A 56,345-nucleotide genomic window follows, 5' to 3' on the forward strand; every position below is an offset into this window, starting at 1 on the left:
CAGAGAACAACGTCAGGCTTGCTCATGTGGACGCCTCGGGGAAGGTGCAGGGAAATCGAAGATCAAGCATGTCGTGGTGGCGTGCGCGTACAGCTTGCCGTCGGGGCCAACGATTCGGCCTTCGGCCGTGGCAATCCGACTTCCTGCATGGATCAACTTTCCCTCGGCGCGTACCAGCGGCACCGCGTCGGTCAAGGCGCGGACCATGTTGACTTTCAGCTCCAGCGTAGTGAAGCCCTTGCCTGCGGGTAAGGTCGAATGCACGGCGCAACCCACCGCCGAATCGAGCAGCGTGGAAAACCAACCGCCGTGCACGGTTCCCAGCGGGTTGTAGTGCCTTCGTTGCGGTCGACCTTGGAAGATTGCTGTGCCTGGTTCCATGTGAATGGGCAGGAAATCGAGCGTATCGCCGATTGGGGCGGGCGGTAGTTGCCCGGCAAAAATTGCCTCGAACAACTCCATGCCTGTCAGGCTGGCGATCTGTTTGTGCGTTGCGGTGTGGGAGGTGTTCCAACGGGCACGAATCGCTTTTTCCTCTTCCTCCCACCGAGCAATGACCTGGTCAGCCTGCATCACGAACTCCTTCCTCATTCTCAATACTTGTATATGCAATACTTGTAGATACAATCTATAACATGAAAAATATGACCAAGCCACAGGGTTGCACCAATCTGAAGATTCGCCAGCTCAATCGCATGGTGACGCGTCACTACGATCGCTATATCGCCGAGTCCGGATTAAAAAACACGCAGTACTCATTGTTGTCACACGTCGTCAGACTGGGTCCCATTCGCCCGAGCGACCTGGCTAGGCGAATGCAAATGGAGGCTTCGACGTTGACACGGAATATGCAGCCACTGGTCGCTCAAGGCTGGTTGACGGTCGGGGCAGGTGGCGACGCGCGTAGCCGCCTTGTCCAGGTGACCGAAGCAGGACTGGCAAAGCAAGCCGAAGGGCGGCGCGCCTGGAAAGAGGCGCAATTGGCACTTAATGAGCGACTCGGCGTGCATCGCGTTGCGGCGCTCCATGAGTTGCTGGATGCGTGTATCGAGTGCCTTGATGATGAGCCTGAAACGTGTACGGACTGACCGGTAGACGATTTTCAGCTCAGCTTGGTCAGATACTCCGGCACCTGTTGCTCAGGTAGCACGGACAGAACTTTCAACCGCTGCAACATGCGTTGGCGGGCGCGGTGGAGGTGTTCCTTGAGGTTCAGCGCGGCTGCGTCGAATGCGCCATGCAATAGCAGTTCTAAAATCAAACGGTGCTCGGCCAGCATGGCTTCGTCGGGGCCGAGGCCCAACTGACTGTAAAAAATACGACTGATGATCCTGGGGCTCTGGGCCTGCCGGATCAGCGTAGCGATCTTGCGATTGTTTATTCCGGCGAGGCAGTGGTAATGCAGGTCTTCTTCAAGCTGTTCGATGCTTGCCAGGCTGCAACGTGGGTTGCTCTGTGCCTCTTTAACCCGCGCCAGCATGGCTTCCAGGGATTCCCGGCTAAGTCCCGGTGCGCTCTGGCGTAACGCCTCAGGTTCAAGGCACGCGCGCAGCTCGTAGTCTTCGGTGATCTCCCTGGCGGTGAGCGGGCCGGCCAGCCATTGGGAGTAGGGTTCCTTTTCCACCAGGCCGCGGTCACGCAGGCGCATCAATGCCTCGCGTATCACCGCCCGACTGACGCCGTAATGTTCGGCGGCCATTTGCTCGTCGAGCCGATAGTGCCCGAAAGCAATACAGGTCGATAAAGCCGAGCCAATCTCGTCGAACATCCGCTCGCCCAACGGCCGGGTATCGACCAGTTCTTCGCTGCTATCAAGACCGAGTTGCTTGTGGGTAACGGCTAACCGCAGTGGCTCCACTTCAACCCCCTTCGGGTTGACCAGATAACCGCGGCCATCGAATCGACTGATCAACCCTTCCTTGTGCAGCAGGTCCAACGCTTTGCGCACCGGTACACGGCTGGTTCCGAACAGGTCGGCCAGAGGCGCTTCGAGCAGGACAAGTCCTTGAGCCACCTCCCCATCAACGATGGCGTTGCGCAGGACCTGGCGGATCATGGCGTAGCGGGATGCAGTGCGGTAATCCTCGGCGGTCATCGATCTCATACGCTTCTCGAAAGGCGGGGGAAGATTCTCGCACAAGTCGGTTGTCACCGTGGACCACGTCATTTGTGCGCGTTCGTAGGGCCGTTGTTACTGTTCTGCACCAAAACGGATATTTTCTAATCGGTACATTATTGGTGTTGCCGATTGATTCTGCATGGAAGGCTTTGCGATATCGGAGTATCTGCCCGCTTGGAAAGGCGTCTAGTCCGTAGACTAGACGCTGGTCGCTTGCTCAGGTTGCCGCTCTGGCATTCCTTCTGTCTTCAGTTTGGCACGCTATCTGCTCTGTAAAACGTACATTTTAATAATGAATACGTTTTTGGTGAAGCAGATGTCCTACGCCAGTCCTCAATTACCGCTTGAAGCCGATGCATTGGCGATGGCGGATGCATTCGCCTCAGGCAGCAGCGACCCGGTCAAGGTGTTGGAAGAAATGCTGGCCAGGGTGGTGGGGGTCGATGACGTGTTCATCTCTCTTTGTTCGGCACGTGCCTTTCGCGAAGCCCATTCATCAGCCGCACGCTGGAAGGCCGGACAGCCGGCAAGCGCACTGGACGGCGTTCCCATTGCCTGGAAGGACATGTTCGATGTCGCAGGCAGTCCAACTACCGCAGGCGCAGCCGTGCGCCGCGACATTACGCCAGCGCTGCTCGACGCTAATGTCGTAGGTCTACTGGCGCGAGCCGGAATGGTCAGCGTTGGGAAAACGAACCTTAGCGAGTTTGCTTACTCGGGCCTTGGACTCAATCCCCATTTTGGTACGCCGCGCAATCCTGTTGGACTCGACCAGCCACGCATTCCGGGAGGCTCGTCCTCAGGCTCAGCGGTCGCGGTCGCGGCGGGAGTCGTGCCGATTGCGATGGGCACGGATACCGCTGGGTCTATCCGAATTCCAGCGGCCTTCAATGGGGTGGTGGGATTTCGCAGCAGTTGCAGGCGCTATAGCCGCGAAGGCGTCTTCCCGCTCGCACATACCCTCGACAGCGTGGGGCCTTTGACACGTAGCGTGCGCGATGCCTTGGCTATCGACGACATCCTGTGCGGGCGCACCAAGTCGACATCACTCATCCCCCGCAGTTTGGCAGGGCAGCGTTTTTGGGTCGACCAGTCAGTCCTTGATGATTCACGCATAGAACCCGCGGTGCGTGACAACCTACTGCACTGCTTGAGCGTGTTGAAAGGCCACGGTGCGCAGATTGACCTGCGACCTTCGCCAGCCTTCCAAGCGACACTGCGTCTCATCGAGCAACATGGCTGGCTTGGCGCCCCTGAGGCTTTCGCTCTGCATCAGCCGCTGCTCGACAGCGATGCCGCGGCCCGACTTGACCCGCGCGTGCGGCGCCGTCTGGAAGCCGCACGTGCATTCCCCGCCAGCCAGTTGGTCAACCTCTACAGCGCGCGCGACCGGCTGCAGCAACAAATTGCCGATGAGCTGGATGGGGCGTTTTTGATTACGCCAAGCGTATCCCATGTGGCGCCACCACTGGCGCCATTGGAAGCCGACGACGAACTGTTCGTGCACACCAATCTCGCGACGTTGCGCCTGACCATGCCCGGTAGCTTGCTGGATATGCCAGGTGTGTCGCTGCCGAGCGGCTGCGATGCGCTCGGTTTGCCCACCGGCATGTTGATTAGCGCGCCTGCGGGCGAAGACTTTCGAGTGTTGCGCGCGGCGCTGGCGGTGGAAGGCGCGTTGCGCCAGCCCTGAAAAATCCCACGACTGATTGATAAATCCGCAGGAGAACAATGATGGCTAAAGAAATTCTGTGCGCCTTCGGCGTCGACGTAGACGCCGTGGCAGGCTGGCTCGGTTCATATGGTGGGGAGGATTCGCCTGACGATATTTCCCGTGGCCTGTTCGCCGGTGAAATCGGCGCGCCGCGCCTGCTCAAACTGTTCGAGCGCTACGGCCTGCGCACCACCTGGTTTATCCCCGGCCACTCGATGGAAACTTTCCCTGAGCAGATGAAGGCCGTGGCCGACGCCGGCCACGAAATCGGCGTGCACGGCTACAGCCACGAAAACCCGATTGCGATGACCGCCGAGCAGGAAGAAATCGTGCTCGATAAGTCCATCGAGCTGATCACCCAGGTCACCGGCAAACGACCCACCGGTTACGTCGCGCCGTGGTGGGAGTTCAGTAAGGTCACCAACGAGCTGCTGCTGAAAAAAGGCATCAAGTATGACCACAGCCTGATGCACAACGACTTCCACCCCTACTACGTACGCAAGGGCGACAGCTGGACCAAGATCGACTACAGCCAGCACCCCGACACCTGGATGAAACCCCTGGTGCGTGGCGAAGAAACCGACTTGGTGGAGATCCCGGCCAACTGGTACCTCGACGATTTGCCGCCGATGATGTTCATCAAAAAGGCACCCAACAGCCACGGGTTCGTCAACCCGCGCCACCTCGAGGAAATGTGGCGCGACCAGTTCGACTGGGTCTACCGCGAACACGAATATGCGGTGTTCACCATGACCATCCACCCCGATGTATCCGGTCGCCCGCAAGTGCTGCTGATGCTCGAGCGTCTGATCGAACACATCCAGAGCCATGCGGGCGTGCGCTTCGTCACTTTCGACGAAATCGCCGACGACTTTATCCGCCGCCAACCGCGTACCTGACACCCACCCATCCTTCGAGGCGCGATTCATGTCTATCTACAACAAGCTTGACCTGACTGGCTGGAAACCCCGGCAACTGACGTCCCAGGAAGTACGCTTCGCCACCTGGATCGCCTTCTTCGCCTGGGTGTTTGCGGTGTATGACTTCATCCTGTTCGGCACCTTGCTGCCCGAGATCGGCCGGCACTTTGGTTGGGGTGAAGTGGAGCAGGCTGAAATCGCGACCTGGGTGGCGGTGGGTACCGCCGTCGTTGCGTTGGCCATCGGGCCGATCGTCGACAAGCTGGGGCGGCGCAAAGGGATTATCTTCACGGTGGCCGGTTCCGCCCTGTGTTCGGCGCTCACCGCGATTGGCGGGGCATGGGGCAAGTCACCGCTGATTCTGATCCGTTCGTTGGGCGGCCTGGGCTATGCCGAAGAAACCGTCAATGCGACCTATTTGACCGAGTTGTATGGCGCCTCGGAAGATCCGCGGCTGACCAAACGTCGTGGCTTTATCTACAGCCTGGTGCAGGGCGGTTGGCCGGTCGGTGCGTTGATCGCGGCAGGGTTGACCGCGCTGTTGCTGCCGATCATCGGCTGGCAGGGCTGCTTCGTCTTCGCCGCGATCCCGGCGGTGGTGATTGCGATCATGGCGCGCAAGCTCAAGGAGAGCCCGCAGTTTCAGATCCACCAGCGCATCAGCGAACTGCGTAAAAGCGGTGCGGTGAAAGAAGCGCAAAACGTCGCCGTGACTTACGGCGTGGACTACGACGAACACAGCAAGGCCGGCCTCAAAGCCGCATTCCGTGGCCCGGCCCGTCGCGCCACCTTGGTGATCGGCGCCGCGCTGTTGCTCAACTGGGCGGCGATTCAGGTGTTCAGCGTGCTCGGTACTTCGGTGATCGTCAGCGTGCACCACATCTCGTTCGAGAACTCGCTGATCATCCTGGTGCTGTCGAACCTGGTGGGTTACTGCGGTTACCTCAGCCACGGCTGGATGGGCGACAAGATTGGCCGCCGTAACGTGATCGGCCTGGGCTGGATGCTCGGCGGCCTGTCGTTTGCCGGGATGCTGTTCGGCCCGAGCAACATGGCGATGGTGGTCGGGCTGTACAGCCTGGGCCTGTTCTTCCTGATCGGGCCTTATTCGGCGGCGCTGTTTTTTATCAGTGAAAGTTTCCCTACCAGCATCCGCGCCACCGGTGGCGCGATCATCCATGCCATGGGGCCGATTGGCGCGGTGGTCGCAGGGTTTGGCGCCACCCAGGTGTTGTCCGCCGGCAGTGACTGGCAGACCGCCGCGCTGTGGTTCGGTGCCGTGCCGTGCTTCTTGTCCGGTGCCCTGATGTTCGCCGCACGTCACGTGCGCCCGGAAACCGTTCAGTGAGGAGTTTTAGATGAGCCGTAAAGTTGCCTTGATTACCGGTGCCGCCAGCGGTATCGGCCAAGCCCTCGCTGTGGTCTATGCGCGTAATGGCGTGGCGGTCGTTGGCGGGTATTACCCGGCCGATCCCCATGACCCGCAGACCACGGTGGCCTTGGTGGAAGAAGCTGGTGGCGAGTGCCTGATGCTGCCGCTGGACGTGGGCGATACCGCCTCGGTGGATGCGCTGGCCGAACACGCCGTGCAACGCTTCGGCCGCCTGGATTACGCCGTGGCGAACGCCGGTTTGCTGCGCCGTGCGCCGTTGCTGGAAATGACCGATGCGCTGTGGGACGAGATGCTCAACGTCGACCTGACGGGAGTGATGCGTACCTTTCGCGCGGCGACTCGGCATATGGGGGAGGGCGGTGCGTTGGTGGCGATTTCGTCGATTGCCGGCGGCGTGTATGGCTGGCAAGAGCACAGCCATTACGCAGCGGCCAAGGCGGGTGTGCCGGGGTTGTGTCGTTCGTTGGCGGTGGAGTTGGCAGCAAAGGGCATTCGGTGCAATGCGGTGATCCCAGGGTTGATCGAGACGCCGCAGTCACTGGATGCGAAGAACTCTCTCGGGCCGGAAGGCCTGGCGAAAGCTGCGAGGGCGATTCCGTTGGGGCGGGTAGGGCGCGCGGATGAAGTGGCGTCCTTGGTGCAGTTCTTGACCAGCGATGCGTCGAGCTACCTGACCGGGCAGAGCATCGTGATTGATGGCGGCCTGACCGTACGCTGGCCCGATTGAGTGAGGAACTGAGCATGAAACAATTGCACAACCGACGCGCCGTCATCACCGGCGCTGGCAGCGGTATCGGTGCCGCCATCGCCCGTGCCTATGCGGCTGAAGGCGCGCACCTGGTGCTGGCCGACCGCAACGCTGTCAGTCTCACTGAAACCGCGATCACCTGTCGCAACCTCGGCGCCGAAGTGCTGGAGTGCCTCGCCGATGTAGGCACCGTCGAAGGCGCCCAGGCCAGCGTCGACCGTTGCGTCGAGCACTTCGGTGGCATCGACATTTTGGTCAATAACGCTGGCATGCTCACCCAGGCACGCTGCGTCGACCTCACTGTCGAGATGTGGAATGACATGCTGCGTGTCGACCTCACCAGCGTATTCGTCGCCAGCCAGCGCGCCTTGCCGCATATGCTCGCCCAGCGCTGGGGGCGAATCATCAACGTAGCCTCGCAACTGGGCATCAAGGGCGGCGCCGAACTTACCCATTACGCCGCGGCCAAGGCCGGGGTCATCGGCTTCACCAAGTCCTTGGCGCTGGAAGTCGCCAAGGACAACGTACTGGTCAATGCCATCGCTCCGGGGCCGATTGAAACGCCATTGGTCGCCGGGATCAGCACCGACTGGAAACGCGCCAAGGCCGCCGAGTTGCCCCTCGGCCGGTTCGGCCTGGCGGACGAAGTAGCGCCCACCGCTGTGCTGCTGGCCAGCGAGCCGGGTGGCAACCTGTTCGTTGGACAGACCCTCGGCCCGAACTCTGGCGATGTCATGCCATGAGTGAGGTGTAGCCATGTGTGGACTCTGCGGTTTGCTCGGTGAAGACCTGCACTGGAGCGATCCCTTGGGAGATGAGCTGCCCAGGCGTCGCGAACGCCTGCGCCGCATCGCCGCGATCAATCAGGTACTGGCGGTGTTCCGGCTCAAGGTCGAAGATTTTCAAGGCGCCTCTTACCTGCTGCTCGGCGCGACCGGCAAGCAGGAACTGGCGAGTGGCCTGGATCAACTCTGGCGAGCGGCCGAAACCATGCTCGGTCGCCCGTTGGATCCTCTGGACCCGCATTTGTTGGATCACTTGGAGTCAGCCGTATGAGCACCGCTCTCAATGTCATCACCGGCTTTCTCGGCAGCGGCAAAACCACCTTGCTCAAGCGCCTGCTGCAAGGAGAAAGCCTCGGCGATACGGCTTTGCTGATCAACGAATTCGGCGACGTCGGCATCGACCACCTGCTGGTGGAAGAAGTCGCCCCGGATACCGTGCTGTTGCCCAGTGGCTGCGTCTGTTGCTCGATTCGTGGCGAACTCAAGGATGCATTGCTCGGCCTGTTGCAACGCCGTGAGCGCGGCGAAATACCGGCGTTCAAACGGGTCATCCTGGAGACCACCGGCCTGGCCGACCCGGCGCCGATCCTCGCCACCTTGAACAACGACACGCAACTGCGCGGGCGTTTTCATATCGGCCTGGTGATTACCCTGGTGGATGCCAGCCACGCCACTCTGCAAGAACGCCTGCATCCGGAATGGCTGGCCCAGGTCGCCGCCGCGGACCGCTTGCTGTTGAGCAAGACCGACCTGGTGGAGGACTGCGCTCCACTGCGCGCGCACCTGCAAGCGCTCAATGCCGGTACGCCGATCCTCGATACTTGCGACGTCCACAGCGGCGATCAGCTGTTGCTGGGTGAAGGTTTGCGCAGCGCCGAACCGACAGTGGAAGTCAGTCGCTGGCAACTGCATCGCAGTACCAGCGCCACCCATGGCGCCGCACAAGTGTGCAGCCTGACCTTCGACCAGCCGTTGGATTGGGTCGGCTTCGGGGTTTGGTTGTCGATGCTGTTAAGATGCCACGGCGAACGAATTCTACGTGTCAAAGGACTGCTCAACGTGAACACCAGTAACGCCCCTATCGTCATCCATGGCGTGCAGCATTGCCTGCATGCCCCGGTGCACTTGCCTGGCTGGCCGGGCACTGATCGGCAGTCGCGTCTGGTGTTTATCCTGCGTGGTCTCGACCCCGCGCTGCTGCGGCGCTCCTTTGCCGTGTTTTCTCAGCGGTTCGCCGCATGATCACACTCCGCGTCCTCGGCACCTCAGTGACCTTGCTCGAATGCCTGCGTGTTCGTGCGGAACAGGAATTGGGCATTCGCCTGGTGTACCAGGTGCACGATGTCGAGCAGGCCCAGCGCATCGCGGTGATGCAGCCCGACAGCTATGACCTGTACGATCAGTGGTTCCATAACGTCGACTTCGTATGGCCGGCCCGGGCGATCCAGCCCATCGACACACGGCGCATTGCGTTGTGGCATGAGATCAACGACTTGCCCAAGCGCGGTCGTCTGTCTGCGAATGATCGGTTGGGCAGTGGTAGCGTGCCTAGCGAGCGCTTGTTCGTGCAGCACGACGGCAGCCTCGGCAGCACGGTCACCGAGCGCATCAGCATGCTGCCCCTGACCCATAACGCCGACAGTTTCGCCTACCGTCCCGAGCGCTTGCCCGAGGGTTTTTGCCATGGCAACGAAAGCTGGGGCTGGCTGCTGGACCCGGCCTGGCGTGCGCGCACCGCACTGCAGAGCGACGCCGCCATCGGTGCCCTGGATGCCGCGCTGGCGGTGCAGGGCGCTGGACTTGCACGCTTCAAGGACATCGGCAATATGAGCATCGAAGAGATCGATGTGCTGGCCGATATTCTGGTGCGCAAACAGAAGGAAGGTCACTTTGCCGCGTTCTGGTCCGATGACGAGGAGGCCGCGCAATTGATGCTCAGCCCGAGCATCGATATCCAGAGCCTGTGGTCGCCGACATTGATGCGCCTGCATCGCGCTGGGGTGAAATACCGCCTGGCGGTTCCTCGCGAGGGCTACCGCGCCTGGTTCGGCGGTTTGTCGTTGTCGCGCCACGCCCAGGGTCCGGTGCTGGACGCGGCCTACGCTTACCTCAATTGGTGGTTGTCCGGCTGGCCCGGCGCGGTGATGGCGCGCCAGGGTTACTACATCGGCAACCCGGCGCGCAGCCGCGACCATCTGAGCAGTGCCGAATGGGATTACTGGTACGCCGGTCAACCTGCGCGGGAGGAGTTACTGGGCAGTGACGGTTTGCCGCTGATTGACGTCGGCGAGGTGCGCGATGGTGGTTCCTATGAGCAGCGCATGGGGCATATCGCGGTGTGGAACTCGGTGATGGATGAGCACAACTATCTGGTGCGTCGCTGGGGCGATATTTTACGGGCGGGGGCGAAAAGCTCCCGTAGACCGTAAGTTTCTGAACCTGTGAAAGAGTCGGACGACCTTAAGCTCATGACTTCGGCCCGCCATGGCGCAAGAGCCCCTTCGAAAAGTGAAAAGGCTCGATGCAGGAAACTGTTGAAGCGCTCGGCATCACGCCGCAGCCCTGCCTGTTGACCACCAATCAGGCACAGATGGGCCACCTGGGCAATCACTTCTGCTTGGCCTGGCAGATGGACCAGGTGGCGGCATGTCCGTATCGCGAAGTCCAGTCGTCTTGTGTCAACGCGCTGCTGAAACTCGCCCACCAACGGATCGTGCAGCGACCAGGCGCGGATGGAAACTTCCCGTCCAGGTTGTTTCTCCGCGGCAATACTCAAGTAGCGCGTCAAGGTTTCGCCCGCACTACGACCCTGCGCCGCATAAGCGAGCATGCGCTCCGTGTAGTCTTCTTCCCAAGCGCCAAGCAAGGTGCGGACAAAATCCTCGCGATTGCGGAAATGGTGATAGAACGACCCGCGGGTCACATTCAATCGGCGCGACAGGCTCTCGGCCGAAACGCCAATATGTCCTATTTGGTCGAGGGCCTCAAAACCGGCCGCGATCCAATGGTCACGCGTTAGTTTTCTCACCGGTTATTTCGCTCCCTATTTAGCGCCATACAGACTGTGTATGGTGCGCAACCGATTGATACGCTGCGAATACCAGCAAAGATGGCCGTTGCGTTTTGCACGCCAGCACTTTTCATGGAGCTCGCCTTGAAGAAAATCGTTCTGGTTGCTTTCGACCAATTCACTGATATTGACCTATTCCTGATGTGGGACATTCTAGGCCGCAACACGAAGGACTGGCACGTCCGAATATTGGGTTCTAGCTCTAGTGTGCGATCGGCGCACGGCCTGCCTGTTTCGGTGCACGGTCCGCTTTGCGAAGCCAATAGTGCCGACGCGGTATTGTTCGTCAGCGGCAAGGAAGGGATACCCGCAGCACTTGCCGACCCAGATTTCCTGCCGTCGTTTGAACTTGACGCCAGACGCCAGCGAATAGGCTCCATATGCGCCGGAGCTTTCATTCTCGAACGGCTTGGGCTGCTCAGCGGCCAGGCGACCACACACCCGGATGCACGATCGGGCTTGCAAGCGCTGGGGCTTGAGCCCATGGACCAGCCTCTTGTATGCCAGGGGAACGTGGCAACCGCTGGCGGATGCCTTTCGGCGCTCTATCTGGTGGGATGGTTGGTTGAATCCTTGTTCGATGTCGACAAGCGCCGTGCGACCTTGCTCCCGGTTCTGCCTGCTGGACAGCAAGCGCTCTATGATGTCTTGATCGGGCTCAGTATCCGCCAAGGAGCAGTTGGCGCGGCAACAACATCCTAGAATTGCGCAGAGATCCCCCAATGCCCCAAGAATTTGAGCTCATCATGCCCGTGCCAGTCCCCTCGAGGTCCGGCATCACCCACCTTTACACGTCGATGAACCTGGCGGACGCTTTTGCGATTCGACTCCCTGCGGGCACATCCAGAGATCCAGATTTGCTCGCTCGATTCATCTTTTCCCACCAGCCATCCTGGATCGGATGGCTCATGAAAGTCCGGGACACTGTCGTTGCCTGTTTTGGTCTCAAGACAGCCAGACATTTGGCATCGCTTGCTAATCGGATTGGAGTCTTCAAGGTCTACAGCACGAGCCAGACTGAAATCGTGTTGGGGGAGGACGACAAGCACCTCGACTTCCGGATATCGATCCTCTGTTCTGGAGAGGCAGAGCCAGAAGGCAGTCGCCAGCTCGTTTTTTCAACGGTGGTCCACTGCCACAACCGTCTAGGCCGGGCCTACATCTTCGTGATTGCCCCGTTTCACCGCTTGGTTGTCAAGGCCAGCCTCCTGCGTGCTGCGCGCGTCGGTTGGCCTCTGGCTGCCTGCCCGCACTGATGCGGTAGCAGTTGCTCGATCGCACTCATCCGGCTGCGACGACCCCCTCATGTGCAGTAACCCGCTTAACGCTGATAAGCCAAAAGCCGGCGCTCAGCCAATCGGAATACACCCACCAGCGCGCACGCCAGCAACATGTAGAGCAGAGCGGCGATGCCATAGGCCTGGAAGGTCTTGAAGGTGGCAGCGTTGACATCTGCGGCGATTTTAAGGATGTCAGGAACGGTCGCGGTAAAGGCGATGGCCGTGGCGTGCAGGACAAAGATCACTTCGTTGCTGTAGGCCGGAAGTGCCCGGCGCAGCATGCTTGGTATCAACACCAGGATGAACAATTGGTTGCGGGTCATGCCCAGGGCCAGCGCCGCCTCGATCTCACCGCGTGGGGTGGTGCGCAGTACGCCGGCGAGAATCTCGATGGTGTAGGCGCAGGTGTTCAAGGCCAGCGCCAGGATCACGCAATGCATGCCGTCACGAAAGAACCACCACAAGCTCGGCGACTCCCTGATCAGGCTCAGGCTTGCCAGGCCGCTGTAGATGATCAGCAGTTGCACGAACAGCGGCGTGCCGCGAAACACCAGGGTGTAAAGCTGTACAGGCAGCGCCAGCCAACGATTGCCATAGGTGCGAACCAGCGCCAGAGGTATCGCCGCGGCCAGACCGATAACGGCGGACGTCACTAACAGCCATAAGGTGACGGACAAACCACTCCAGCGGTAACCGTCGGACCAGAGAAAGTTCGGCCCGAACTCTTTGAGTATCTCGATCATGACACGCTCCGCCGCGGTTCAATGCTGTAGCGCCGCTCAAGGTGCTTGAGGGCCAGGCTGGAGAGGATCGCAAAGGCCAGGAAGATTGTCGCAATCACCAGATAGAAGAACATCTGCCTTGAGGTCGCGTTGCCGGCTTGTTTGGCGACCTGAACCATGTCATTGAGACCCAGCAGCGATATCAGGCCGGCACTTTTCAAGAGCACTTGCCAGATGTTGCCGATGCCGGGCAATGCGAACCGCATCATCTGCGGCAGGCGGATACGCCGCAGTACTTGCCAATGGCTCATGCCATAAGCCCGGGCCGCTTCCAGTTGGCCGAACGGAATCGCCTGGAAGGCGCCACGAAAGGTTTCGGCGCAATAGGCACCGTAAATGAAGCCCAAGGTGCCGATCGCAGTGCCGTAAGGGTTCAACTGCCACGATTCGCGGCCAAACGCGTCTGCCACCTGGTTGAGTCCGATCTGCGCGCTGTAATAGATCAGCAGCATCAGGACCAGGTCCGGCACGCTGCGCACCAGCGTGGTGTAGACCGTCGCGACCAGCCGTAGCGGCGCCACTGGCGAGAGTTTCGCCAAGGCCCCGAGCAGGCCGAGCACGATGGCGACGCAGGCGGCCCAGGTGGCCACCTGGACGGTCAGCCACGCACCCTGGAAAATGAGATAGCCGTACCCTTCCAGAAACATGCTTTCGGGCTCCACGCGGGCGGTTTATTTCGGCGAGATGTCGAAGTCGAAGTACTTCCTGGCGATGCGCTCATAGGTGCCATTGCTATGGAGCCGTTCGAGCGCCTGATTGATTTCTCCGGCCAGGGCGGTATCGCTTTTGCGCAATCCGATACCGGTGCCCGGACCGAAGATCTCCGGTGACTTGACCACCTCGCCGGCATAGCCGAAGCCCTTGCCCATCGGCTTTTTCAGTAGGCCTTCGGAGACGGCGATGGCATCGTCGAACGCCGCATCCAGCCGACCGTTGATCAAGTCCGAATAGGTCAAGTCACTGCTTTGATAAGGCACCACTTCCACGCCCTTGAGGCCCCACATCCGCTTGGCATAGGCTTCGAATACGCTGCCTTGCTGTACGCCGATGCGCTTGCCGCGCAAGGATTCGGCCGTTGGTTGCAACTGACTGCCTTGCGGGGCCACCAGGCGTGCCGGGGTGTCGTACAGGGTGTTGGAGAAGGCGATTTCGGCTTTGCGTGCTTCGGTGATCGAGAGGGCAGAGAGTATCCCGTCGAATTTCCTGCCCTTGAGGGCCGAGATCATGCCATCGAAGGCGTTTTCGACCCAGACACAACGGCGTTGCAACTCGCTGCACAGGCTTTCGCCCAGCTCTATATCGAAACCTGTCAGCGAGCCGTCCGGCCGCTTGGACTCAAAGGGCGGGTAGGTGGGGTCCACCCCGAAACGCAGCTCTTCGCTGGCGCCCCAGGTCATCAGCGGGCTGGCCACAAGCATCAAACCGATCAGACATTTTTTCATCGACAGGGTATCCACGATAGGTTGGTAGAACCGTCCCGGAAAGGGGCCCGGGGCAGCACGCATCAGTCTTGATTGTTCAAGGCGTGTTTCAGTTGTTCGGCGCGTTGGATGTCTACGGCTCGTCCATGGCCAAAGCCACCGTCCCAGCCGCACACCTGGCCGGCATGATCGACGCCTCGTGCAAGGCACTCGGCGAGGCTGTGCCGCGCTTGCCATGCCAGCAGGAACGCGGCGATAAAGCCGTCGCCGGCGCCCATGCTGTCGACGAACGCGCAGGGCCTCGCGGCCTGCTCATACACACCCTGTGCATCGACTGCGAGGGCGCCTTGGGCGCCGCGAGTGATGACCACCGTTGCTGGGCCCATCGCTCGCATCGAGTCCGCCAGTTCACGCGCTTCGCTTGACGACAGGTCGGGCGACGAAAAAAAAGCGATGTCCACTTGCTGGATCAGCGCCTGCCAATCGAATTCGACCCAGTTGTCCGAGAAGTCGAATGACAGGCAGCCACTGGCCTGGCGAATCTGCGCCAGTTGGCTCTCAAGACCGCTATAGAGGCTGCTGTGTGCCAGCGGGAATTTCGCGACATAGGCCAGGTCATCAGCATCGAGTCGCAGTTGCCGGCATACGCCCGGATCGCTGCCAAGAAACACCCGTTCGCCCGCGATACTGTCGACACACGCCCAGCCATTGGCACCCATCAGCGTTCTGCAGCGCGATGCATCGACGCCTTCCTGTTGCAGGCAATCGAGCAGGTACTGGCCGTACCGGTCATCACCAACGCAGCCCAGGTAGGCACTGCGAGCACCCAGCCGGGCGGCAAATACCGAGACGTTGAGTGCGTTGCCACCGGGGTATTCGATGTTCCGGTCCAGGTACACATCCAGGGTGTTGTCGCCGACCGCGATCAGGCTGGCCATGCTCAGTACTCCGTTTTCCACATGTAGCGACGCGTTGTCAGCGGCTGCTGGTGCCAGACGGCGAGATGCGCGGCAATGCGCTCCACGGCGATGCCGACGATGTAGGGCGCGACAATGGCGCGGATCTCTGGGTCGATGCCTTCCATCGCGAAGTCCTTGGCGTCATAGACCATGACCCGTCCGGTGTACCGCTGGCAGAAGCGTACGACGCGCTCCATTTGCGCGCGACTGGGGTCTTCGCCTAACAGCAGGAGCAGGGGAGTGGTCGCGTCGATGGCTTCGAACGGGCCATGGAAAAATTCAGCGGCCTCCACTGGCAGGCAATGCAGCCACTGGCTTTCCATCACCACGCAGACGCCGAATACATAAGCGGTGGTGAACATCGGACCCGAGGCGAGGAAGTACATCACGCGATCATCTTTATACAAGCGTGCCTCTTCGATGGCGCGTCGGTCGTTATTGATCGCCGCATCGGCGAGGGCCTGTGGCAGTGCCTTGAGCGAACGAGTGAGCTTGTCCAGCAATGGCCAGTCTTCGCGCTTGGCCAGGATCCCGCCGACCAATGCCTGCAGGATCATGAAGCAGCCGAAGTACGCCTCATCGGTACGTCCCAGCAGGAAGCAATGTTGAACAGCCTGGGCCAGCGGCAGCTCGGCGGTTTGTGTCACGCCTACGGTGAGGCAGGGTTTGTCTCGCAGGAAATGTGCGGCGGCGATGGTCTCCTGGGTGGTCCCGGACTTGGAGGCGAGGACCACCAAGGTGCGTTCATCCAGACGCGGCGGGTCGATATCCATGAACTCGGCCGGGAAGTAACGGCGCACTTCCAGTGTATGGCTGTAGCGCTCAAGCCAGTATTGCAAGCCGAGCATGATGCGGTTGGGGGCGCCGCAACTGACGAAGTAGATGCGGTCGATCCGCGTGGCCAGCTCTTGGCCAAACTGCTGGGCGTCGTCGACGATTTGCACGGATTGCTGCAAGGAAGTGATGAATGCTTCCCGATTGAACTGGATCGCCATGTGAGCTCCTGGGGGCTTTGTTGCGGTGGCTCATGTGACTGTTCATGATCACCATTTAGACCAAAAGCTATACCATGAAAAATACCAATACAAGGCTTTTTCTCCATGGTCTAATGAGCTGCCTGAGCGGTTTTCAAGGTATGCACGGGGCCGTTTTTTTGCTCTCATTACCAAGCTGGCGCGTTTGCGACGGTTTTCCGGTGGTCATTGTTGCAATACGGCGGCAGAAAAAATAATCCAGGATGTAGACCATGAAAGTTTTTCCTTCCAAGTCCTCCGATGTGGCGCTCCTGGCGCCTGAACGCAAGCAGGTAGCCTGGCAGGCCGTCCAGGCGTTGCTGGAAATGCTGGAGCGTCCGGAGTTCGGGCCGACTGAGCGGATTCCGGCGGAACGGGACCTGGCCGAGCACTTGGGCATCAGCCGGATGACGCTGCGAAAGGCCCTGCAAACGTTGATCGACCGTGGGGTCCTGGAGCGCCGGGGCAACCGCGGCACCTTTGTGACCGCGCCAGGCGTCGAGCGGCCCCTCAATACCGTGGCCCGCAAAGGCATCGCCGAAGTGGTGGAGCAATCAGGGGCCCGGCCTGGCAGTAAATTGCTCTACTTCGAACAAACCCAGGCCAGTGCCCGCGTGGCAAAACTGCTGAAGATCCAGGAAGGCGACACGCTACTGACCATCAGGCGCCTGCGCACTGTGGATCAAAAGCCCTTCTGCATCGAGACCAGCTACATCCCGGCCGCCCGTGCTCCGGAACTGGTGGCGGGGGACCTGGTCGAGGGGGCTTCGTTGTATGCGTTGTTGTTATCGCGCTACCAGATCGAAATGGAAAGCGACGAGGGCACGCTGAGCATCGCCACGATGAACGACCAGGAAGCGCGCTTGCTCGATGTCGAGCCCGGGACGGCCGCGCTGGTCTACCGGGGTGTGATCTTCGACCGTCAAGGGCAGCCGGTGGAATACCTGGTCTCGATCAACCATCCCCAGCGCGTGGTATTCAAACTGGCGGACAGTCGGGTCAATAGTTTCCATACGGATCTTTAGCTCAAGGCCGGACGGTCGATCTGTTCGCTTGTTTGTGTAGCGAATCGCCGCTGACCCCTGATCAGGATCGCGGCGAAATGTTGAGCTTGGCGCTACTTGTAATGTTGTTCGAACACCGCCAACTGCTCAGGCTTGATCAACTGAAAGGGCACCCAGACGTCCGTTTCTACCGGCTCTCCCTTGATCATCTTGAGGGCAGCTTGTACTGCGCTGCTTGCCTGGGCCTTGGGATCCTGGAATACCGAGGCGACCAGCATCCCGCGCTTGATTGCCGCCAGGCCGTCAGGCAAGCCGTCGATGCCGACGATCGCGATCTCGCCCTTGGCTTTGCCAGCCTGCTGCAAGGCCATGGCCGCACCGATGGCCATCTCGTCGTTGTTGGCGACGATGGCATCGAAACGGCTACCTGCCAGTAGCCAGTTGCTGGTCAGGTCCATCCCTTTGTTGCGCTGCCACTCGGCACTTTGCTGCTCGACAATCTTGATCCCTGGATAATCCTTGAGTACCTGTTTGACGCCTTCGGTGCGGTCGTGGGTGGCGTTTTGCGCCAGGTCGCCCATGATGATCGCGAGGTTGCCCTTGCCTCCGAGCTTTTCGGCCAGGTAGCGCATTTGCAGCTGTCCGGCCTCAATGTCATTGGACGCTACCGTGACGACGCCTTTGGGCAAGGTACGCTCATCCGGGTGACGGTTGACGTAGACCAGCGGCGTCTTCGCTTCGACCGCCGCGCGGGTGATATTGGCCGTGGCGGAGGTGTCCACCGGCAGGACAATGACCGCATCCACTTTCTGGTTGATAAAGCCCTGGACCTGGTTGAGTTGGCGCACCACATCGCCCTGGGCGTCCTCGAACTGGATCTGCACGTTTTCCTTTTTCGCGGCCTCGTCCAGGCCGTTACGCACGTAGGTCATGAAGTTGTCGTCGACCCTGGCGATGCTGACGCCGATGCGATAGTCGGCGGCGGCCCATTGGCTGAAAAGCAGCAGCAGGGTGGCGAAAAGCAGTGTGCAACGACGCATGATGGTTTTCCTTTTGTTGTTATGAGTTGAAACGTCATCAATAGGTAAAAATGTGCATCGCGTTCCGAGTGATATCCGTGCAACCGCTGACGTCATTCATCAAGCGTGAAGGCCTGCTTGAAACGCTCGAGGGCGACTTCGCTGTCACCGCTGGCCCAGCCTTCGAGGCCGACGACACCGCTGTATCCCATGCCGAACAAAGCCCTGGCAATGGCGCGATAGTGGATTTCACCGGTGCCGGGTTCCATGCGACCAGGGACGTCGGCGACCTGAATTTCGCCGATGGCGCTGGCGGCGCGCTGGATCAGCTCGATCAGGTTTCCTTCGCCGATCTGCGCGTGATAGAGGTCCAGGTTCATCTTCAGGTGCGGGCTGCCCACGGCCTCGATCAGGGCCAGGGTATCTTCAGCGCGGGCAAACGGCGTGCCTGGGTGATCGACTCCGGTATTGAGGTTTTCCAGCAGGAATACCCGACCCGTGTCTTCGCCCAGGCGAGCGATTTTTTCCAGCGTCTTGCAGGCGCTCAACCACATGCGGCCGGTGGTCTGGGCAACGGGCTTGACCGGCAAGCCCTGATCCCCCAGGCCGGTGCCATGCAGGTTCAGGCTTGGGCAACCCAATTGAGCGGCGACGGCCAAGGATTCCTGGGCGCTGTCGAGCAGTTGCTGGATACCTTCGGGATCGGTCAGGTTGCCCGAGATGTAGCCGGTCATGGAGGTGAAATCCGCGCCAGTCGCTACGAGGGCCTGGATGTCTTTGGTCGTCCAGTTCCATATCTCGACGCTGAAGCCCAGCGCGTGGATGCGTTTGACCCGCTCGGTAAAGGGCAGGTCGAGAAAGACCATCTCGGCGCTGACTGCCAGCTTGAACGGTATGAAGCTCATGAACGGGCTCCTTGCACGCGCACCGTTGTGCCCCGTTGGAAGGACTCGATGCAAGCGCGGGCGATGGCCAGTGCCGCCCGGGCATCTTCACCGCTGGCCAAAGGTTTTTCGCCGCTGCGCACGCAACCGACAAAGTGGTTGAGCTCGGCCACATAGGCATCACGCAGTAAGTCGGTGTCCATGCGCTGGGTGTCGGCCTGGACCCCATTGGCCAGGTACCGCAGCAGGTCAGAGTCCTTGACGCTGCCCATGGTCAGCATGCCCGCGCTGCCGAACACTTCGCCCCGGACATCGTAGCCATAGACCGCCTGGAAATTAGCCTCGGCCGTGGCGATGGCGCCATTGTCGAAACGGATCGTGACCACCGCCGTGTCGAGAAAACCTTTGTCCTTGTAGGCCGGTGCGATGAGCGCATCGGCCATCACAAAAACCTCAACCGCCTCGGCGCCCGGATTCAGGTAGCGCAGGGTATCGAAGTCATGGATCAGGGTTTCCAGGAAGATCACCCATTGCGGTGACGCGGCCGGGTTGTTCAACGCCGGGTCGCGGGTCAACGAGCGCAGCAGTTGTGGCGTACCGATCCGGCCGGCAGCCACGTCCAGATGAGCCGTGCGGAAGCTTCTGGCAAAGCGCCGGTTGAAGCCGACCTGGAGGGTCACCCGTGCATCGGCAGCGGCGGCGATGGCGCGGTCAGCTTCGTCCAGGGTGATAGCCATCGGTTTTTCACAGAACACGCCTTTGCCGGCCCGGGCCGCACTGATCACCAGCTCGGCATGGCTGCGTGCCGGGGCGGCAATCAGCACGGCGTCGATATCCGGGTCATCAAGCAATTGCTGTGGATCGGTATAGACCTTCTGCACGTCCAGTTCTGCCGCCAGGCGCGCGGCTTGGCCGGGGGTAGGGTCGGCAATGGCGGCGAGGCAGGCACCGGGGATGTGCCGGGCGGCGGTCAGGCCGTGAAAACTGCCCATGCGGCCGGCGCCGATGAGGCCAAGGCGAATGGTCTTGGATGTGCTCATAAACATGACTCCCTTTATTGTTTTTACGACTCGGCGGTAAGAATGTCCTCGTCTGGGTAGGTAGGGAGCAAGCGCTGTGCCAATATTTAACTAATTGATATTTAAGAGTTTTTATTTCGCGTGGCGCGAACATGTGTTCATTTTAATTACATGTCTATACTGACATGTCAAAAATATAAACATGTGGTCGAATAATAATGAATGAGCAACCGGCGGCATTGAGCGAAGAAGACCGCGATTACCTCACCACGCTCGGCCCTGCGTCGTTGAACGAAGGGCCAAGCACCGTGCTGGATGAGGCTTGGCGAGCGTGCTTGCAGGGGGCTATCGATCGCCCTGTCGGAGTCAGGCGGGTGATTTGGCAGTCCTGGTTGCGCAGCGTCAATGCCGGCCTCGATCCGGAAGATGGCGAATACCGTTTTGTCGCTCCCGCCGACCTGACCGAGACACTGACCGCCAACCGGGTGCTGATCGCCGCTGCGGCGCAAGTCATGCGCGGATTGCTCGCCTATAACCCCCGGGGCCATATCAACCTGACCGATGCCGAAGGCACGACTTTGCATTTCTGTGGCCTGGATCTCACACCCATAGGCAGTCGACTGCTGGAGTCGGTACAAGGCACCAATTGCACCGGGCTGGCGATTGTCGAAGACCGTTTGGTCTATGTGCTGGCCGAGGAGAACTTCGGGCTTGGCCTGCGCCAACGCCGCATGCATTGCGCCGCCGCGCCAATCCGCGATGCCCAGGGCCGGACGCTGGGTATGTTGACCCTGACGGCGGAGCCAGGCTGGTTTCATTTCCATACGCTGGGCACTGTCCAGGCCGCGGCCGAGGCGGTCTCGAGGCAGATGGCGCTGCAAGCCTTGCTGCAAGAGCAGCAAACAGTCCTCGAGGTGCTCAACGAGGGCTTGGTGGTATTGGATGAACAGGGCTGCATCAAGGCGCTCAACCATTACGCCCGACAATTGTTCCGCGTGGGCCATGACCTGCTCGGCAAGCCGTTCAAGAGCCTGGGGCAGAGCGAATTGACCGAGGCCGTCCTGCTTGCCAGCGGGGAGGGCGTGCGGGACCTGGATTGCACCTTTGAACTGCACGACCGCAGCCATCTGGCGTGCCTGGTGTCGGTCTGCCCGCTGGAGCAGGGCGGGCGGATTGTGTCGTTGCGCGAGAACCGCCGCATTCGGGAAATCACCCGGCGGATCATTGGCACCCAGGCCAGCTACACCTTCGAAACCATCCAGGGCCGCTCACAGGCGATTCAGGATGCAATGCACCTGGCCCGGATTGCCAGTCGCAGTGATTCGACCACGCTGATCCTCGGTGAGAGCGGCACGGGCAAGGAACTGTTCGCCCAGGCCATCCACAATGCCAGCGACCGTTGTGGTGGTCCTTTTGTAGCGGTCAATTGCGGGGCCATTCCCCGTGATCTGGTACAGAGCGAACTGTTCGGTCATGTCGAAGGCGCCTTCACCGGATCGGCTCGTGGTGGCTCGGCAGGCAAGTTCGAATTGGCCGATGGCGGGACGATCTTCCTCGACGAAATCGGTGATATGTCTTTCGATGCACAGGTCAGCTTGCTGCGTGTCCTGCAGGAGGGCGAGGTGACACGAGTGGGGGCGAAGAAATCGCTGCGGGTCAACGTTCGTATCATCGCCGCCACTCACCGCAATCTGAGTCAGGCGGTGGCCGAGGGGGCCTTTCGTGAGGATCTTTACTACCGACTCAACGTGCTGAACCTGACGGTGCCGCCCCTGCGGATGCGTCGCGAGGACGTGCCATTGCTGGCGCGGCATTTTCTCGCACGTTGTGCCCGGTCGCTACGTAAGACCATGCATGACCTTTCCCCGGCGGCGTTGGATATCCTTAGCGCTTATCACTGGCCGGGTAACGTTCGCGAGCTGGAAAACGTCATTGAGCGGGCGACCAACCTGGCGATGAGCGAACTGATCCAACCGAACGATCTTGCGCTGGAGATCAGGCAACGAGGGCGACCCTCGACGTGGGGAAGTCCCCCTGAGCCTCGGATGGCCCCGGACCTTGGCACCCATGAAATGAATGCAATCATCGCCGCCCTCACCGAAACCCGCGGAAACATCCGTCTGGCTGCTCAACGGTTGAATGTGTCGCGTGGCGGGCTGTACAACAAAATGAGTCGGTTTGGACTCAAGATTGATGCGTTCCGTGCTTAGCAGGCGGCCTCACGGCCTCCAGATTTCGACATCCTGGGCATTTACCGCGTTGGGTAGCAAGCCTGCGGCGAAAAAGGCGTTGGCAATTTTCTGCTGTTCGCTCAACTGATCGGCTGACACCGGCTGTACCTGATAACTGCGATGGGTGTTGGCGGCCTCGACTGTCTCCACGTCGAGGTTGCCCCACAACGGCCCCAGGACCTGGGCCGCGTCTCGAGGCTGGGCCTTGACCCAGTGACCGGCTTCCTGCAGTTGCGGGTCGGACGCCAGATGCGAGTCTCGTTTCCCGCTCCAGCATTCAGAAAAAAGCTACTCAGATAAGTATCTTTTTTGCCTGAAATTTATGTACTAAGACGTCACCCTTTAGCGGTGTCAAAGGGCCCCGGCCGACGAGCTACACAGAATGTTTGACCAAACTTCAAGTGGCTAATTAGAGTGTGTGGCCGTACGAGCGGCCTACTGCCATGGAAATCCAAATGAGCGACTTACCTCTGTTGCTAGCCTTCATCGCTGCTGCATCAGTGCTCACTGTTACCCCTGGCGTGGACACTGCCATGGTTCTTCGCGCTACAGCCACCGGCGGTCGACGCTCGGCGTTGATGGCTTCTATCGGTATTGCGCTCGGGTGCCTGGTGTTGGGGCGCTGCGGTGTCACTGGGGCTCGGCGCCCTGTTGCAAGCTTCGGAATGGGCTTACCTGGTGCTGAAAATTGTCGGCGCAGCTTATCTCGTTTGGTTGGGTGTCAAACTGCTGCTGCGACCTAGGACAACTCTGCAAGGGCAGGGGAACGAGAACGTGGCTGTCACTGCGCGTGACGCCTTTATCCGCGGTTTATTGACTAACCTGCTGAACCCCAAAATAGGCGTCTTCTACGTCACTTTTCTCCCCCAGTTCGTCCCGAGTGGTTCGAGCGTTGCCAGCTATTCATTCTTCCTTGCAGCGTTACACGTGGTGTTGACGCTGGCCTGGTTCGGCATTCTGGTAGCGGCTACGGCGCCGTTGAGCAGTTTCCTGAAGCGACCGGCGGCCCTGAAGGCACTTGATCGGCTCACGGGCGGTGTTTTTGTCGCGTTTGGGCTCAAACTGGCTGTTTCCAATCCTGCTTGAGCCTAATGCCGCATTGCCAATAGCCAGTTCACGCATGCTGATTCAAAGAGCCGACAGTTTCTGCGTCAGCGGTTGGGCCTTTGGCGTGCCGGTGCGAACCGGCATCGGGCCGAACACCGCCAGCAGGCCAAGCAGAATGAGCGGGAAGTACATCAGCGACTCCAGGCCAAAGCGCCCCACGATAATTGTGATCGCGGCGGACCCTATGAGGATCCCTGAAAAGCCGATGCCCTTAACGATGCCGATCACGACCCACATACCCGCATTCAGACTGCCGCAAAAGTAGATCGGCTACAGGGTTCGTATTGACGAGCGAATCGCCCGCGCGCATTCGATAACCGCGGGCGCCAGCTTGCGCTCGGCTTCCTCCATGGTCCAGCGACTGCTGGGCACTACCACATGCACTGCCGCCACCGGCAAACCCTGGCTGCCAATGATTGGCGCGGCAATGGACATGTCGCCCAGAAACAGCTCTTCCTTGTTTATGGCGTACCCCCTGCGCCGCGTGATCTCGATCTGCTCGATGATGTCGTCGATCTCGGTCAGCGTGTACTGGGTATGTCGTTTGCGATCGCTGGCTTGCAGGGTGGCAGCGAGTTCGTCGTCTGGCTGGGCACTGAGAAAGGCCCGTCCGGAACCAGTGCAGTACATCGGTATACGGCTGCCGATGGGCATGTGGATTGGGATGAATTTCGGCGCTACGAAGCGTGCGACGTAAACCATGTCCAGCCCGTCGGGCTCGGTCAGATTGGTCGTCTCTCCGGTAGCCTGCGCGAGCTCGGCAAGGAATGGGTTGGCCACGTCGACCAGCGTGTCGGCGGCCAGGTAGTTGTAGCCGATTTCCATGACCTTCGGGGTCAGCTGGAAGCGTTTGGTCTGCGGATGCTTGCGCACATAACCCAGCTCTTCGAGGGTGTGGATCATGCGTTGCGCGGAGCTTTTGTTGATCTCTGCCGCTTGCGCGATATCCGCCAGATTCATCGTGCGCCTGGATGCGTTGAAAGCCCGCAACACCGCCAGGCCTTTCTCCAGTGACTGATTGAACAGGGGATGAGGGGCGTCGCTCATATGAAATCCTTATTTTTCTGCTTTTTGAATATCGATATTCGATACTTATAAATCTCTTTACGATTTTAGTAAATCGTTTATAGTCATTTTAAGCCCTCCTGCCATTCACTTGGGGCAACCCTTACCGGACTTAAGACAAATAAAAGCGTCCAATGGGAGATACGCCATGCTTACTCGCTTTCGTGCACTCACGTTCGTTGTTGCCCTGGCTACCGGCATCGTTTCAGCCAATGTCGTCGCCGAGCCCGTCTACAAGGTTGGCGCAACCGCGACGGGCATTCCCTTCACCTTTCTCGACGTCAAGAGCCAGAGCATCCAGGGCATGATGGTCGACGCCGCGCAGGCGGTGGCCAAGGCTGGTGGCTTCGAGGTGGAGATCCAGCAGACCACCTTCGCTTCACTCATTCCGTCACTGACTTCAAACAAGATCGACCTGATTTCCGCGGCCATGCTCCGCACGCCGGCGCGGGAAAAGGTGGTGCAGTATTCCGATCCGGTCTTCAGCTATGGCGAGGGGTTGATCGTCAAGGCTGACGACCAGACCCAGTACACCCGCATGGAGGACTTTGCCGGTGAGGTCGTCGGCGCCCAGGTCGGTACAGTGTTCATTGATGAGCTGAACAAGCGTGGCGTCTTCAAGGAAGTCCGTGGCTATGACTCGATCCCGGACCTGATGCGAGACCTGGCGCTTGGTCGTATCAAGGCAGGCTTCGCCGATCGTCCGGTCGTCGCCTACCAATTGGCTCAAGGCACGCAGAACAAGGTGCATCTGGTCCAGAGCTATCAGCCGGTGGTGATCGGAGATGTCTGCCTGATCATGCGCAAGGGTGACAGTACGACACTGGAGCAGGTCAACAAGGGCATCGCTGCGATCAAGGCTGATGGTTCGCTCGATCAGATCATCAGGAAGTGGAAACTCAACTGATGGTTGCGTCGGCCGCCCGCAACGGCGGGCGGGTCCACTCATTGTTTCGTGGGTAGCCTTATGTTTTTCCAGAATGCCTTGGACTTTCTTCCTATCTTGCTCAAAGGGGCGGCGGTCACTCTGCAGGTGACGGCCGGGTCGTTTGTCCTCAGCTCGCTGATCGGGCTGGCCCTGGCCTTGATGATGGTCTCCAAAGTCCGCGCGATCGCTTTGTTCGCCATCAGCGTGGTGAACATCATTCGTGGTCTGCCGATCATTGTGCAGCTGTTTTACATCTACTTCGTCCTGCCGGAATTCGGCATCCAGCTGACGGCAATGCAGGCCGGCATCATTGGCCTGGGGATCGCTTACTCGGCGTATCAGGCCGAGAACTTTCGGGCCGGTATCCAGGCGATCCAGCAGGGGCAGATCGAGGCGGCCGAATCCTTGGGCATGCGGGGCGCGATGGTGATGCGGCGAGTGGTGCTGCCCCAGGCATTCCGGATTGCCTTGCCACCTTACGGCAATACGCTGGTCATGATGCTCAAGGACTCTTCGTTGGTCTCTACCATCACCGTGGCCGAGATGACGCGTGCGGGGCAACTGATTGCCTCTTCGACCTTCGAGAACATGACCGTCTATACCCTGGTGGCGTTGCTCTACCTCGCCATGAGCCTGCCACTGTCCTTTGCGCTGCGTCGTCTGGAAGCACGCTTCAGCACCCGGAGAACGTCATGATCGAGATCAAGGGCATCCATAAGCGTTACGGCAACGTGCCGGTTCTCGAAGGCATCGATCTGCAGGTCAAGAGTGGTGAAGTGGTGTGCCTGATCGGCCCTTCGGGTTCGGGCAAATCCACGTTGCTGCGCTGCATCAACGGTCTGGAAAGTTATGACCAGGGCGACGTCCTGATCAGCGACGAGCGGGTTGATCGCAATGCCAAGGGGATCCACGATATTCGCAGCCGGGTGGCGATGGTCTTTCAGCGCTTCAATCTGTTTCCGCACCGCACCGCGCTGGAAAATGTCATGGAAGGGCCGATCTACGTGAAAAAGGAGAGCCCCCAGGCCGCCCGCAGGAACGCCGAGGCGCTGATGGAAAAGGTGGGCTTGTCCCACCGAATGAATGCCTACCCGGACGAACTGTCCGGTGGCCAGCAGCAACGGGTCGCCATTGCCAGGGCGTTGGCGATGAACCCGCAGGCCATCCTCTTCGACGAACCGACCTCGGCGCTCGATCCGGAGTTGGTCGGCGAAGTGTTGGCGGTGATGCGCAATCTCGCCAATGAAGGCATGACCATGATCGTGGTCACCCACGAGATGGCCTTCGCTCGAGACGTGGCCGACAAGGTCTGTTTTCTTCACAGCGGCAAGATCGTCGAGTCAGGCCCGGCGGGGGAGGTGCTGAGTACCCCGACACATCCGCGCACCCAGGACTTTCTGCGCCGGCTGCTCAATCACAGTGCAGAGGTGCAGGCATGAATGCTCCTTTCGCGCCTCAACTGCCAGCCTCTCTCTGGGCCGCGACTGCGACACCGGCGGTGGAAACGCCGGCTCTGACTGAAGACAAACACGTGGATGTCGCCATCGTGGGCGCCGGCTACACCGGTTTGGTCACGGCTTTGCGACTGGCCGAAGCAGGTGTCAATGTCTGCGTGCTGGATGCCGGGGAGCCAGGCTGGGGGGCGTCGGGGCGCAACGGCGGACAGGTGATCCCCGGGCTGAAATTCGACCCTGATCAATTGCACAGCAAGTTCGGTCCGGCTCGCGCCGAAGCGATGCTCGATGTGGCCGGTTCCGCCGCCGACGAAGTGTTTTCGTTGGTTCGCCAGTACGGTATCGAGTGTGACGCGACCCAGAAGGGCTGGATCCAGCCCGCCTGTTCGGCCACCGCGATGAAGGTGATCGAACAGCGTGCCGCACAATGGCAACGCCGCGGGGTCAAGGTGGAGCTGCTGGACCGGGCTGCGGTCAGCCAACGTATTGGCACCGAAAATTACCTGGGGGGTTGGGTTGATCCGCGGGCCGGCAGCTTGCACCCACTGAGTTATGCCCGTGGCCTGGCGAAGGCTGCAATGGGGCGGGGCGCGATGATCCACGGCCACAGCCGTGTGACGGGATTGCAGCGTCAGCAATCGGGGTGGACGTTGTCCACTGCGCAAGGATCCAGGGTCAATGCGCAGCGGGTGTTATTGGCCACAGATGGCTATACCGACGACCTGTGGCCCGGATTGCGCCAGACCGTCGTCGCAGCCAACAGCTTCATCATCGCGACCCGTCCGCTCCCACCGGCGATACGCAAGACCATCCTGCCCGGTGGCGAGGTTTGTTCGGACTCACGACGCTTGCTGCTCTATTTCAAGCAGGATGCACAGGGGCGTCTGCTTCTGGGAGGCCGGGGGCCCTTTTCGGAGCCTTCCCGGCAGAGTGACTGGGCGCATCTGGAGCGTTCGCTGGGTGCGCTGTTTCCGCAAGCGGCGGATGTGCCTGTCGAGTATCGCTGGAGTGGTCGGGTCGCCCTGACGCAAAGCTTTCTGCCCCATGTGCATGATCCCGCACCGGGGCTGTCAGTCCTGCTCGGCTACAACGGTCGCGGCATTGCCCTGTCCACGGCGTTAGGCAAGCATCTGGCGGCGAAGCTGTCGGGGGCGACGCAGGACTTTCCGTTTCCGGTCATGCCGCTGCGCCAGATTCCCTTCCATGCCTTGCAGCGGCTTTATCTTGCTGCCGGGATCAGCTATTACCGGGTGTTGGATGCGTTGTTTTGAGCGCTTCTTGAAATTGGAGTTGAGCTTCGATCGCGTCCTTGTCGATGACCGACCAGACCTCACGGATCTTGCCGTCCTCGAACGCGTAGAAAACGTTTTCCGCGAAGCAGATCCGTGTCCCATTGACCGCAAGGCCCAGAAATTCCCCAGTCGGCGTGCAATTGAATGCCAGGCGAGCCGCCAATTTAGGTGGCTCTATCACCAGGAACTCGATTTCAAAGCGCAAGTCAGGGATATCCCGGTAGTTCGCTTCCAACATGCTTCGATAGCCGTGCAGGCCTAACCGTCTCGCGTTATGAACCACATCCGGGTGCACGAAATGCCCCAGGTTTTCCCAGTCCTGTGCATTCAGGCAGGCAATGTAATCGCTATAAAGGGCTGCAAGGTTCGAGGTCATGGGACTGTTCTCCGCTATATGCCTGCTTCCGCCTTCTGCGATCCCAGGCCCTGTTGCCAGGTGTCATGAAGGTGATGTGCTGGTTATCGATGGAGTGCGGGGCCCCGACGATAATGGTCGGGCCATGCGCTGTTTGACCTTGTAGCAGTCATTGATATCCAGCGCCTTCTGGTAGTACTCCGACCGTTTCGCGCGATTCTTTTCACCCAGCAGTCGGTAGATTTCCGCCTGGTAATCACGACTGCCGCCCCACTGCATGGCGAAGCCGACAGGTTCCTCAGGTCTGCACTCAAGCCTGACAACAGGCTGCGGAAAGTATTTTTCGTACAGTGGCATGCTGGTCTCCAAGGCCAGCAATGTCGTTTCGTACTGAGGCGTGTCAGTGAACGCCAGGCACCAGTATGCAATTTGAAGGGCCGGTGGAGCGAAGCCTTGAGCAAGGCTTCGTTCGAACAAGGGACATGCCTTCTCTGTGATCACTTCGCTCGGAGATAACATCACGTAGATGAGTCCGAGGCGATACTGGGCTATGGGATGATCAAGGGCTGCGGCTTGTTCAAGCAGAGCAAATGCCGGCTTGAGTAGCATTCCTCCTTCTTCCGCCAGGGCCAAGGAGCGCTTCTTTTCCTCTGCGCTTGTCGTCGGTGTCTCAGCAGTGACCGCCTCAAGCTTGCTATCCGCTTGTTGCAGGAATGGAATGGCCTGTTGGTAAAGGCTTTCACCACGAGGATCAATCTGCAGCGTGTTGGCCATACCCGACTGAGACAGCAGGCATGCCAATAGGGTAAAGCTCCAACGGTTCAGGTGCACGGATCAGCGTCCTTGTATCAACTGTTCGATTGCGGTGCAGGTTACAGTAATTGGCTTTTTCCCATCACAACCGGCTGCGTTAGTTGCTCGGTTGTGACTCTGGGGCGTTTGATGCTTGCGCCTAGCTTAAACCTCTTTCTTTGCAGGGGGAGCTAGCACACTTATCCAGCCCACCGACTCATTTGCCCCCGGTCACGTCGAGGAATGTCCCGGTAACGAATGATGCCTGCGCGCTGGCCAGCCACAGAATGGCCTGGGCCACTTCCTCCGGCTGGCCACCCCGGCCCATGGGGATTGTGTCCTTGATACGGTCGACCCGCCCCGGTTCGCCGCCGCTGGCATGCATGTCGGTGTAGATGTGACCGGGGCGAATACCATTGACGCGTATCCCTTCGCGAGCCACCTCTTTGGCCAGGCCAATGGTGAACGTCTCCAGGGCTCCCTTGGACGCCGCGTAGTCGATATATTCGTTGGGGCTGCCGAGGCGCGCCGACGCCGAAGAGACATTGATCACCACTCCGCCCGGACCATTGTGCCGGTAGGACATGCGTTTCACCGCCTGTTGGGCACAGAGCATCGGCCCGATGGAGTTGACCGCAAAGATGCGCTGCATGCGTTCGAAGCCGAGGTCTTCCAGGCGCGACTGCACGGCCAGTACCCCGGCGTTATTGACCAGTACGTCGATACGGCCGAACGAGCGGTCGATGGCCGCGAACAGATCGGCGACCTGCCCGGGGTCCGCACTGTCGGCCCGCATGACCAGCGCCCGACGGCCCAACGCCTCCACATCCGCCGCCACCGCCAGCGCCGAGGACTCATGGGCAACGTAGCTGATCGCGACGTCATAGCCTTGGGCTGCGGCGAGCCGCGCGGTGGCGGCGCCCACTCCGCGACCGCCACCGGTAATCAGAATCAACGGTGCCTGGGAGACGTTATCCATCGAGAGTACCTCCTGTAACGGTGAGAAAACGGCTGTATCAGCCAATCAAGAGCGTGCCGCTGACGATCACTGCGCAAGCCACGACTCGGCGAGTGGTGAGTGTCTCGCCAAGGAACGCGTAGCCAATCAACGCGGCGAACAGCACGCTGGTTTCGCGTAATGCCGATACCGCGCCCAAGGGGGCTTCGTTCATGGCGTAGATGACGATTCCATAGGCCAGCAAGGAGACCAATCCACCTACCAGGGCGCTCAATGTGCCGGGCCGGAAGGAGAATAAGCTGCGGGCGTCGCGCAGGCCGATGTACACCGCTGGCATCAACACGCCCCACAAGGCGCACATCCACACCGTATAGGCCAGTGGCGCGCCAGAGAGCCTGGTGCCAATGCCATCGGTGACGCTGTAGGCGGCGATGAAGCAGCCGGTTCCCAGCGCATAGGGCAGGCTGGGCACCGACAGGTTGCGTCCCCTGAAGGCCAACGAAATGATTGCGCCTGACACCAGCGCAATACCTAGCAGCGCGCCGGGGGCGATGCTTTCCCCGGCAAAGGCCGCGGCGCCCAGAGTGATCAAGACGGGTGACGATCCACGCGAAACCGGATAGGTCTGTCCCAGGTCGCCGACCCGGTAGCTGCGCACCAGGAATAGGTTGTAGCCGACATGCAGCAACGCCGAAAGCAACCCATAGCCCCAACTGGCAACTGCCGGTGGCTCCATGAACATCGCTGCGACGACACTGGCGATAGCGATGGCGATGCACATGATCGTCATCGACCACAATCGATCGGTGCCGCCACGCAGTAGCGCATTCCAGCTGGCATGCAGGAGCGCGGCGAAAAGAACCAGCAAGGTGATATGGATAGGCATGCGCCATTTTATGCAGCCCGGCTGCCCGGACTACAGCGAAGTCTCCTCATCGTTTCATGAGTGAATCCTCATGCATCATCCATAAGCCTGTTGGACTTTCAGCGCCTCGCCGGTCAACCATTGGCGAAAGCTGACGATGTGCGGCTGCGATTCGGTGCCTTTCGGGCAGACGAAGTAGTAGGCAAGGGGGGAGGGGAACGACACATCGAAGAGCCGCACCAGACGACCGTCGCTGATTTCGGTTTCAACATGCCCGCTGCGCACCAGGGCGACACCCTGGCCGAGCAGGGCAGCCTCGACCGTCATGTTGGTGTCCCCGAACCGGACGCTTTCCTTGAGCGGCAAAAACTCCAGCCCGACTTTTTCAAACCAGGCCTCCCATTTCGGCACCAGCTCGGCGCCATCTCGGGTCAGCAGTGGGTAATGCAGCAGTTCGGCAGGGCTGCGCGGTGTCCCGAATCGCTGCAGCAGATCGGGACTTGCCACCGGAAACACCTGCTCGCCGAACAGAAACTCCGAATACAGGCCTGGGTAACTGCCCTTGCCGAGCCGGATCGCGACATCGGCCTGGGCGCTGGAGAAGTGGATGATCTTGTCCGTGGTGTCCAATGAAACCAGCAGCTCGGGATGTTGCCGGGAGAGGCTCGGCAAGCGTGGCAGCAGCCATTTCAGCGCGAAGGAGTACGTGGTGCTGACTTCGAGCCGGACCCTGCCTTTCTGCTCCCGAAGATCGGCCAGGGTCGCCTCCAGGCTCATGAAAAACTCCCGCACGATGGGCGCCAGCGTAGCCCCCGCTGCGGTGAGGCTCAACGACTTGCCACGCTCGAACAACTGCAATCCCCAAAGCTCTTCGAGATGCTTGAGCTGGTGACTGACCGCGCTTTGAGTGACATGCAGCTCATTCGCGGCAGAGGTAAAGGTCGCGTGTCGGGTGGCGACTTCAAAGGCACGCAGTGTGGCGGTTGGCGGCAGATCTCTCATGTACAGAGCGTCCCGGCGGGTCATCAGAAATGCATGGCATGAACGTTAGCTCATGATAGAGCATCACAGCCGCAATGGCCTTGTCGCTTGTTCAGTTGACCGAAATCCTCCATGGCCGCGCGCGAAGCGGGCACGTTGATACTATGCTCATGGCCACAGCAGGCAGTGCATTGGTTTCAATCGTCAGCCACCAAGGAAAGGAGTCCGTATGTCTTCAGTTCTTTATACCCGGTTCGACTATCGCGGCCGAATGAGCAGGCTCGTAACCTGAGGTGCCCTTCGTTGCTCTGGAAAGCCTACGGAGGGTCGATGCTTTTGACTTGGAAATGGCAAATGGCAGGGAATGCGATGCACCAAACGCGCTGGGTTGAGTTCGCAAATGAGGCATCCGCGCAGGCACCACTGAGAATTTTCCATCAGTTCCAATACGATTCATTGACCGAATTGCCCCATAACGCCTCACCCGGCGACCGTTTGACTCCGTCGTTTTTCCTTTCCAGGCGCCCCAACGAACAACTGGCGGTGCTGTTTCTTGGACTCGATCGTTTCCACCGCATCAACAATGTCCTTGGCTATCCGATGAGCAAAGATGTCGATGAGCCGAGCGTAAATCCCAAGCGTGATGGAGAACCACATGAACACTAAACCAATCCATAAAATCTTGTGGCGCTTGGCCGGCTGCGTGACCGGGCTGGCGATGGTTGCCGCCAATCCGGCCCAAGCTGCCGACGGCGGCATCGCCAGCGGCCCTACCGCAAGCTATAGCATTGCCTTCAGCAACTCCTACGCGGGCAGCGATTTTCGCAAGGTGATGGTGCGCAACTGGCAGGAGATTGCGGCCCAGGCGCAAAAGGATGGCTTGATCCGGGAGGCCCCGGTGGTGAGCGCGAACAACTCGGCGTCGGAACAAGCGGCCCATATCCAGGACATGATCGTCAAGGGCGTGAACGCCATCGTCATCCTGGCCGCGTCCGACACGGCCCTCAATGGGGTGATCCGCGATGCCTGCAACGCTGGCATCGTGGTCGTGGTCATGGCCAGCCTGGTCACCGAACGCTGCGTCTATACCGTGGACTACAACTGGTCCGCCATGGGCCGCGTGGAAGTGGACTATATCGCCGAGCGCCTCAAGGGCAATGGAACGCTGCTAGAGATCCGTGGCATTGCCGGCGATGCCACCGATAAAAACATCAGCGACGGCATTCGCAAGGCCGCCAGCGACTATCCGGGCCTGAAGTTCGCCAAGACCGTGTACGGGAACTGGACGGCTTCCGTGGCACGCAAGGAGGTGGCGCTGGTGCTGCCGTCGCTGCCCAGCATTGATGCCGTGGCTACTCAGGGCGGCGATGGTTATGGCGCGGCCATGGCGTTCAAGGCGGCGGGACGCCCTTTGCCGATCATCGTGATGGGGAATCGTCAGGACGAACTCGCCCTGTGGAAACAGGAGCGCGATGCCAATGGCTATGAGACCGTCTCGGTCTCCGCCTCTCCGAGCGTGTCCCAGGTAGGCTTTTGGGTGGCCCAGCAGATCCTGGCGGGCAAGCAGGTGCCGAAGTTCGTCGAAGTGCCGCTGGTGCGTATCGATGGGAAAGATCTGGATACCTGGCTCGCCACGATGCCAGTGGGCGGCGCCGCCAATCCTCCCTACAGCCAGGCTTCCGTGGCGGCGATGATCGACGCCGCGATCAACAATACCGCGGCGCCGGCGCCTTTGCCGGAGGTTACGAAGCAGTAGTGGCGGGCGGGCAGCGAGGATGCGAGGCGCGATGTTGACATTCAAACCCGTCAGGGACAGGCCCATTGCCGTCAAAATTGGCCTGGCGGTCGCTGCACTGGTGTTCCTGATGCTTGCGGTGTCGCTCGTGAACCTCTACGGCCTGCGCGGCATGGTACGAGAGGTGGATTCCGCCAGCCATTCCGCGGAGATTCTGGCCTCGGTCAACGGGGCCACCGGGCGGGTGGAAAACTTCATCGCCACCCGCGACCAGGAAAGCCTGATCCAGGCCGAAGGCATGGTGGCGACGGCTATCGTCGGCCTCACCGCCATTCCGGTGGCAGAGGCGCAATCGCTCAAGGGCAGTCTGGAAAGACTCGCCGCGGCGATCGCCGCCTTGCGGGCGGCGACCCTGACCATGGATGGCGAAACGGAGAACATGACAGCCCACTACGGCCGGATGCGAGAGGCGACGATCCTTGTCGAACAGGGCATCGCCGACGGGCTGAAGGAGATTGATTCCCGCGCCGCCGACCACAAGGCGCGGGTAAGCAACATCGAAAGCGCTCACCGCATCCTGGATATCCTGCGCAACAGCGAAAGGATCATCACCGCCAATGTGGCCAAGATGCTGGTGACCGGTGATGGGGCGGCTGGCACCGCGGCGCGGAACGCCGGCGCGGCACTGCCGCCCGTGGTCGAGCAATTGCGCGAGTTGATGGGGGCGCCGCAGGAAGTGGAGACCCTGGAGCAATTGGCGACGGCGGTCGCTGCTGCCAGCCTGGCGGTCGAGCACCTTGGCGAGGCGCCCAAGCTCCGGGGCGGTGAGGCTTTACGGCATCTCGCCGCCGTCGGGGATGCGGCCGGGCGCCTCGAGGCGATGTTGGATGAAGTGGGCGAGCACGTTGCCCATGACGCAAACGACATTCAGGCCGCCACCGGTTTGCTGCAAAATGCAGCCGCGTTGTCCAAGCGTTTCGCCGAGCGCGTTGCCACTTTGGAGGCGCAGACCTTGTCGTTTCGCTTGTCACCGTCTGCCGAGGTCGCCAGCTCTGTCGGCACCATCCTGGACGAGCTCTCCCGTCTCTCTCGGGTTCTCCCTTCGACCGTGGGGCTGCAAACCAAGGCTACGCCCCTGACGGTCTACGATCAGATTGCCGGCTACCGGGCGGCATTCGCCAGGTTCCATCAGGCGAGCAACGCCTTGAGTGGCGCGCGCGATCAGGTTCGCAACGAGGCACGCAGCGCCGGCCTGTTGGTGGCGCGCTTCGCGGGTGAAGCGCGCTCCGAGGCCTTGGTTCACAATGATCGCGGCATGCTTGCGACGGTGATCGCGGGTACCGTCGCCATCCTGCTGGCTGGCGCCATCGCCTGGAGCACGTCGCGGTTTGTCGCGCAACCCATCGTGGCCCTGGCCTCGGTCATGCGCCGGCTTGCGGCCGGCGACCTGAACGCCGAGATCGCCAGCGCCGGACGCGGCGACGAGATTGGGATCATGACCCGTGCGGTACGGGTGTTCCAGGAGAATGCCCTGCGCATCCGGGTGCTGGAAGCCGAGGCCGAAGCCGAGCGACAGCAAGTCCAGGCCTCTTTGGAAAGAATGGTCGCCGAACGGACCGACACGCTGCACCATCAGACCGAGGTGCTAGAGGCGCAGGCCGTCGAGCTTATTCAGGCGCGCAACCAGGCCGATACGGCTAACCAGGCAAAGAGCGATTTCGTTGCCACGGTCAGCCACGAACTGCGCACCCCCCTGACCCTCATTCTCGCACCCCTGGAGCAGCTCTCGGCGGCGACCACACCACCGGCGGACTGGCATGTGCAAATCGACCGCGCCCAACGCAACGCACTGCGCTTGATGAACCGGGTGAACGACATCCTCGATTTCTCCAAGGCCGAAGCGGGCAAGTTTGAGTTGTGTCCAACGCCAATGGACTTGAGCAAGGTGGTGGGTGTGCTGGCCGAGGATGCCGCCATGGTGGCCGAGGGCAAAGGCTGCACCTTAACCTGCAGCATCGATCCCGCGCTTGGCACGGTGTTCCTTGACCCCCGACACTTCGAGAAGATTCTCCTCAACCTGGTGAGCAATGCCATCAAGTTCACGCCCGCTGGCGGCACCGTGCACCTGGCCGTCACTGCGCTTGATGGCGAGCGATTTGAACTCGCGGTGCAAGACTCCGGGATTGGCATTGCGCCAGACAAACTGCCGCTGTTGTTCCAGCGTTTTTCCCAGATCGATAATTCCGCCACGCGCCACTACAGCGGCACAGGCATCGGTCTCGCCCTGGTCAAGGATCTGGTCAAACTGATGGGGGGCGAAGTCGGCGTCAACAGCGAGCTCGGACGGGGTTCGTGCTTCTTTGTTCGACTTCCGCTGGGGGCTGAGCAAGACACCGTGTCGACCGAAGCCAGCGCTATGCACGAGCGATCGTCAGCGAACGCAACGAGCACGACCGAGCAGCGCCACCTGCGTTTCGACGACGGCCGCCATGGCAGTGGCAACGACCGAGCTTCGATGGACAGCGTAGACGGGCAGCCCCCGGAACACGCCGCGCAATCCAGAGTGCTGGTGGTAGACGACAGCCCGGAAATGCTGAGCTACCTGCGCGAACTTTTGCACAACGACTACATCGTCGCCACCGCAGTTGATGGAGAGCAGGCCTGGGCACTCCTGCAGCGTCGCCCCATCGATGTCGTCCTCTCGGACGTGATGATGCCGCGGCTCGACGGCTTTGGCCTGACAGCCAGAATCAAAGCCAGCGCCGGTTTCGCCCATTTACCCGTGATCTTGTTGACCGCCCGAGGCGGCAGCGAGGCCTGTGTTTCCGGGCTGGAGAGTGGCGCCGATGACTATATCGCCAAACCCTTCTCGCCGCTGGAGCTCAAGGCCCGCGTTCGCGCGGCGCTACGCATGAGTCAGGTGCAAACCGAACTGCATGCAAAATCCCGTCAGGCGGGCATGGCCGAAATCGCCACGACTGTGCTGCACAACGTTGGCAACGTTCTCAACAGCGTGAACGTATCGGCAGAACTGGTCAGCAGCCAGATGCGCACCTCCAAAGCCCAGGGGTTGGGCAAGGTGGCTCAACTGATGAACGAACACATTCATGACCTGGCCGATTTTCTCACCACAGACCACAAAGGAAAGATGCTGCCCGGCTATCTGCTCAAGCTGGCGGAGGTGGTGACCGCAGAGCAACTGAGCATCATCGAAGAACTCGAGCAACTCACCAAGGGCATTGACCACATCAAAACCATTGTCGCTGCCCAGCAGTCCTATGCCGTTGCTGTCAGTATTGTCGAGACAGTGCCGGTCCCGGAGTTAATCGACGATGCCTTGCGCATGAGTGCTGGATTACTGGCGCGCCAGGAGGTGACGGTGGTCAAGGACATTGCCGACTTGCCCCTGTTGTCGCTGGATCGGCATCGGATGCTGCTGATTCTGGTGAACCTGATCAACAACGCCAAGCAGGCGTTGGACGGCGTGATCGATCGCAGCCCATGCATCACGTTCAGCACCTCCCTCGCTGACGGGCCAGTATTGCGTATCACGGTGGCCGACAACGGCAATGGGATTGCGCCAGAGCACATGGCGCGTATCTTTTCCCATGGGTTCACTACGCGCAAAGACGGTCACGGTTTCGGCCTGCACAGCTGCGCGCTGGCCGCGCAGGAAATGGGGGGCAGCTTGAGCGTGCACAGCGACGGGGCCGGGCAGGGCGCGACGTTCATACTTGATATTCCCATTGATGTTGCGCAGAGCCAGCTGGATGTCATGACGAGATAGCTGTCCCGTCAAAGCCTACCGTCCTGTGTAAGCAGGGCAGGGACATGTGCGCTCATTTCCTCAGGGCATGATGGGTAGTTCAATGAGATTCGGGCAACCTGAGCGAATACCTTCTTCGACAGCTCCCGCAATATCGCTGGCGCGCTCGATCCTGCGGGAAGGGATCCCCAGGGAAGAGGCGAGGGCCAGGAAATCGATCGCCGGGTCGCAGAGGTCCATGCCGATGAACTGGTGAGTGCTTGCACTTAGATAGTGCGCCTGGCTACGAGCGTAGTTCTTCAAAATGTTGTACTCGCCATTGTTCATGACAACGAACGTGACCGGCAGCCGTTCATGCGCCGCCGTCCAGAGCGCTTGCGGTGAGTACATTGCCGAACCATCACCGACCAGACAGACTACCGGGCTGCGGTCCAGGCCAAGCGACGTACCGACAGCCGCCGGCATGCCCCAGCCCAGGATGGCGCTACGGGTAAAAAGATACTGGCGGGCCGAATGGGAATCCAGGCAGGCACGGACATGAGGAATCGTGGCGGGTGCTTCGTCGACGATCCAGACGTCCGGTCCGATAGCCCGGATAACCTCGTGGGCAGCCACGAAAGGCGTTGTCACCGGAGTGTTGAATTCGCGGTTGAGGCGAGCGACGACGTCGGCACGACGTGTATCGCGTTCCTGGCCCGCGACGTTTCGCAGCGTCGCGATTGCCTCGCTGTGGGGGGCCAATTTCTTGTCCAGTATTGGCAACAGCGCTTGCAAGGAGAGTCTTAAATCCCCGATCAACCCTAGTGCTGTCTCATGGACCCTGCCTAGTTGGTGCCCATCGCCGGTCAATTGGATAAGGCGACAGTGAGATGGAATAGCGGGGCCCTGGGAATATTGATAGCTGATCAACGAATGGCCGCCGAGCAGGAAGACCGCGTCGAAGTCAGAGAACGTCTCCCTGATATCGGAAGCCTTCGCAGGCAGCGTTCCCCGCCACTGCGGATGCGCCGTCGGGAACGGAATATGCCCGGGCCAGGATGGCCCGTAGACCGGCGCGCCGAGTGCTTCGGCGAGCATCACGGCTTCAACTTCCGCGCTCGACTGGATCACTTCTTCTCCAACGATAATCGCCAGACAACCGGGGGTAATCGTCGCTAAGGCAGCGGCCAATTCCTCAATCATCCCGGTCACGGCACCGCGCTCGATTCGCGATGGCGGGCCGGCCGTTACATCCGTGTGTTGCTCCATCACGTTAATCGGCAGGGAAAGGAAAACCGGGCCCGCCGGCCCCGTGCGGCAGTCCTGAAACGCACGACGCAGCAGCATCGGGATGTGTTCGGGATGATGAATTTCCTCTGCCCATTTGACGCTCGGTCTGGCGAGAGCGACGAGGTCTCCGTGGAGCAGCGGGTCGGTCGCGCCATGTCGGGTGTCTTGTTGGCCCGCCGTGACGACAAGCGGCGTATTCGCCATCTTCGCGTTGAGAATTGCGCCCATTGCATTGCCGAGTCCACCGGCCGTATGGAGGTTGACGAAGCCGGGGCGACCGGATGCCTGCGCATAACCGTCGGCCATCGCTACGACTGAGGCCTCTTGGAGGCCGAGGATGTATTGGATGTCTGGGGCGCCGGAGAGGGCGTCGAGCAAAGCCAGTTCGGTTGTTCCCGGATTGCCGAAGACGTGGCGTACACCTTCGCTGCGAAGCACTTCTACGAACAGGTCCGCGCCGCGTTGCCCGCGGCTGTTGGAAAAAACATTGGAACCTAAAGGCATGGCGCAGAACCTCATCTGGTCTGGAAGCTTTAATCTAGCTGGCTTGCTGTGGTGACTGTCATGCGGCAATCGGATTGCCCGAGCCATGGTGATATCTGGCGAATACAGCTTGGTTCCCTCATTGTGCAAAGCATCAACCATTGGTCGGTTCTGTCTCTTGGCACCTGTCTCTCCATTGCGCCGACCTCGCTGTATATCCAGGAGCTTATTTAATTTACGCCCGATCTTTCCAGTGACTGGCTCCGGACCGAACCGTTACCCGTGGCCTTCAAAATCGCATTGCACAAGGCCCGGGCGACAGGTGCGTAACTGGTCTGGCTGGGCTGTGCGGCTTCGGGAGCTGCGGTGGGATTGATCAGGTGCACCGCGATCTGTCCTGGCAGCCATGAGACGAGTGGCCAACGGGTGCGATAGGCAGGTTTAGGCCGGGTATCTCCGGTGCTCGGAGCAAAATCGCAGGATGTCACAAACGCTACCCCTATCAGGCAAGCGCCTATGAGCTGCGAGCGCACGCGACCAGGATTTTTCAAGAAACCCAAGTCCGCGACAACGACCGCGTCATGAATGATCAAGCGGCCTTCGTCGCTCACCTCGATATCGAGAACGACCGCCATGCAGGTCTGCGCGTCATAGTGGGCAGCAATGCCTTGCGCCCGACCATGTCTTGGGAGCTTGCCCCAATGAGCTTTCTCTGCCGCTTCGGTGATGACGCTCCGCATTCGATGCCCATCGACGCATGATGAGTGCCGAGTACCGTCGTTCACCGTCGAGGCCGGATCAATCAGCGAAAGCAGGTAGTCCCTGTGATCCAGCTTGCAGGCTCGTACCTGCGCGGCTATGAATCGCTGTTCGGCGAACAGGCGCAGCAACAGGCCTTTTCTGTCCAGATTGCTGTCGAGCGTCGATTGCCAAGTGAATGGATCAAGAGCACTGACGTGCGCATCAGGATGGCTCATTGCGTTTCTCCTTCCGGCTGATGGCAAGAGGTCCAGCTAAAGTGATGTGTCCTTGGTGCCTGTAACGCTGGCACCGCAAGTGCAGTCATTGGGGGATACTTTAGTGAGAAGGATCTGACGTCAGAGTGACCGGAGGCTGACAGGAACATGTCAGGCGTTGGGCTAGTCGGCTATTCCAAATAGCCGTTGCTAAAGCACTTTGATCAAGCCGCCCGAGCCGACCCGATGCCAAGGAGCGGCGGGTGCGGCCAGGCGCAGGCGCGATGGTTGACACGGCCACGGCTGGATGACCCCGAGGGGCTATTCTGCTGGCTCGTATCTATGGCGATCCGAATTACAGGGACACGATGGCCGAGCGTGGCCTGCGCCAGCAGGACGCTTACGGAGAGAAGTCTTAGTGATGACCGCGTATTGAGGATTTGCCGCGTAGGAAAATCCCTACGCGCCCATCTGTAATCCCTAGACCTAAATAAGATTGCTCTGATTCTTTGATTGATGGCGCATGGCTATTATTCAAGGGCCAGGGTGGCATCCTGATGCGTACTCCAGACATCCCACGCTGGGTTAATGCGTTCGGGCAATTCAGGGAAGGCGGTTGCAAACAGAGAGGGATCTGCATCGTGCTGAAACATATCGGTGTGAGCGATCTTTGCGTAGGAATGTATGTCCAGGAGCTATCTGGTTCTCGTGAGGAGCGTCCGTTCTGGAGCAAAGGCTTCCTGATTCTGAATGAAGAGGTGCTGGAGAAAGTCCTCGCCTCGGGCATTGTTGGTGCATGGATCGACCCGTCCAAGGGCGCGGACGTGCAAGCATCTACGCCTGATGAAAGCGTTGTGCAGGTGGGTCAAGGTGGCCAGCAGCCTGCTTGTCTATCGATCCGACCTTGTGCAGAGGTCCCTGGGCCGCGTCCGAGGGTGGCAATGAGCGAAGAGCTGTTGAGGGCGATCAACCTTTGCGCCAGTTCCAAGGCTGCTGTCATGCAGATGTTCGGCGATCTGCGGATGGGACGGATCGTTCAACTGGATCGCGTCACGGACATGGTGGGTGAAATCTCCGATTCGCTGTTACGTCACCCGGATGCACTGCTCAGCCTGGTGCGCCTCAAGACTGCCGATGAATACACCTACATGCATTCCGTGGCCGTCTGTGGATTGATGATTGGTTTGGCACGTCAGCTGGATTTACCACCGCCCCTGGTCCAAGAAGCCGGGCTGGCGGGCTTGCTGCATGACGTGGGCAAGATGGCGATACCTGCGGCCATCCTGGCGAAACCATTGCCATTGAATGACCACGAACATACGAAGATGCGCACGCACCCGGAGGCGGGCGCCAGGATGCTGGCGGACAGCAGGCATTTCACTTCCCGGGTGCAGGACGTTTGCCTGCATCACCATGAGAAGGTGGACGGCAGTGGCTACCCACATAAGTTATGTGGAACCCAGATCAGCTTGTTCGCGCGCATGGCCGCTGTCTGTGATGTGTATGACGCCGTGACATCTGACCGTCCTTATCGGGATCGCTGGGGCCCCGCCGAATCGATTCGAAAAATGGCCGGATGGATCGGGCATTTCGACCAGAAAGTGTTTCACGCTTTCGTCAAATGCATTGGCATCTATCCGGTTGGCGCTTTGGTGCGCCTTCAGAGTGACAGGTTGGCGGTGGTAATAGAGCAGCACGCCGAATGTTTGCTGACGCCCACGGTAAAGGTTTTCTACTCGGCGTCGACTCGTACCCCGTTGTCTCCCGAATGCATTGATCTGGCCTGTGGGCTGGACCGCATTGTCAGCTTTGAGTCAGAGAAGACCTGGGGTTTGAAGAACCTTGAAGCGCTTTGGGTGGGCGAGGGCCAAGGCAGCGAGTCGCGATTGGGGTGACGCGGTGCGCGTCTGTTTTTTTTTACCAGCGCTTGTCGCTGGTTTTCTTTTTCTGTCGCTTTGGGTTCCTGTCGCCATCGAGTAGGAATTCTCCTACCGCGCAACCGCAATCCTTAGTTGTAAATCAGGATGCTCCGATAGTTCCAGGACTGTCACTTGGCCATTATTTCTCCAGGCCAACAAAACCGCGCATCCCCATAGTGGATGTCTTGCGCTGGGTCCCGTCGGATCCGCAATGAACTGGAGAGATGAAGGTGAAAGGACAGGCAATTTCCTCCCCCCTGATCTTGATGATGCTGCCCGCGGTTCTGACGGGAGTGCTCGGTTGCGCCGCGATTCTGATCAGCGCGGAGTTCAATCTGCGCAGTGCAGCCAGTTGCGTGCTTGTCTTGTTTGGCGCGTTGCTGATGGGCGTGTGGGCCCAGCGTTTATCGAGCACTCAGCCGCACGCTCAACCAGGCGACGATCAGCAACTTCACCTGGCAGCTTCGCCTGATGATGGATTGGGCGAGGTGTGCGTGCAGGTACTGCCGATCTGGAGTCACCAGATCGACGCAGCGCGCATCCTCAGCGAGGAATCGATCCTCAAGCTCAGTCACCGCTTCGCGACGCTGTCGGGAGACATCAGCGCTTCTGCTTCCCTCGGCGCGGGCCAGAGTTCGGGAGCACGGTTGCTGGAAATCCTTGAAGTCGGCCAGCGGGACCTGGATTCGATCATGGTTGCCCTGCGCGACGCGCTGTTGCGCAAGGAGTCGGAACTCAAGGAGGTAATGCTCCTTTCCGACTTCACCTCTCAATTGCAAGAAATGGCCAAATTCGTTGGCGATATCGCCCAGCAGACCAATCTGTTGGCACTCAACGCCGCCATTGAAGCGGCCCGGGCAGGGGATGCCGGACGCGGCTTCGCGGTAGTGGCGGATGAAGTGCGCAAATTGTCCAGCTTATCCGGGGAGACGGGGCAGAAAATCAGTGAGACGGTCAACACCGTCAACGCTGCCATCTCTCGCACCGTCGAGCTTTCTCGGCATCAGGCGCAGCAGGATTCACAAACCCTGGCTCATTCAGAGCAACTGGTGTCCCAGGTGATCGAGCACTTCCGGCACAACGCCCAGGCCATCGTCGATACCAGCAGCAGTCTTCAGCAGCAGAGCGAAAACGTTGCCATGGAGATATCGGGGGTGCTGGTCGCCCTGCAGTTCCAGGATCGGGTCGGCCAGATGCTTTCCCTGGTCAACAACGATCTTCGCAAGTTGCATGAGCATATCGCCGAACGCCAGCAACTGGCTCTCGCCGGCGGTACGCCTGCTCCGATCATCGCCGACACCTGGCTTGAGCAGTTGGCAAGCACCTACACCATGCCTGAACAGCATGCGATACATCACGGTAAGCCTGTGGTGAGCAGCACTTCATCCGAGATCACTTTTTTCTAGGGAGTTTCCCCATGAGCAAAACCATCCTGATTGTCGATGACTCTGCCTCCATTCGCCAAGTGGTGAGCATCACCTTGAAGGGCGCCGGATACGAGGTCATCGAAGGTGTTGACGGTCGCGACGCCCTTACCAAGCTCGACGGCCGCAAGATCCACTTGATTGTAAGTGACGTGAACATGCCGAACATGGACGGCCTCAGCTTCATCAAGGCCGCTAAACAACTGCCGGCCTACAAGTTCACGCCAGTGATCATGCTGACCACCGAAACCGGCGATGCCATGAAGCAACAGGGCCAGGCCGTCGGCGCTAAGGCGTGGATGGTCAAGCCCTTCCAGCCGGCCCAGATGCTCGGTGCCGTTTCCAAACTGATCATGCCGTAACGCCGCCCAGAGACCCTGGAAAGGAGGTTGTCATGACGAACACCACAGCTAGTCTGCGTCGGATTCTGGTTCTCGAAGGGCCGCTGACTATTTACACCGCCGCTGAACGCAAAGACCTGTTGCTGGAGCTGTTTCCCTTGGCTCAGGAAGTCGAAATGGATCTGGGGGGCGTAGATGAAATGGATACTGCCGGGCTCCAGCTGTTGGTGCTGATCAAGCAGGAGTCACAGCGCCACGGCTCCAGCCTGTTGCTGAGCAATCCCAGCGCAGCGGTGCTCGATGCACTGGATATGAGTGGGTTGCACAGCTTTTTCGACGCGTCGGCCCCGCCCCGTCAGCAGAGAGGTTGAAACCATGAGTTCGCCCATGAATCTGGACGACGTGCTACAGACGTTCATCGCCGAAAGCCAGGAGCTTTTGCTTCTGATGGAGGATGCGCTGTTGCAGATCGAACAGGCGCCGGATGATGCCGACACCATCAACGCGCTGTTTCGCGTCGCCCATACCATCAAAGGTTCTGCTGGCCTGTTTGGTTTCACACCGATCGTTGCCTTTACCCACGTGGCAGAGAGCGTGCTGGATCGGGTCCGTGCACATGAACTGCGGGTGGACGAGTCGCTGAGTGCCTTGTTCCTGGAAGTGCGTGACCACTTGTGCACGCTGATTGAACTGCTTGCCTGCCACGGCGACCTGCAAGGCATGACCGCAGAGCATGAGCGCCAGGGAGCGGCATTGGTGGAGCGTCTTAACGGCTACCTTGAGCACCGTCACGAGCCGGTGCAGTGCGTGGCAACCGTTGAGCCGATGCCATCGGCTCTTACCGCGCGTTGGCATCTGTCCCTGCGCCTGTGTCCCGACGTCCTGCGCAACGGTATGGATCCGCTGTCGTTGCTGCGCTACCTCAACAGTTTCGGTCAAATCAGTGCGGTCGTGTGCATCACCGATGGCATGCCGGACATCTCGAAGATGGACCCGGAAACGTGTTACCTGGGCTTTGAACTGGGGTTTGTCAGTGATGCCGACCAGGCCACCATTGAAGGCGCCTTCGACTTCGTTCGCGAGGGCAGCCAGATCTGCGTGTTGCCGTGCAATGGCGACCTGACCGGTTTCCGGGCGTTGATTGGCCGTCTCGAGGCTGAGCCCGATGTCATGGTCGAGGCCTTTATCGCCTGTGGTTCCCTGACCCGTGAAGATTGGCTGGCGAGTGCCTCTTCTGGTGAGTCGATGCCCGTTGCGACCCTAATGGCACCAGACCAAGCCGTCCACGATGACGCGCCCAAGAGCCGGGGGGCAAAAGAAGCCCGTTCGGCCGAAGGTAATCTGATTCGTGTCGATGCCGGCAAACTGGATCAATTGATCAACCTGGTGGGCGAGCTGATCATCGCCGGCGCTGGCGCCAACCTGGGGGCCATCCAAAGCGGCATTGGCGAGCTGATTGAAGCGACAAGCTCGCTCTCGCGACTTGTCGAGGAGGTGCGCGACTGTGCCCTGACCCTGCGAATGGTGCAGATCGGAGGCACATTCAACCGCTTCCAGCGGGTGGTGCGCGATGTGTCCAAGGAGCTGGGCAAGGACATCGCCTTGCAGGTACATGGTGGGGAGACCGAGCTGGACAAAACGGTGGTCGAGCGCATTGGTGATCCCCTGACTCACCTGGTGCGTAACGCCATGGACCACGGTATCGAGCCCTCGCAGCTGCGCCGTGACCGGGGTAAACCGGAGCAGGGTACGGTTCGCCTCAATGCCTATCACGAGGCAAACAGCATCGTCATTGAAGTCAGTGACGACGGTGGTGGCCTGAACAAGCAACGCATCCTGGCCAAGGCGACGGAGCGCGGCCTGGTTGCCGAAGGGCAACAGCTGGCCGAAGGCGACATTCTCAATCTGATTTTCGAGCCAGGCTTCTCCACTGCCGATCAGGTCAGCAACCTGTCCGGGCGTGGGGTGGGCATGGACGTCGTCAAACGGAACATCGTCGCCCTGCGAGGCTCGGTCGATCTGGAAAGCGAGGAGGGGGTGGGCACCACGGTGCGTATCCGCCTGCCGCTGACCCTGGCCATCATCGATGGCTTTCTGATCGGGGTGGGCAATGCCTCTTATGTCGTGCCTCTGGACCTGGTCGAGGAGTGCATCGAGCTATCGACCGACGACTGCAGCAACCAGGATTTCCTGGACCTGCGAGGCTCGGTGCTGCCAGTCCTGCGCCTGCGCGAGATGTTTGCCATCGATGAGCCTAACCATGGCCGTGAAAACATCGTGGTGGTGCATTACGCGGGGATGCGGGTGGGCCTGGTCGTCGATCAATTGCTGGGGGAATTCCAGACGGTGATCAAGCCGTTGGGCAAGATTTTCGGTACAGCTCATGGACTGGGCGGCTTCACCATCCTGGGGAACGGAGCAGTCGCGTTGATCCTGGATATTCCAAAACTACTCGGGCAAGTCGCCAGCCGGCAGAAGCACGGTACGCCCCTCAGCCCTGAATTGACTCAATAGTTCTCCTTGGAGTACAGCATCATGACCGTCAAGAAAAATATCTCGCTGTTGGTCGCCTCCGCTCTGTTGGGCATCCTGATCCTGGTCAGCCTCAGTCTCTATCTGATGGGTGGGGTCAGGAGCACGGCCAGCTATGCGCAAGTCAATACAGTGCCCAGCCTGCAGTTGCTGGAGCAAGTGGCCCTGACCCTGGCGGATAGCCACAGCCTGCAATGGCAGCGGTTGTCCGGACCTGTCGGTAGTCCCCAGCAAAGCGACAAGGAATCGGTGCTCAAGGCGCTGGATCGCTACCAGAAAGAGTTCGTCTCCGATGATCATGATGCGACGCTGCTCAGCACCTTGCGCAGTGCGGTCAACGAATACAACCGAGGCCTGGAGCGTTTCGATAACGCCCTCAAGAATGCAGCCCCGGAAGCCCGTAGTTTGCTGCTCGACCTGGAGGTTACCCGCGACAAGGTCACTTCCGCCTTGAGCGATATGCGTCAGTACAACCTGGAGCTGGGACGTAAGAATGCAGCGGTCGCGGCATCGACCGAACAGACCGCGATCTACAGCATAGCCTCGATCGGCGCCGCCACCTTGCTGGCCATCGGCTTGATCGGTTTCTTCCTGGTACGCCGGCTGCTCAGCACGTTTGGTGGCGAACCCGACGATGTACGGCGGCTGGCCGAGCGGCTCGTGGCCGGGCAACTGGATGTGCGGGGCAGCGGCAATGGCCCTGAACGTACCGGACTGATGGGTTCCATGGACCGGCTGAGCGGGACCTTGAATCAATTGATCAGCGAAATGAATCACATGTCCGCAGAGCATGACAAAGGCGACATCGACGTGCAGATCGATGCCACACGCTTTGCTGGCAGCTATGGGCTGATGGCCCAAGGCATCAACGATATGGTCAGTGGGCACATCAGCGTCAAGAAGCAAGCCATGGCCTGTATCAAGTCGATCAGCGAAGGTGATCTGCAGGCGCCCCTGCAAGCGTTTCCCGGCAAGAAAGCCTTTATCAACGTCACCATCGAGCATCTGCGCAGCACCATCATGGCGTTGATCGAAGAGATGCGTCACATGTCGGACGAGCACGAGAAAGGCGACATTGATGTGCAGATCGACGCACAACGATTCCAAGGCTCGTACCGTCAGATTGCCCAGGGCATCAACGACATGGTCAATGGCCACATCAGCGTGAAAAAACAGGCCATGGCGTGCATACGTTCTTTCGGCGAAGGGGACCTGTCGGCGCCATTGGCCCGTTTCCCAGGCAAAAAAGCCTTTATCAACGACAACATCGAACAACTGCGCAGCAACGTCCAGGCGCTGATCGAAGACACTCAGATGCTGAGCGCCAACGCTGTGATCGGCAAGCTCGATACCCGTGCCGACAGTACTCGTCACCAAGGTGATTTCCGCCGCATCGTGGCCGGGATCAACAGTACGCTGGACTCGATCGTTGCCCCCCTCAGCGAGGCGATGGAAGTCATGGTGGCCCTGTCCAGTGGTGACCTGACCCGCAGCGTCAAAGGTGATTACCAGGGCAGCCTGCAAGACCTGAAGAATGCAATCAACGAAACGGTGAGCAAACTTTCGCAGATCATTGGCGAGGTGCGCAGCTCCGCCGATTCGCTGTCCAGCGCTTCGGAAGAAATTTCCGCCACGGCCCAAAGCATCAGCCAATCGGCTTCGGTACAGGCTGCGTCGGTTGAGGAAACGTCGGCGTCGATGGAACAGATGTCGGCGTCGATCTCCCAGAACACCGAAAACGCCAAAGTGACCGATGGCATGGCCGGCAAGGCGAGCAAGGAAGCGAGTGAGGGTGGACAGGCCGTCAAGGACACCGTCTCGGCCATGAAAACCATCGCCGAGAAGATCGGGATCGTTGACTCGATTGCCTATCAGACGAATCTGCTGGCGCTCAACGCGGCCATCGAAGCGGCCCGGGCCGGCGAGCATGGCAAAGGCTTCGCGGTCGTCGCCGCTGAGGTGCGCAAGCTCGCCGAACGCAGCCAGGTCGCGGCACAGGAAATCGGCCAGGTGGCCAAAAGCAGTGTTGCCCTGGCCGAGCGTGCCGGCAACCTGCTCGATGAAATCGTGCCCTCGATCACCAAGACCTCCGATTTGGTTCAGGAGATCGCCGCTGCATCCGAAGAGCAGTCCATCGGCTCGGAACAGATCAATACTGCCATGTCGCAGATGAGTCAGATCACTCAGCAAAACGCCTCGGCTTCCGAAGAGCTGGCCGCTACCGCTGAGGAAATGAGTAGCCAGGCCGAACAGTTGCAGGAGTTGATGGGCTTTTTCACCCTGCATGGTCGGGCTGCGGTTTCTGCCGTGCCACGGGCCAGTTCTTCCAGCCTGGGCGGGATGCAAAGCAGTGAGCATACCCAGGAAGGCGGTTTCATCCGCTTCGGGAGTTGAGACATGGAAGCTGCAGTCTTCAGCCATTTCGAGCATGCGCCGCAGAGTCCGTGTGACAGCGAATTCCTGCAGTTCCTGACATTCGTATCCGCCAGGGAGGTCTATGCAATCGATACCTTGTGCGTGCGCGAGATCATCGAGTATGGCCAGGTGACAAGCGTACCAATGATGCCGGATTTCATTCGGGGGGTGATCAACCTGCGCGGTTCGGTGGTACCGGTGATCGATCTGCAGGCGCGCTTTTGCAAGGGCGCCACGCAGCAAGGTAACAGGACCTGCATCGTTATCCTGGAACTGGTCCAGGAAGGTGAGCCGCAAGTGCTGGGCATCGTAGTCGACTCGGTGAGCGAGGTGATCGAAATCGAGTTGGCCGACATCAAGGCCGCTCCGGCGCTCGGAAACCGGATCCGTGAAGACTTTATTCGAGGGATGGTCAAGGTGCGAGGGGCGTTCCTGACTGTGCTTCAGATCGATCAGGTGCTGTGTGTCAGTGAGATCGCCAGCCAGTTGCACTGAGGTGTAGCGCTCAGGCGTGCCTACATTGTCTTGAGAGGGAGGCTGCCGTCTACGGTGGATCCCGAGGAGTGAACCATGTCCATATCCGCCTCGCGCCTGCCGGCCCCAGGGACGACAGCGCCACAGTACCTGACCTTCAGCGTGGGCCAGGAGATGTTTGCGGTCGGTACCCTGTGCGTACGGGAAATTGTCGAATACGGTCCGATTACCCCGTTGCCGATGGCGCCGCCGAAGGTCCGCGGCATCACCAATCTGCGCGGAGCGGCCATCCCAGTACTGGACCTGGGGCTGTGTTTTGGGGGCGCCCAGACCCTGGAAAACCCACGCACCTGCATCGTCATGCTGGAGGTCCATGGCAGTGGCGGCGCAGGCCTGGTGGGCATCATCGTGGACGCCGTCAGCGAAGTGCTGGAGATCCCGGCCGAGCAGATCGAGCCGGCACCGGCATTGCAGGGGCGCCTCAGCCCTGCATTTGTGGTGGGGATCGGCAAGCTCAGTGACCGTTTTGTCTTGTTGCTGGATATCGAGCACATGCTCAGTAGCGAAGACTGGTCGACGCTGCTTCCTTCGAACATCGACGCAGACGGGCTGAGACCATGAATGTCGTTCTCTCCGACAACGAGTTCCAGCAGTTTCGGGCAATGATTCATGAAATTGCCGGGATCAGCTTGTCGGTTGCCAAGAAACAGCTGGTCAGTGGCCGCCTGGCCAAGCGTTTGCAGTTCTTCAACCTGACCACCTACGGCAGCTATTACCGCTTGCTGATGAAGGACCGGACCGAGTTGCAAATGGCGGTGGACTTGCTGACCACTAACGAAACCTACTTTTTCCGCGAACCCAAGCATTTTGAGTTTCTGCGCAATGTGGTCCTCCCCGAGCTTCGTGGGAATGGCCCGGTGCGCATCTGGAGTGGTGCCTGTTCCACGGGAGAAGAACCCTACACCCTGGCCATGGTGCTGGCCGACAGCCTGGGCACCCGGCCATGGGAGATCCTCGCTTCGGATATCAGTAGCCGGGTGCTGGAAAAAGCCCAAAGCGGACGTTACCCACTGGATGGTATCCGCGGCATTCCCGAGGCGCTGTTGAACAAGTACTGCCTGAGGGGCGTGGGCTGCAACAACGGCATTTTCATGGTGGATCGTGCGTTGGCGTCACGGATGACGTTCACGTCGATCAACTTGAACAATGCGCTGCCTTCAGTGGGGCAGTTCGACGTGATCTTCCTGCGCAATGTGATGATCTATTTCGATAACCAGACCAAGTCTGAGGTGGTCAAGCGCTTGAGCAAACACCTGAGGCCTGGCGGCTACTTCATCGTGAGCCATTCAGAGAGCCTGAATGGCATCAGCGATGAGTTGCAGTTGGTCAAACCCTCCATCTACCGCAAACCGGACGCTTGAGATGAGCCGGGTGATCGAGTGTTTCTTGCAACCCGGTGACGTGGCGTTTGGAGGGCGCCAAACGCGCCTGTGTACCGTGCTGGGGTCCTGTGTCGCACTGGTGTTCTGGCATCCGCAACGCTTGTTGGGCGGCATGTGTCATTACATGTTGCCTCGTCGAGGAGCCCATGGCGCGGGACATCTGAACGGTCGTTACGCAGCGGATGCGTTGGCGCTGCTGTTTGAGTGCATTCACCGCGCGGGGGCTCGGCCCGAGCAGTTCGAGGTGAGCCTTTTTGGCGGGGCTGACATGTTTCCCGGGGTAAAGCGCGGTAACGGTATCGGGATCGGCCAACAGAATGTCGATGCCGCCAGAAGCCTGATCCAGGCCCATGGCTTGCAATGTCGGGTTTATCACGTAGGTGGCCGGGGCCATCGCCACCTGGTGTTCGATGTGGGTACCGGACGCCTTCAACTCAATCACGCCGATTCCGTATTCAAAGTAATCGAATCGCCCAAGAGTAATACCAAATGACGGATATCAAGGTGTTGATCGTTGATGATTCTGCGGTGGTGCGCCAGGTGTTGAGCGCGACCCTGAACCAGGCCAGCGGTATCCAGGTGATCGACGTTGCCGCCGATCCGGTGTACGCCATGGAGAAGATGAGCAAACAATGGCCTGACGTCATCGTGCTGGACGTCGAGATGCCACGAATGGACGGTATTACCTTCCTGAAAAAACTGATGGCGCAAAAGCCTACACCGGTGGTGATCTGTTCGACGCTGACCGAGAAGGGTGCCAAGACCACCTTGCAGGCCCTGGCGGCTGGTGCCGTCAGTATCGTCACCAAGCCGCAGTCCAACCTGCGACAGTTCCTGACTGAAAGCGCGGATGATCTGGTCCACGCCGTCAGGGCCGCGGCAAAGGCCAACCTGCGGCGTGTAGCGGGCGCTCGGGTGCCTGTTGACGTGCCACCGCGGCTCAGCGCCGACTCGATCCTGTCTCCCGCGAACGTGGCCATGGCCCGAACGACTGAAACCATCGTTGCCATTGGCACCTCCACCGGGGGCACGCAGGCGCTGGAACAGGTACTCCAAGAGTTGCCGCGGGTGTGTCCGGGCATTGTCGTGGTGCAGCACATGCCAGAGAAGTTTACCGCCGCGTTCGCCGAGCGCCTCAATCACGTTTGCGAGATCGAGGTCCGCGAAGCGGTGCAGGGCGACCGCATTATCCCTGGGCGTGCGCTGATCGCACCAGGCGGAACCCATATGCTGGTCAAGCGCAGTGGTGCCCAGTACCAAGTGGATATCGTGCAGGGGCCGCCTGTCAGTCGGCATCGACCCTCGGTGGATGTACTGTTCCGCTCGGTCGCTCGTAGCGCGGGCAGCAATGCCCTTGGCATCATCATGACGGGCATGGGCGATGATGGCGCTCGCGGCCTCAAGGAAATGCGCGATGCCGGCGCCAGGACCCTGGGCCAGGATGAAGACTCGTGTGTCGTGTATGGAATGCCACGCGAGGCCTTGAAGCTGGGAGCGGTCGAGCGCGAGTTGCCACTGGAGCAGATTGCTTCGGCCATCCTTGGCGTTCGTGCAAATCACCCCTGAGCGCGCGCCGTCGTTTCAGACCAGGCCTTCACTCAAGGCGTAACGCACCAGGTCTGTGCTGGTGGCAAAGCACATTTTCTCCATCAGCCGAGTCTTGTGGGTGCTGACGGTTTTATTGCTGATCACCAGTTGTTCGGCGATCTGGTTGACGCTCAGCCCTTGAGCCAGCATGCGCAGGATCTGGAATTCACGCGCGGTCAGGCTTTGCGAAACGTTCTCGGGCGTCACACCGCTGCTCTGAAGCGCGATCTGTTCGGCCAGTTGTGGATCGAGGTAACGTGCGCCGGTGCTCACCTTGCGGATCGCGGCCAGCAGTGCTTCCGGGTCACGGTCCTTGGTCATGTATCCGGAAGCGCCGGCGCGCAGGGCGCGTTGGGCAATGTGGGCTTCATTGTGCATGCTCAAGATGAGCATAGGCAGCTTGGGGTAATGGGCGTGGATACGGCCGATCAAATCCTCGCCACTTGAACCGGGCATGGTCATGTCGAGCAGGAGCACATCGATCTCGGTATGGCGCAACAACTCCAGGACCTGGGCGCCGTTCTCCGCTTCCGCCACCACGCAAAAGTCCTTTACCAGTGCGAACAATTGCTTGAGGCCTTCGCGCATGATCGTGTGATCGTCGGCCACCATTAAACGGATCATGAGTCTTGACTCCTTGAAACAGGGACGCGCAGTTGAATGGTGGTACCGCTGCCGATACTGCTGGATACGGTGGTGGTCCCTCCCAAAGTCAGGCCTCGTTCACGCATTCCCAGCAAGCCGAGTGTCCCGGACGATTGTTCGCGTTGGTCAAAGCCTTTGCCGTTGTCGGTGATTTTCAGCGACCAGCCATTCTCGCCTTGCTCAAACGTGATATCGACCCGAGTGGCTTCGGCGTGCCGGGCGATGTTGGTCAGCGACTCCTGGGCGATGCGAAATGCGGCTGTGGCACTGGCATCGTCCAAACGGATTTTCTGCGGGCGAATCTGCAGGTTGCAGTCGATGCCCCATTGCTGCTTGAACGTGTCGGTCAGCCATTCCAGTGAGGCGGCGATACCCATGTTGAGAATGGAAGGGCGCAGGCTGGTGGAAATGTTCCTGACCACCTGCACCGTCTGGTCGATCAGGTGCAGCAGGCGTGCGACTTGTTCACTGAGCTGGGGCAATTGCTCGCCGTACTGGAAGCGCAGCAGTGAAGTACCCATGCGTATCGCCGTTAGATGTTGTCCGAGTTCGTCGTGGATCTCCTGCGCGATCAGCTTGCGTTCCTCTTCCCGTGCACTTTCACGGCTGGACATCAATTGGCGCAGTTGCTTGTTGAGCGATGCCAGACGCAGTTCTGCCAGGCGCAGCTGGGATATATCGCGAACGACAGCCAGCACGGTGGCAATTTTTCCGCGGATATCTTGTTCGGGAACGAGACTGATGTGATAGACGCGTTGCAGGCGATGTTGCTCGGTGAGCACATACTCATGCTCAAGGGGCTGGCCCTTTTCCACGGCCTCAATGACCGCTGCACGAAGTAATTGGCTCTGCAGGTTTTTCGGCAGAATCTCGAGCAGGTCCTTGTGCAGTAAGTCAATTTGCGGGCGATCCAACCAGGCTTCCAGTGCCGGATTGACGAACAACAGCTCTCCCGTCGGACTCAGCCGCGCAATACCATCCGGAGAGTTTTCAACCAATGTGCCGATTTCCTGCTGTCGGGCCAGTTCGTTGCGCTGGGCTTCGCGGATATCGGTAATGTTGCGAGCAATGCAAACCAGGCGATGCAGGCGTCCATTCGAGTCGGCTACCGGTACCAGGTTGAAATGGACGACGAGTGAGCGCTGGCCGCAAGGCAACTGTGCATCCAGCTCGATGGGGGCACCCACGGCAATACAGTGCAGGCAGATCGCCTCGATGATATTGGCGGCTTCTTTCTCCAGGCACTGGCCCAACGGTTGGCCGATCATGTCCGAATGACTTTTGGCGAGCATCTCGCACAGCTTTGGATTGGCCTCCAGGCAACTGAGTTGCTGGTCGGCATCCACGGCGAGCAGGCAAAGCATGTCTTGCGAATGGTCGAAGACTTCACGGTAACGACGTTCGCTTTGCGCCAGGTGGCTGTGGGCGCAGCTGCGCTCCCACGCGATGGCGCCAATATGACTGGCCATTTGTGCATGCTTGCGGTCCTGCTCGCTCAGCTGGGTTTCACCGCAGACGAACAACAGGATGGCCCCCATCGTGACACCGGTCTTATTGACCACCGGCTCTACCCAGCAACCTCGATAGCCTGCCTGCAAGGCGGGCTGGCTGAAAGCGAGGTCAGGGGCATCGCTCCTTAGATCACGAATGAAATGATGGTGCTCGAACAGCTCGGGATGTCGATCAAGATCTTCGGCCAGGCAGGTTTCAATCAAGGAGATGTCTGCGGCGTACGCGTGAAGGGGATCGTCGCCGGGCACAGCCTTGAAAGCCATGGCATTACGAAATTCGGGCGTCAGGATCTCCAGGTAGGCGCTGAGCAGCGGCAGCACTTCGAGCAGGGCGTCATTAGTGACCATCTTTTGAAAAATGGCAGAGCGCGCATTTTCGGCGCGCTCCTGCCGGCGCAACGCGCTGATGTCCTGGGCTGTGACAAGCACCCCGCAAAGCTCGCCTGTTTCGTCGTGCTCCGGTGTCAGGTTGCACAGGAAATCCCCGGAACGACCTGAATACGAGTTCGTGTTTTCCAGCAGGAACGTGTTTGCTGCGCCGGTTGATAACGTGAGTTTTACTTGCGTGCGAAAGTACTCGTCGAGCGGATCGGGTGTCGAGGTGCGTTCCATGATGTGCGTATTGGGAAAGCCTCGAGCGCGTTCAAGCTCGGGGTTGGCATAGATCTGTTGGCCAAGCCGGTTGTAGCGCAGGATGATGCTTTGTGAGTTTTTAGCCAGAGAAAGGTATTTTTTTTCGTTATTGAACAATGCCTGGCGCAGGGCAAGATGTTCACTGATGTCTTCCAGTTGCGATACAAAGTAAAGCGCTTGGGCTTGGGAGTTACGGGCGATGCCTACCGTCAAGCGTGCCCACAGGGTGCTGCCGTCTTTGCGAATGTAGCGTTTTTCCAGGGTCAGGCTGGTGCGTTGGCCCTGGATGAGCCTGTGTAATTCGTCCTTACTGACATCGGCGTCGTCCGGATGAGTCAAGCGCTGGAACGACGTGGCGCGAAGTTCTTCTTCGGTGTAGCCGAGCATCTGGCACAGCATTCGATTGGCTGCGATCCATTCACCGCTCATTCGCAGTAAGGCCAGGCCCGTGCCGGCGGAGTCGAACGCCAGGCGATAATCCTGTTCGGCAAGGTGGAGGTGTTCGGCGCGGCGGACTTTTATCAGGTAGGTGGACTGATGTGCTTTGTAGTCGAGCTGCACACTCAGCGTGTCGCCATTGGCCGACAGACTCTGGAAATGCCAGCTCCCCTTCAGTCGTGCATGGGTGAGATGCTGTTCGAACGTCAGCGGTTTTAGAGAAAACAGGGTGGGCAAGGGAGCAAGGGAGGCGGCGGTCTCGCTCAACCCTAACAATGCGCTGGCGCAGTCATCCATGATGAGCAGCGCCCCTTGGGCATCCAGCAACAAGACACCCACGTCATCCGCGTCCTGCGTGAACGGCGCTGCTACCGCCATGGCTGAATCCATTCGCCTCATCCTCTGGTAACCCGTTCTTGAGCATAGCTTAAGTCGTTGGGAACGAAATCGAGTGTTCGACTATGGTCATAAGGCTGTCCACGGGTTTTTGATCGATGCTTGCCATACCTGCAAGGTTGTTCAACTGGCGGACGAAAGGAGAGGGTTCCCTTGGACAGGAATCAAGGATGAGACCACAATGATGTCGTTGTGATATCAATTGTGCGGCCAACGCAATG

At 59.8% G+C, this 56,345-nt stretch carries 53 protein-coding genes and 2 pseudogenes; 32 read left to right on the top strand and 23 right to left on the bottom strand.

Annotated elements, in window-relative coordinates:
• Positions 1-12: 12 nt before the first annotated feature.
• Complete coding sequence (locus SGN16_RS11120) at positions 13-573, bottom strand: PaaI family thioesterase (protein WP_335944022.1); 561 nt, start codon at positions 571-573, stop codon at positions 13-15.
• 62 nt (positions 574-635) lie between these two features.
• Here SGN16_RS11120 and SGN16_RS11125 point away from each other — a divergent pair, with 62 nt between their 5' ends.
• Positions 636-1,088 carry a MarR family winged helix-turn-helix transcriptional regulator gene (locus tag SGN16_RS11125; protein ID WP_135844793.1) on the top strand — a complete coding sequence of 151 codons (453 nt, stop codon included), beginning with the start codon at positions 636-638 and terminating at the stop codon, positions 1,086-1,088.
• A gap of 14 nt (positions 1,089-1,102) precedes the next feature.
• Here SGN16_RS11125 and SGN16_RS11130 read toward each other — a convergent pair whose 3' ends face one another.
• Positions 1,103-2,104, bottom strand: a complete 1,002-nt coding sequence (locus SGN16_RS11130; protein ID WP_210644053.1) for a GntR family transcriptional regulator — start codon at positions 2,102-2,104, stop codon at positions 1,103-1,105.
• A 331-nt stretch (positions 2,105-2,435) separates the two neighbouring features.
• Here SGN16_RS11130 and SGN16_RS11135 point away from each other — a divergent pair, with 331 nt between their 5' ends.
• Genes SGN16_RS11135 through SGN16_RS11170 form a run of 8 tightly spaced genes read left to right on the top strand, consistent with a single transcriptional unit; the run spans position 2,436 to position 10,108 of the window.
• Positions 2,436-3,812, top strand: coding sequence for an amidase (locus SGN16_RS11135; protein ID WP_335944285.1), 1,377 nt, complete (start codon positions 2,436-2,438; stop codon positions 3,810-3,812).
• Positions 3,813-3,853: 41 nt separating this feature from the next.
• Positions 3,854-4,732: a polysaccharide deacetylase gene (locus SGN16_RS11140; protein ID WP_003200462.1), complete on the top strand. Its 879-nt coding sequence runs from the start codon at positions 3,854-3,856 to the stop codon at positions 4,730-4,732.
• Positions 4,733-4,760: 28 nt separating this feature from the next.
• Entirely contained in the window at positions 4,761-6,101 is a 1,341-nt protein-coding gene (locus SGN16_RS11145) for an MFS transporter (protein WP_210644055.1), read from the top strand.
• A 10-nt stretch (positions 6,102-6,111) separates the two neighbouring features.
• Complete coding sequence (locus SGN16_RS11150; RefSeq protein ID WP_210644056.1) at positions 6,112-6,873, top strand: SDR family NAD(P)-dependent oxidoreductase; 762 nt, start codon at positions 6,112-6,114, stop codon at positions 6,871-6,873.
• 14 nt (positions 6,874-6,887) lie between these two features.
• A complete protein-coding gene (locus SGN16_RS11155; RefSeq protein WP_210644058.1) occupies positions 6,888-7,637 on the top strand; it encodes an SDR family NAD(P)-dependent oxidoreductase in 750 nt (249 codons plus the stop codon).
• Positions 7,638-7,650: 13 nt separating this feature from the next.
• Positions 7,651-7,950, top strand: coding sequence for a hypothetical protein (locus SGN16_RS11160; protein WP_047229666.1), 300 nt, complete (start codon positions 7,651-7,653; stop codon positions 7,948-7,950).
• Positions 7,947-8,921, top strand: a complete 975-nt coding sequence (locus SGN16_RS11165; RefSeq protein WP_335944023.1) for a GTP-binding protein — start codon at positions 7,947-7,949, stop codon at positions 8,919-8,921. The genes SGN16_RS11160 and SGN16_RS11165 overlap by 4 nt, the downstream gene beginning before the upstream one ends.
• Positions 8,918-10,108, top strand: a complete 1,191-nt coding sequence (locus tag SGN16_RS11170; protein ID WP_210644062.1) for an extracellular solute-binding protein — start codon at positions 8,918-8,920, stop codon at positions 10,106-10,108. Before SGN16_RS11165 ends, SGN16_RS11170 begins: the two co-directional genes overlap by 4 nt.
• Here the strand turns inward: SGN16_RS11170 and SGN16_RS11175 are convergent.
• On the bottom strand, positions 10,045-10,707 hold the full coding sequence (locus tag SGN16_RS11175; RefSeq protein ID WP_335944024.1) for a TetR/AcrR family transcriptional regulator: 663 nt from the start codon (positions 10,705-10,707) through the stop codon (positions 10,045-10,047). The two genes, SGN16_RS11170 and SGN16_RS11175, sit on opposite strands and share 64 nt — an antisense overlap.
• 126 nt (positions 10,708-10,833) lie before the next feature.
• On the opposite strand from SGN16_RS11175, the gene SGN16_RS11180 reads away from it, so the two are divergent.
• Together SGN16_RS11180 and SGN16_RS11185 are read left to right on the top strand one after the other, a co-directional pair.
• Positions 10,834-11,451, top strand: a complete 618-nt coding sequence (locus tag SGN16_RS11180) for a DJ-1/PfpI family protein (RefSeq protein ID WP_335944025.1) — start codon at positions 10,834-10,836, stop codon at positions 11,449-11,451.
• Between the two features lie 20 nt (positions 11,452-11,471).
• The gene (locus SGN16_RS11185) at positions 11,472-12,005 is read left to right on the top strand and encodes a DUF2867 domain-containing protein (protein WP_335944026.1); all 534 of its coding nucleotides are present in this window, start codon (positions 11,472-11,474) and stop codon (positions 12,003-12,005) included.
• Positions 12,006-12,070: 65 nt separating this feature from the next.
• Here the strand turns inward: SGN16_RS11185 and hisM are convergent, their stop codons facing one another.
• The 5 genes from hisM to SGN16_RS11210 all read right to left on the bottom strand — a co-directional run bounded on the left by hisM (position 12,071) and on the right by SGN16_RS11210 (position 16,186).
• Complete coding sequence (hisM, locus tag SGN16_RS11190) at positions 12,071-12,772, bottom strand: histidine ABC transporter permease HisM (RefSeq protein WP_335944027.1); 702 nt, start codon at positions 12,770-12,772, stop codon at positions 12,071-12,073.
• Positions 12,769-13,458: an ABC transporter permease subunit gene (locus SGN16_RS11195; RefSeq protein ID WP_163858013.1), complete on the bottom strand. Its 690-nt coding sequence runs from the start codon at positions 13,456-13,458 to the stop codon at positions 12,769-12,771. The genes hisM and SGN16_RS11195 overlap by 4 nt, the downstream gene beginning before the upstream one ends.
• 24 nt (positions 13,459-13,482) lie before the next feature.
• Positions 13,483-14,253 carry an ABC transporter substrate-binding protein gene (locus tag SGN16_RS11200; RefSeq protein ID WP_335944028.1) on the bottom strand — a complete coding sequence of 257 codons (771 nt, stop codon included), beginning with the start codon at positions 14,251-14,253 and terminating at the stop codon, positions 13,483-13,485.
• Positions 14,254-14,315: 62 nt separating this feature from the next.
• A complete protein-coding gene (locus SGN16_RS11205; protein WP_210644073.1) occupies positions 14,316-15,170 on the bottom strand; it encodes a PfkB family carbohydrate kinase in 855 nt (284 codons plus the stop codon).
• A 2-nt stretch (positions 15,171-15,172) separates the two neighbouring features.
• Positions 15,173-16,186: an SIS domain-containing protein gene (locus SGN16_RS11210; RefSeq protein ID WP_335944029.1), complete on the bottom strand. Its 1,014-nt coding sequence runs from the start codon at positions 16,184-16,186 to the stop codon at positions 15,173-15,175.
• Positions 16,187-16,437: 251 nt separating this feature from the next.
• Here SGN16_RS11210 and SGN16_RS11215 point away from each other — a divergent pair, with 251 nt between their 5' ends.
• The gene (locus SGN16_RS11215) at positions 16,438-17,229 is read left to right on the top strand and encodes a GntR family transcriptional regulator (RefSeq protein ID WP_335944030.1); all 792 of its coding nucleotides are present in this window, start codon (positions 16,438-16,440) and stop codon (positions 17,227-17,229) included.
• A gap of 92 nt (positions 17,230-17,321) precedes the next feature.
• Here the strand turns inward: SGN16_RS11215 and SGN16_RS11220 are convergent, their stop codons facing one another.
• The 3 genes from SGN16_RS11220 to SGN16_RS11230 all read right to left on the bottom strand — a co-directional run bounded on the left by SGN16_RS11220 (position 17,322) and on the right by SGN16_RS11230 (position 20,151).
• Positions 17,322-18,248 carry a sugar ABC transporter substrate-binding protein gene (locus SGN16_RS11220; RefSeq protein ID WP_210644079.1) on the bottom strand — a complete coding sequence of 309 codons (927 nt, stop codon included), beginning with the start codon at positions 18,246-18,248 and terminating at the stop codon, positions 17,322-17,324.
• A gap of 92 nt (positions 18,249-18,340) precedes the next feature.
• Positions 18,341-19,132, bottom strand: a complete 792-nt coding sequence (locus SGN16_RS11225; protein ID WP_335944031.1) for a TIM barrel protein — start codon at positions 19,130-19,132, stop codon at positions 18,341-18,343.
• Positions 19,129-20,151 carry a Gfo/Idh/MocA family oxidoreductase gene (locus SGN16_RS11230; RefSeq protein ID WP_335944032.1) on the bottom strand — a complete coding sequence of 341 codons (1,023 nt, stop codon included), beginning with the start codon at positions 20,149-20,151 and terminating at the stop codon, positions 19,129-19,131. Before SGN16_RS11230 ends, SGN16_RS11225 begins: the two co-directional genes overlap by 4 nt.
• A gap of 197 nt (positions 20,152-20,348) precedes the next feature.
• Between SGN16_RS11230 and SGN16_RS11235 the strand changes: the two genes are divergently transcribed.
• The gene (locus SGN16_RS11235; RefSeq protein WP_335944033.1) at positions 20,349-22,340 is read left to right on the top strand and encodes a sigma 54-interacting transcriptional regulator; all 1,992 of its coding nucleotides are present in this window, start codon (positions 20,349-20,351) and stop codon (positions 22,338-22,340) included.
• A gap of 9 nt (positions 22,341-22,349) precedes the next feature.
• Here the strand turns inward: SGN16_RS11235 and SGN16_RS11240 are convergent.
• Positions 22,350-22,595 (bottom strand): annotated as a pseudogene (locus tag SGN16_RS11240) (ABC transporter substrate-binding protein); the annotation flags it as partial.
• Positions 22,596-22,816: 221 nt separating this feature from the next.
• Here SGN16_RS11240 and SGN16_RS11245 point away from each other — a divergent pair.
• Positions 22,817-23,447 (top strand): annotated as a pseudogene (locus tag SGN16_RS11245) (LysE family translocator).
• Positions 23,448-23,489: 42 nt separating this feature from the next.
• Here SGN16_RS11245 and SGN16_RS11250 read toward each other — a convergent pair.
• Entirely contained in the window at positions 23,490-23,705 is a 216-nt protein-coding gene (locus tag SGN16_RS11250; protein ID WP_335944034.1) for a hypothetical protein, read from the bottom strand.
• Between the two features lie 33 nt (positions 23,706-23,738).
• Positions 23,739-24,515: an IclR family transcriptional regulator gene (locus SGN16_RS11255; RefSeq protein WP_116832778.1), complete on the bottom strand. Its 777-nt coding sequence runs from the start codon at positions 24,513-24,515 to the stop codon at positions 23,739-23,741.
• A gap of 166 nt (positions 24,516-24,681) precedes the next feature.
• Here SGN16_RS11255 and SGN16_RS11260 point away from each other — a divergent pair, with 166 nt between their 5' ends.
• The 4 genes from SGN16_RS11260 to SGN16_RS11275 are packed head-to-tail and all read left to right on the top strand — an operon-like array spanning position 24,682 to position 28,186.
• Positions 24,682-25,440, top strand: a complete 759-nt coding sequence (locus SGN16_RS11260) for an ABC transporter substrate-binding protein (RefSeq protein WP_116832777.1) — start codon at positions 24,682-24,684, stop codon at positions 25,438-25,440.
• A 60-nt stretch (positions 25,441-25,500) separates the two neighbouring features.
• Positions 25,501-26,157, top strand: a complete 657-nt coding sequence (locus SGN16_RS11265; protein WP_335944035.1) for an amino acid ABC transporter permease — start codon at positions 25,501-25,503, stop codon at positions 26,155-26,157.
• Positions 26,154-26,900 (top strand): amino acid ABC transporter ATP-binding protein, encoded by a 747-nt coding sequence (locus tag SGN16_RS11270; protein ID WP_335944036.1) that lies wholly within the window; start codon positions 26,154-26,156, stop codon positions 26,898-26,900. The genes SGN16_RS11265 and SGN16_RS11270 overlap by 4 nt, the downstream gene beginning before the upstream one ends.
• The gene (locus tag SGN16_RS11275) at positions 26,897-28,186 is read left to right on the top strand and encodes an FAD-binding oxidoreductase (protein WP_335944037.1); all 1,290 of its coding nucleotides are present in this window, start codon (positions 26,897-26,899) and stop codon (positions 28,184-28,186) included. Before SGN16_RS11270 ends, SGN16_RS11275 begins: the two co-directional genes overlap by 4 nt.
• Here SGN16_RS11275 and SGN16_RS11280 read toward each other — a convergent pair.
• From SGN16_RS11280 to gcvA, 5 genes are all read right to left on the bottom strand, one after another.
• The gene (locus SGN16_RS11280; protein ID WP_335944038.1) at positions 28,152-28,583 is read right to left on the bottom strand and encodes an ester cyclase; all 432 of its coding nucleotides are present in this window, start codon (positions 28,581-28,583) and stop codon (positions 28,152-28,154) included. The genes SGN16_RS11275 and SGN16_RS11280 overlap by 35 nt on opposite strands.
• A 63-nt stretch (positions 28,584-28,646) precedes the next feature.
• Positions 28,647-29,393, bottom strand: a complete 747-nt coding sequence (locus SGN16_RS11285) for a hypothetical protein (RefSeq protein ID WP_335944039.1) — start codon at positions 29,391-29,393, stop codon at positions 28,647-28,649.
• Positions 29,394-29,571: 178 nt separating this feature from the next.
• Positions 29,572-30,333: an SDR family oxidoreductase gene (locus tag SGN16_RS11290; RefSeq protein WP_210644113.1), complete on the bottom strand. Its 762-nt coding sequence runs from the start codon at positions 30,331-30,333 to the stop codon at positions 29,572-29,574.
• Between the two features lie 37 nt (positions 30,334-30,370).
• On the bottom strand, positions 30,371-31,198 hold the full coding sequence (locus tag SGN16_RS11295) for a DMT family transporter (RefSeq protein WP_335944040.1): 828 nt from the start codon (positions 31,196-31,198) through the stop codon (positions 30,371-30,373).
• A 75-nt stretch (positions 31,199-31,273) separates the two neighbouring features.
• The gene (gene gcvA / locus SGN16_RS11300; protein WP_335944041.1) at positions 31,274-32,179 is read right to left on the bottom strand and encodes a transcriptional regulator GcvA; all 906 of its coding nucleotides are present in this window, start codon (positions 32,177-32,179) and stop codon (positions 31,274-31,276) included.
• A 309-nt stretch (positions 32,180-32,488) separates the two neighbouring features.
• Between gcvA and SGN16_RS11305 the strand changes: the two genes are divergently transcribed.
• The 3 genes from SGN16_RS11305 to SGN16_RS11315 are packed head-to-tail and all read left to right on the top strand — an operon-like array spanning position 32,489 to position 37,680.
• On the top strand, positions 32,489-32,824 hold the full coding sequence (locus SGN16_RS11305; protein WP_335944042.1) for a GGDEF domain-containing protein: 336 nt from the start codon (positions 32,489-32,491) through the stop codon (positions 32,822-32,824).
• Complete coding sequence (locus SGN16_RS11310) at positions 32,814-33,914, top strand: ABC transporter substrate-binding protein (RefSeq protein ID WP_335944043.1); 1,101 nt, start codon at positions 32,814-32,816, stop codon at positions 33,912-33,914. The genes SGN16_RS11305 and SGN16_RS11310 overlap by 11 nt, the downstream gene beginning before the upstream one ends.
• A 31-nt stretch (positions 33,915-33,945) precedes the next feature.
• Positions 33,946-37,680 (top strand): ATP-binding protein, encoded by a 3,735-nt coding sequence (locus SGN16_RS11315; RefSeq protein ID WP_335944044.1) that lies wholly within the window; start codon positions 33,946-33,948, stop codon positions 37,678-37,680.
• Positions 37,681-37,740: 60 nt separating this feature from the next.
• Here SGN16_RS11315 and SGN16_RS11320 read toward each other — a convergent pair whose 3' ends face one another.
• Positions 37,741-39,573 carry a thiamine pyrophosphate-binding protein gene (locus tag SGN16_RS11320; RefSeq protein ID WP_335944045.1) on the bottom strand — a complete coding sequence of 611 codons (1,833 nt, stop codon included), beginning with the start codon at positions 39,571-39,573 and terminating at the stop codon, positions 37,741-37,743.
• Between the two features lie 68 nt (positions 39,574-39,641).
• Positions 39,642-40,388 (bottom strand): hypothetical protein, encoded by a 747-nt coding sequence (locus tag SGN16_RS11325; protein ID WP_335944046.1) that lies wholly within the window; start codon positions 40,386-40,388, stop codon positions 39,642-39,644.
• A gap of 620 nt (positions 40,389-41,008) precedes the next feature.
• Between SGN16_RS11325 and SGN16_RS11330 the strand changes: the two genes are divergently transcribed.
• The 11 genes from SGN16_RS11330 to SGN16_RS11380 all read left to right on the top strand — a co-directional run bounded on the left by SGN16_RS11330 (position 41,009) and on the right by SGN16_RS11380 (position 52,480).
• Positions 41,009-42,262, top strand: a complete 1,254-nt coding sequence (locus tag SGN16_RS11330; RefSeq protein ID WP_335944286.1) for an HD-GYP domain-containing protein — start codon at positions 41,009-41,011, stop codon at positions 42,260-42,262.
• A gap of 248 nt (positions 42,263-42,510) precedes the next feature.
• A complete protein-coding gene (locus SGN16_RS11335) occupies positions 42,511-43,692 on the top strand; it encodes a methyl-accepting chemotaxis protein (protein WP_335944047.1) in 1,182 nt (393 codons plus the stop codon).
• Positions 43,693-43,703: 11 nt separating this feature from the next.
• Positions 43,704-44,072, top strand: coding sequence for a response regulator (locus SGN16_RS11340; protein WP_135844811.1), 369 nt, complete (start codon positions 43,704-43,706; stop codon positions 44,070-44,072).
• A gap of 32 nt (positions 44,073-44,104) precedes the next feature.
• Entirely contained in the window at positions 44,105-44,422 is a 318-nt protein-coding gene (locus tag SGN16_RS11345) for an STAS domain-containing protein (protein ID WP_210644127.1), read from the top strand.
• Between the two features lie 16 nt (positions 44,423-44,438).
• Complete coding sequence (locus SGN16_RS11350) at positions 44,439-46,565, top strand: chemotaxis protein CheA (protein ID WP_335944287.1); 2,127 nt, start codon at positions 44,439-44,441, stop codon at positions 46,563-46,565.
• 21 nt (positions 46,566-46,586) lie between these two features.
• The gene (locus SGN16_RS11355; RefSeq protein WP_335944048.1) at positions 46,587-48,977 is read left to right on the top strand and encodes a methyl-accepting chemotaxis protein; all 2,391 of its coding nucleotides are present in this window, start codon (positions 46,587-46,589) and stop codon (positions 48,975-48,977) included.
• A gap of 3 nt (positions 48,978-48,980) precedes the next feature.
• On the top strand, positions 48,981-49,493 hold the full coding sequence (locus SGN16_RS11360; RefSeq protein ID WP_210644132.1) for a chemotaxis protein CheW: 513 nt from the start codon (positions 48,981-48,983) through the stop codon (positions 49,491-49,493).
• Between the two features lie 75 nt (positions 49,494-49,568).
• Positions 49,569-50,093 carry a chemotaxis protein CheW gene (locus tag SGN16_RS11365; protein ID WP_210644134.1) on the top strand — a complete coding sequence of 175 codons (525 nt, stop codon included), beginning with the start codon at positions 49,569-49,571 and terminating at the stop codon, positions 50,091-50,093.
• Positions 50,090-50,893, top strand: coding sequence for a protein-glutamate O-methyltransferase CheR (locus tag SGN16_RS11370; RefSeq protein WP_210644136.1), 804 nt, complete (start codon positions 50,090-50,092; stop codon positions 50,891-50,893). The genes SGN16_RS11365 and SGN16_RS11370 overlap by 4 nt, the downstream gene beginning before the upstream one ends.
• A gap of 1 nt (position 50,894) precedes the next feature.
• Positions 50,895-51,407: a chemotaxis protein CheD gene (locus SGN16_RS11375; protein WP_335944049.1), complete on the top strand. Its 513-nt coding sequence runs from the start codon at positions 50,895-50,897 to the stop codon at positions 51,405-51,407.
• Positions 51,404-52,480, top strand: a complete 1,077-nt coding sequence (locus tag SGN16_RS11380) for a chemotaxis response regulator protein-glutamate methylesterase (protein WP_210644140.1) — start codon at positions 51,404-51,406, stop codon at positions 52,478-52,480. Before SGN16_RS11375 ends, SGN16_RS11380 begins: the two co-directional genes overlap by 4 nt.
• Positions 52,481-52,495: 15 nt before the next feature.
• Here SGN16_RS11380 and SGN16_RS11385 read toward each other — a convergent pair whose 3' ends face one another.
• Both SGN16_RS11385 and SGN16_RS11390 read right to left on the bottom strand, forming a co-directional pair.
• Complete coding sequence (locus SGN16_RS11385) at positions 52,496-53,125, bottom strand: response regulator transcription factor (protein WP_210644142.1); 630 nt, start codon at positions 53,123-53,125, stop codon at positions 52,496-52,498.
• Positions 53,122-56,118 carry a PAS domain S-box protein gene (locus tag SGN16_RS11390; protein ID WP_335944050.1) on the bottom strand — a complete coding sequence of 999 codons (2,997 nt, stop codon included), beginning with the start codon at positions 56,116-56,118 and terminating at the stop codon, positions 53,122-53,124. The genes SGN16_RS11385 and SGN16_RS11390 overlap by 4 nt, the downstream gene beginning before the upstream one ends.
• Positions 56,119-56,345: the final 227 nt, after the last annotated feature.

The organism is Pseudomonas sp. G166, from assembly GCF_037027455.2.
Classification (GTDB): domain Bacteria; phylum Pseudomonadota; class Gammaproteobacteria; order Pseudomonadales; family Pseudomonadaceae; genus Aquipseudomonas.

Excerpts from the sequence above, each read along its gene's own strand:
- SGN16_RS11120 (WP_335944022.1), bottom strand. The coding sequence starts at position 573 with ATGCAGGCTGACCAGGTCATTGCTCGGTGGGAGGAAGAGGAAAAAGCG.
- SGN16_RS11125 (WP_135844793.1), top strand. The coding sequence starts at position 636 with ATGAAAAATATGACCAAGCCACAGGGTTGCACCAATCTGAAGATTCGC.
- SGN16_RS11130 (WP_210644053.1), bottom strand. The coding sequence starts at position 2,104 with ATGAGATCGATGACCGCCGAGGATTACCGCACTGCATCCCGCTACGCC.
- SGN16_RS11135 (WP_335944285.1), top strand. The coding sequence starts at position 2,436 with ATGTCCTACGCCAGTCCTCAATTACCGCTTGAAGCCGATGCATTGGCG.
- SGN16_RS11140 (WP_003200462.1), top strand. The coding sequence starts at position 3,854 with ATGGCTAAAGAAATTCTGTGCGCCTTCGGCGTCGACGTAGACGCCGTG.
- SGN16_RS11145 (WP_210644055.1), top strand. The coding sequence starts at position 4,761 with ATGTCTATCTACAACAAGCTTGACCTGACTGGCTGGAAACCCCGGCAA.
- SGN16_RS11150 (WP_210644056.1), top strand. The coding sequence starts at position 6,112 with ATGAGCCGTAAAGTTGCCTTGATTACCGGTGCCGCCAGCGGTATCGGC.
- SGN16_RS11155 (WP_210644058.1), top strand. The coding sequence starts at position 6,888 with ATGAAACAATTGCACAACCGACGCGCCGTCATCACCGGCGCTGGCAGC.
- SGN16_RS11160 (WP_047229666.1), top strand. The coding sequence starts at position 7,651 with ATGTGTGGACTCTGCGGTTTGCTCGGTGAAGACCTGCACTGGAGCGAT.
- SGN16_RS11165 (WP_335944023.1), top strand. The coding sequence starts at position 7,947 with ATGAGCACCGCTCTCAATGTCATCACCGGCTTTCTCGGCAGCGGCAAA.
- SGN16_RS11170 (WP_210644062.1), top strand. The coding sequence starts at position 8,918 with ATGATCACACTCCGCGTCCTCGGCACCTCAGTGACCTTGCTCGAATGC.
- SGN16_RS11185 (WP_335944026.1), top strand. The coding sequence starts at position 11,472 with ATGCCCCAAGAATTTGAGCTCATCATGCCCGTGCCAGTCCCCTCGAGG.
- hisM (WP_335944027.1), bottom strand. The coding sequence starts at position 12,772 with ATGATCGAGATACTCAAAGAGTTCGGGCCGAACTTTCTCTGGTCCGAC.
- SGN16_RS11195 (WP_163858013.1), bottom strand. The coding sequence starts at position 13,458 with ATGTTTCTGGAAGGGTACGGCTATCTCATTTTCCAGGGTGCGTGGCTG.
- SGN16_RS11200 (WP_335944028.1), bottom strand. The coding sequence starts at position 14,253 with ATGAAAAAATGTCTGATCGGTTTGATGCTTGTGGCCAGCCCGCTGATG.
- SGN16_RS11205 (WP_210644073.1), bottom strand. The coding sequence starts at position 15,170 with ATGGCCAGCCTGATCGCGGTCGGCGACAACACCCTGGATGTGTACCTG.
- SGN16_RS11210 (WP_335944029.1), bottom strand. The coding sequence starts at position 16,186 with ATGGCGATCCAGTTCAATCGGGAAGCATTCATCACTTCCTTGCAGCAA.
- SGN16_RS11215 (WP_335944030.1), top strand. The coding sequence starts at position 16,438 with ATGAAAGTTTTTCCTTCCAAGTCCTCCGATGTGGCGCTCCTGGCGCCT.
- SGN16_RS11220 (WP_210644079.1), bottom strand. The coding sequence starts at position 18,248 with ATGCGTCGTTGCACACTGCTTTTCGCCACCCTGCTGCTGCTTTTCAGC.
- SGN16_RS11225 (WP_335944031.1), bottom strand. The coding sequence starts at position 19,132 with ATGAGCTTCATACCGTTCAAGCTGGCAGTCAGCGCCGAGATGGTCTTT.
- SGN16_RS11230 (WP_335944032.1), bottom strand. The coding sequence starts at position 20,151 with ATGAGCACATCCAAGACCATTCGCCTTGGCCTCATCGGCGCCGGCCGC.
- SGN16_RS11235 (WP_335944033.1), top strand. The coding sequence starts at position 20,349 with ATGAATGAGCAACCGGCGGCATTGAGCGAAGAAGACCGCGATTACCTC.
- SGN16_RS11250 (WP_335944034.1), bottom strand. The coding sequence starts at position 23,705 with ATGTGGGTCGTGATCGGCATCGTTAAGGGCATCGGCTTTTCAGGGATC.
- SGN16_RS11255 (WP_116832778.1), bottom strand. The coding sequence starts at position 24,515 with ATGAGCGACGCCCCTCATCCCCTGTTCAATCAGTCACTGGAGAAAGGC.
- SGN16_RS11260 (WP_116832777.1), top strand. The coding sequence starts at position 24,682 with ATGCTTACTCGCTTTCGTGCACTCACGTTCGTTGTTGCCCTGGCTACC.
- SGN16_RS11265 (WP_335944035.1), top strand. The coding sequence starts at position 25,501 with ATGTTTTTCCAGAATGCCTTGGACTTTCTTCCTATCTTGCTCAAAGGG.
- SGN16_RS11270 (WP_335944036.1), top strand. The coding sequence starts at position 26,154 with ATGATCGAGATCAAGGGCATCCATAAGCGTTACGGCAACGTGCCGGTT.
- SGN16_RS11275 (WP_335944037.1), top strand. The coding sequence starts at position 26,897 with ATGAATGCTCCTTTCGCGCCTCAACTGCCAGCCTCTCTCTGGGCCGCG.
- SGN16_RS11280 (WP_335944038.1), bottom strand. The coding sequence starts at position 28,583 with ATGACCTCGAACCTTGCAGCCCTTTATAGCGATTACATTGCCTGCCTG.
- SGN16_RS11290 (WP_210644113.1), bottom strand. The coding sequence starts at position 30,333 with ATGGATAACGTCTCCCAGGCACCGTTGATTCTGATTACCGGTGGCGGT.
- SGN16_RS11295 (WP_335944040.1), bottom strand. The coding sequence starts at position 31,198 with ATGCCTATCCATATCACCTTGCTGGTTCTTTTCGCCGCGCTCCTGCAT.
- gcvA (WP_335944041.1), bottom strand. The coding sequence starts at position 32,179 with ATGAGAGATCTGCCGCCAACCGCCACACTGCGTGCCTTTGAAGTCGCC.
- SGN16_RS11305 (WP_335944042.1), top strand. The coding sequence starts at position 32,489 with ATGCTTTTGACTTGGAAATGGCAAATGGCAGGGAATGCGATGCACCAA.
- SGN16_RS11310 (WP_335944043.1), top strand. The coding sequence starts at position 32,814 with ATGAACACTAAACCAATCCATAAAATCTTGTGGCGCTTGGCCGGCTGC.
- SGN16_RS11315 (WP_335944044.1), top strand. The coding sequence starts at position 33,946 with ATGTTGACATTCAAACCCGTCAGGGACAGGCCCATTGCCGTCAAAATT.
- SGN16_RS11320 (WP_335944045.1), bottom strand. The coding sequence starts at position 39,573 with ATGGTTGATGCTTTGCACAATGAGGGAACCAAGCTGTATTCGCCAGAT.
- SGN16_RS11325 (WP_335944046.1), bottom strand. The coding sequence starts at position 40,388 with ATGAGCCATCCTGATGCGCACGTCAGTGCTCTTGATCCATTCACTTGG.
- SGN16_RS11335 (WP_335944047.1), top strand. The coding sequence starts at position 42,511 with ATGAAGGTGAAAGGACAGGCAATTTCCTCCCCCCTGATCTTGATGATG.
- SGN16_RS11340 (WP_135844811.1), top strand. The coding sequence starts at position 43,704 with ATGAGCAAAACCATCCTGATTGTCGATGACTCTGCCTCCATTCGCCAA.
- SGN16_RS11345 (WP_210644127.1), top strand. The coding sequence starts at position 44,105 with ATGACGAACACCACAGCTAGTCTGCGTCGGATTCTGGTTCTCGAAGGG.
- SGN16_RS11350 (WP_335944287.1), top strand. The coding sequence starts at position 44,439 with ATGAATCTGGACGACGTGCTACAGACGTTCATCGCCGAAAGCCAGGAG.
- SGN16_RS11355 (WP_335944048.1), top strand. The coding sequence starts at position 46,587 with ATGACCGTCAAGAAAAATATCTCGCTGTTGGTCGCCTCCGCTCTGTTG.
- SGN16_RS11360 (WP_210644132.1), top strand. The coding sequence starts at position 48,981 with ATGGAAGCTGCAGTCTTCAGCCATTTCGAGCATGCGCCGCAGAGTCCG.
- SGN16_RS11365 (WP_210644134.1), top strand. The coding sequence starts at position 49,569 with ATGTCCATATCCGCCTCGCGCCTGCCGGCCCCAGGGACGACAGCGCCA.
- SGN16_RS11370 (WP_210644136.1), top strand. The coding sequence starts at position 50,090 with ATGAATGTCGTTCTCTCCGACAACGAGTTCCAGCAGTTTCGGGCAATG.
- SGN16_RS11375 (WP_335944049.1), top strand. The coding sequence starts at position 50,895 with ATGAGCCGGGTGATCGAGTGTTTCTTGCAACCCGGTGACGTGGCGTTT.
- SGN16_RS11380 (WP_210644140.1), top strand. The coding sequence starts at position 51,404 with ATGACGGATATCAAGGTGTTGATCGTTGATGATTCTGCGGTGGTGCGC.
- SGN16_RS11385 (WP_210644142.1), bottom strand. The coding sequence starts at position 53,125 with ATGATCCGTTTAATGGTGGCCGACGATCACACGATCATGCGCGAAGGC.
- SGN16_RS11390 (WP_335944050.1), bottom strand. The coding sequence starts at position 56,118 with ATGGATTCAGCCATGGCGGTAGCAGCGCCGTTCACGCAGGACGCGGAT.